The organism is Aliiruegeria lutimaris (genome assembly GCF_900099935.1).
In the GTDB taxonomy this organism is placed as follows: domain Bacteria; phylum Pseudomonadota; class Alphaproteobacteria; order Rhodobacterales; family Rhodobacteraceae; genus Tropicimonas; species Tropicimonas lutimaris.
In genome coordinates this window covers 1-56,733 of the sequence record NZ_FNEK01000019.1, presented here as the reverse complement: position 1 = coordinate 56,733, position 56,733 = coordinate 1, and the positions used below count along the sequence as shown (strand labels likewise).

Below are 56,733 nucleotides of genomic sequence, written 5' to 3'. Positions count from 1 at the left end.
GTGGTTCTTTGATTGAAACGATTGCGCCATCGCCCGAGGTTGCAGATCTTTCCCGGTCCTACCTCGCCGTCTTCTCGATGGTGATCATCGGGGAAGCCATCGGCCAGAGCCTGTCGAGTCATTTCAACGGATGCGGGCAATCAAGGATTCCACTCTACAGTTTCCTCCTTTCCCTTCCGATAAATGTCGTCACCAGCATAGTGCTCATCCATGGGTATCTGGGGCTGCCCGCTTTCGGCGTCACCGGCGCGGCGATGGGAAGCGCCATTGCCATATCGGTCCAGGTTGCTTTTCTCATCTACCGCCTCGACAGGCTCGACGGAAAGCTTCGTCATGTTCCCGGCTGGCGCCAGGCCAACTTCATCGAAACGCTGAAACGGCACCTGGCCTTTTCCCTGCCGATTGCAGCAACGTTTTTCAGCGCGACCTTCGCGACCCATGTATGCACGTTGATCTACGCCCGTTTGAGCCTCAACGAATTCGCCGCGATGACCCTGATTGCGCCTTGGATCATGGTGGGCGGCACGATCGGCATGCAGTGGGCTCAGGCGACCGGCATCATCATCGCGCAACTTCTCGGTAGGGGCGAAAACGAAGCGGTGCTGGATCGGTTCCTTGGCAGCGCATGGCGCGGGGCCTTCGTTGCGGCAGTCGTCGTGGCGACCGTCTATCTCGCGGTCTGCCTGTCTGCCAGCGTGCTTTACGCGGACCTGAACGCGCAGACGCGCGCGGTGCTGTTTGGCTTCTTGCCCGTCTTGCTTGTCCTACCCTTTCCGAAGGGATCCAACGCAATTTGCGGAAACACGCTCAGGGCCAGTGGTGACACAATTTACGTGATGCACATCTTCGTCTGGGCGCAATGGCTGTTTCGCGTCCCGGCGACAGCGCTGGCGGTACTCCATTTCGACGTCGCAGCCATCTGGGTGCTATCGCTTCTTCTCTGGGAGGAGTTTCTGAAATTCCCAGCCTTTCACCGCCGCCTCTTCCGGGGCGATTGGAAGCGGTCGGAAATCACGGAATAAGGCCCGCCGGCGGCATCGAGGCAGTCGTAAGAACTTGTACAACGTCAGCAAGGGGATCCATAGGCAAACAGAGAATTCGGGCGGACTGACCCGAATACCAACCCTTCTGTCCAGGGTTGCATGGGCGGCGCGGATGCTTTTGGCTCGCAGGAGGAAAAGGATTCCGTCGACGCGCTGCGGGAGGCCTTCCCACATCGGAACCCGGAGGAAAGGCCTCGCTCAGACTTGAATTGGTTGAAGACAAAGACGTGGATGGACGAGAACTTGTTCAAACTTCGGATCCACCGGAAACGCTGCATCGCTCGCTCCCCTCGTGTGACAAGTCCCCGACGTTCCGCAGCAACCGCGGGAAGTGAACATGGAACATCACCGCCACGCGGATGTTTTCGGGCCAATTTAGAGATTTGAACGCGGAAGCCTGGCCACGCGGGGCCGGCCGCCCCGCTCAACCGACTCCGCTCTGCCCCCTGAAATTCGGCGGTCCGCTCTTGGGTGGCGTGCCTAGGATGCCAGTTGGGAGTTCAGGAACTCCGCCGCGCGCCCATGTGCCGTTTCGGCGGCTTGCTCCACATAATCCGCGGGGCGGGCATCGTTGGCAAAGGCATGGCCGGCGCCATCATAGGTGAACACCTCCATTTCCGGGAAATACGCGCGCGCGGCGTCGAGCATCTCGGCGGGAACATGGCTGTCCTCGCGGCCATAATGGCCCTGAACCGGCGCCCTGAGCGGGGCGATCTGGTATTGGGGCAGCCGGGTGCCGTAAAAGGCGACCGCTGCGGCGATATCGAGGATCTGGGCGGCACGAATGGCCAGCCCGCCGCCCCAGCAGAAGCCGATCACACCGACCTTGCCGCCTTTGGCCTTCAGCGCCTGAACAGCGGCATCCACGTCCTTCATCGTCGTTTCGAGATCCGAGGCCAACATCATGTCGCGTCCGCGGGGTCCCTCGCTGAAGGGAATGACCGCGCCCTTTTCGAACCTGTCGAACAGAGCTGGGATTGCAACATCGTAGCCGAGCGCGGCGTAACGGGCGGCGACACCCTTGAGTTGATCGGTGACGCCGAAGATCTCCTGCAGGATCACGATACCGCCCTTGCGGTCGCCTTGCGCCGGTTCCATCCAGCAGTCGAGTGCGTGGCCGTCCGAAGCCTTGAGCTCTGTCATCATGTGCCCGAATTCCCTTGTTTTAAGGTCACACGCGCCGGAAAAACCCGGCGCGTGTCCGTGAGATCATTCGCCGACGGGAATGCCGGCTTCCTCGAAGTAGCGCAGGGCGCCAGGGTGATAGGGGACTTCGCTTGCCGGCGCCATTTTCTGCGCGTCGGCTAACCGGAACAGGCCAAAGGCCTCCGTCAGTGCCTCCTTGCCCTCGGCCACGCTCTTGACCAGCGTATAGACCGTTTCCTCGTCCACCTCGGCATTGGTCAGAAGCACCCACGGGATGCGCATGATGGTGGCGCCGTGCTCCTGGAGACCGTTTATGTCCGGATTCTGCTTGAACGGAACCAGCCAGCCGGAGGCAAGCTGCCCCTTGAAGGCTGCAACGCCTTCGTCGGAGTCGTCCAGAGAGATGTAGCACAGCCCTCCCCGCCCCTTGAGTTGGACAGCCGCTTGCTGGCCGGCACCCGCATTCAGGCTGACGAGCGCGACATCCACCAGCCCGTCTCCAAGCGCGTTGATGCCGTCAACAAAACTCGCCACCGGGACCTTCTGGAAGTCGTCATAGCTGACGCCCGCATTCGCAAGCCCGCCCTGAATGTAATAGGGGATGATCGTCGAGGAGGTGTATTCCGACGCGATCCGCAGTTCGGACGCCTTGGCCGCGAGATCGGCGGCAGTCTTCAGGCCGAGATCACAGGGGGCCATAAGGCCGGTGGTGAGCGGAAACATCACGCCTGCGAGGCGCATGTTCGGGTTCTCGCGGTCATAGTTGCCCGTTCCGGTATAGGCAAAAGCGGCCTCAACACCGTTGGAGAAGCCGAAATCGACTTCGCCTGAATTGATCAACGGAAGGTAACCGACCAGCGGCTGCGTGCGCGCAGTAATGCCGACGTCATTTGCCACCCGGGCAACGGCCTGCCCGGAGCTGTAGGCGACCGACCCTTGGGCACCGGTTGCGATGGTTACGACCTGAGCCTCGGCCGCTCCGGCGGCAAGGGCCATGGCGGCAACAGTGCCGCACGCGATGGATCTGAGATGTTTCACGATTTCCTCCCTAGGTGAAAACTTGTATTCAATCTGCCCGCCGGCTTTGCCTCAGGGGCGCGTCGGCGGGCGTGGACGTGAAGTAGATCAGCGCGACGCCAAGCGCCGCGGTCACAACTCCGGCGACGGCGTGAAGCGCGTCCGGCAAGCCGATAAAGCCCAGCGGCAATGTCAGAAAGCCGAGCGCGACAGCGCCCAGGCGCAGCACGCCGTTCAGCCTCCTGCCCCAGTATCCCACGATACCCGCGGTGACGGCGGCGATGCCAACGGCTGTCAGCCCGGCGGCAAACAGGCTCGCCGCGAGGCTGCCCTCCAGCAGCAGCGCCGGGGTAGCGACGAAAGCGAAGGGCAGGATGAAGGCGGCCCAGCCGATGCGCATGGCCGCCACACCGGTGGCCAGCGCCCCGGCCCCGGTGATCGCCGCCGCCGCGAAGGCGGCAAGGGCCACTGGCGGAGTGATCATCGACATCATGCCGAAATAGAGGATGAAGAGATGTGCCGCGATCGGCTGCACGCCGGCCTCGACCAGCGAGGGCGCGACAAGGGCCGCCAGCAGCACGTAGACGCCCGAGGTCGGCATCCCCATGCCGAGGATGATGCAGATTACAGCCGAGATCGCGAGCAAAAGCACGATATTGGACCCCACGGAGTCGACCAGCAACAGCGTCAGCGCGAAGCCAAGCCCGGTCACGTTCAGTACGCCGATCACGAATCCCGCGGCGGCGACGACGAGGATCAGGTCCACCATGGACTTGCCGGTATTGACGAAGACCTCGCCAAAGCCCGCCAGCGTCAGCCGGTCACCACGGTAGCCGCGCAGAAAACCGGCCGCGATGACGGCAAGGGAAGCAAGCAGGGCCGAATCCTCGGGATCCATACGAAGCCCGAACAGAGCGAAGAGCAGGATTGCGAAGGGCAGAAGGAAATGCCAGCCATCGGCCAGCACCTGCCTTGTTTGCAGCTTCTCGGCCTCGACATTGTGGATGCCATCGCGCTGCGCGATCAGGTCCACCTGAAGGAAAACGCCGAGATAATAGAGGATGGCGGGGATCAGCGCGGCGCTCGCCACCGTGACGTAGGGTATTTCGAGAAACTCGGCCATCAGGAAGGCCGCCGCGCCCATGATCGGCGGGGTCAGCTGGCCGCCGGTGGAGGCCACTGCCTCGATGCCGCCGGCATCCTCGTCCGTGTAGCCGCCGCGTTTCATCAGCGGGATGGTGATAACGCCGGTCGTGGCCACGTTGGAGACGGCGCTGCCAGAGATCGAACCGAAGAGCGCCGAGCCAACGATAGCAACCTTGGCGCTGCCGCCGCGCGAGCGGCCGGTCATGGCCATGGCAAGATCGGTCAGGAAGGCCCCGCCGCCGGCAGCAAATAGAAGCTGCCCGAAAAAGACGAAGAGCAGCACGATGATCGTGCCGACGGCAAGCGGCGACGAGAAGACCGCCGAAGGGTCAAAACCGACATATTGCACGAGGCGTTCGGGGGTCAGTTCCTTGCCGATCAGCTTTCCGGGCACCTTGTCGGCGAAGAGCGCGTAGACAAGGAAGACCGCCACGATGGCGAACAGCATCCAGCCAGCGCGGCGGCGGATACCTTCCATCACCGACACGGTGACAACCGCACCGACCAGGGTGATCTGCCATGGACGGTAGGCCTGCTCCTTCAGGAGCCAGGCGAAGTCCCACGCGGCGTAAAGAAGAACCATGAAGGCCGTGGCGGCAATGAGTCCGTCGAGCCAGCCCACGCGGGCCTTGGGCTTGCCGTCCGGCCCGTATTGCAGGAAAGCGATGGTGAGCGCGAGACCGAGCTGGAGCGCCATGTATTGCTGGCGCAGGATGGCGAATCCAAGGCGCGTATGCGCCTCGATATTCCACAGGATGCAGGCCAGCACCATCGTCGTGGCGAGCCCGGCAATGATCCATTGGACGGGCGTTTTGCTGGTTGCGACCTCTGTCATCGGGTCACCTCTTCGGGCCAGTAGAGCCGCATCGGGTTATCGATCAGCAACTTGCGTTGCAATGTGTCGTCGGGCGCGATGCGCGGTATCACGTCGACCAGCTTGCCATCGTCGGGCATGTGCGAGCGCATGTTGGGATGCGGCCAGTCGGTGCCCCAGAGCACCCGGTCGGGGAACCGCGAGACGAGCGTCCGGCCGAAGGGGATCACGTCGTCATAGGGAGGCCCGGCCTGTGTCAGCCGCTCCGGGCAGGTCGCCTTGACCCAGAACCGCTCATTGTCGTCCAGAAGCCGCAGGAAGCCTTGGAAGGCCGAGCTGTCAATGCCGTCGTGCACTTCCGGACGACCCATATGATCGATGACGATGGTGCCAGGAAGGGACAGCAGGAAGGGTGCAAGCTCGTCCAGTTCGGCCATTTCGAAATAGACGACAATGTGCCAGCCACGATCCGCCAGCCGGGCCGCAATCCGCTGGTAGGCATCCTTTGGCGCGTTTCCGACCAACCGCTTGAGGAAATTGAATCGCACCCCGCGCACCCCGCCCGCATGGAGGGCGTCCAGCTCTGCGTCGGTGATCTCCTCTCCGATAACCGCGACCCCGCGCGCCGAGCCGCCGGACCGCGCGATGGCATCCAGCATCGCGCTGTTGTCCCGTCCATGGCAGGTCGCCTGCACGATCACGTTGCGGGAAAAGCCCAGATGGTCGCGCAGGGCGAAGAGGGTTTCGGCCGCCGCATCAACAGGCGTGTACTTGCGCTCGGCAGCGAAGGGGAACCGCAAGGACGGTCCGAAAACATGGCAATGCGCATCCACCGCCCCCTTCGGCACCTTGAATGCCGGCAGCGAGGGAGCGGAATGGTACGGCAGGTAGGCGCCGGCGGCGGCGATGCCATCGCCCCGAGCCTTTTCAGGCTGGGTCATCAGATTTTCCTCCCATTTGCCAAGGAGGCTACCCGGTGCTTTCACATTTTGGAAATTGATAGTAGAAATCATCAAAATCATTCTGAGTGATGCCGAGGCCGCCATGCTGCAGACCTTCGATTTGAACCTCTTCCTAGTGCTTCACACCTTGCTCGAAGAACGAAATGTCACCCGGACCGGCGAGCGGCTGGGACGGACACAATCGGCAATCTCAAATTCCCTCAAACGCCTGCGCGATCATTTCGACGACCCCTTGCTGGTGCGCACCCCCGAGGGGCTGACCCCGACGCCGCGCGCGCAGGAGCTTGCGCCGCAAGTGGCCGAGATCATCCGGCTTTCCACCGGCTGCATCGAACGCGAGCGTGCCTTCGACCCCGCGACCGCCGAGGCGCGCTTCATGCTGGGCGCGCCGGACCGGTTCAGCCTGCCGGTCTTCCTGCCGCTGCTGGAAAACATGCGCAAACGCGCGCCCGGCATCTCGGTAACGCTTCGAGCGACGGACCGGGCCTACGCGATCCGGATGATCGAACAGGAGGAGATCGACGTGGCCATCGGCTGGTTCGACAATGTGCCGGGCCACCTGAACCAACAATTCGCGTTCGAGGACCAGTTCGTCTGCCTGTGTCGCTCGGCCCATCCGTTGCTCGCTCGTGGTCCCCGGCCCGAATTGCAGGAGGTCCTGGATTATCCGCATCTCGTGGTCAGTTCCTCCGGCGGGCGCCGCGCGGTTTTCGACACGATCCTTGCGCGCCACGGCCTGCAACGCGCCATCGCCGCCACGATGACCAGCTTCACCATCGTGCCGGAATTGTTGCAGCAATCGAACCTCGTCGGGGTCTTCACCCACCGAACGGCGGAATACTTCGCCCGCCGTTTCGACCTCGTAATCGTTCCGGTTCCGCTTGAGGTCGCACCAATCGCAAACCAACTGATCTGGCACAAGCGCTTCGACGCGGATGAACCGCATGCTTGGCTGCGTCAGCAGATCCTGCTTGCCTGCGCGCAACCCTGAACGCAGGGCGCGGCCACACGGCCTCACCCAACCGGCGGCGTGCCGTGCGTATGGAAGCTTTCGATCGTCTTGAGGCCCCAGGCCTGCCCCTTCTTCCGGTCGGACTCGGTCCAGCAGACCGGCTCCCAATCCGGGTCGAGGATCAACTGCGCGCCGGCATTGGCCAGTTCCACCCGGTTGCCTACTGGCTCCCATACATAGAGGAAAAACGTGTTCTGGATCGCGCGCTTGTGCGGAGCGGTCTCGATGAATACGCCATTCTCAAGGAAAATGTCGGCAACGCGCAGGATATCCTCGCGCTGATCGGTGGCATGGGTGACGTGGAGCAGCCGGCCATTGCCACCGCCATGCTCTTCGGTACAGGCGAGGTCATAGGTCTTGTTGTTGACCGTGAACCAGCACCCTCCCAGACGGCCATTGTCGAGCTGGAAATACTCGGTGACGCGAGAGCCGAGACAGGTGGTTATGAACCGGCGAAACTCGGTGACGTCTTCGGAAAGCAGGTTCAGGTGGTCCAGCCGTCGCGGGCAAGCGCCGCGGCCGTGGAAGCGGCTGGCATTATTCTTCAGCGCCGGGCTGTCCTCGGCGGAAGGGGTATTTTTCCGCGTCTCCCAATAGAGCTCGAAGACATGGCCGAACGGATCCTCGAAGCGGAAAGCGCTGCCATGGCCAAGATCGCCATCGATCCAGCCATGGGTCTTGTAACCGCTCGCCTCAATCGCGGTGACGCGCCGCTCCAGCGCTTCGGGCGAACCGGTGCGATAGCCGATATGCGCCACACCGGTCGTGCCGGAGCGCGCAAGTTTCAGCGAGTGGTGCTCGTAATCGTCCCAGGCCCGCAAATAGCCGCTGGTCCCGTCCTGCCCCTACAGCGTCAGACCGAAACACGGGAAAAGAAATCGACGCTTTCCTCGAACTTGTCGGTCAGGATTTCGACATGGCCCAGATGCGCGACGTCATTGCAGGGATCGGTCATGGTGTCTTCCACATTGGGTTCCGGCTCTACTCGGAATTCGACCTTGTTCATCAGGTTTGCCTGGCGTTCTGGCAGGTCGCTCAACGAGGAAAGACGACCCCATCCATCAGCTTTCGGGCCGTGCGCAGGATGGCGGCGCTCTTGACGGCGCCTTGCGCATCCAGCTCTGCCACGACGGTCATCTCGCCGGTCGGATGTTCGATAGCCAGCGCACGCTCCTTGCCCGTGCCGCGCTGCGCAAGCGTATAAGCCGGGGAACCTTCGAGCAGGCAGGCAGTTGCAACGCTCACGGCACCCAGCACCCCGATCGTCTTGTGACAGCGATGCGGAATGAAGGTGCGCGTGCAGATCGCCCCACCCTGGCGGGCCGTGCTGACCATGGTCATCTTCGGAACCGATTTCTCGGCTACGTCGCCCAGATTCATCATTGGCCCGCAGGCCAGCCGGATCTGTTCCAACCTGGCGGTCAGCGCGCTGTCGGCCTCCAGCTCTTCCGGTGTCTCCGTCCCGGAGATACCCATGTCCGAAGCCCGCAGCACCACGCAGGGCATGCCGTTGTCGATCATCGTGACCTCGACGCCCTCGACCATGTCCACGACATTGCCAGTGGGCAGCAACGCACCACAGCTCGAACCGGCCGTATCCTTGAACTCCAGCGGAACGGCGGCTGCGCTTCCCGGCACGCCATCAATGGAGGAGTAGCCCGCATAACCCACGCGCCGCCCGGGCGTCTGCACCCTGGCAACCGCAACCTGCCCGGTATTCTCCATGTAGATGGTCACCGGCGTCTCGCCATCCCGCGCCGCGACCAGCCCGCGTTCGATTGCGAAGGGGCCGACACCGGCGAGAATATTGCCGCAGTTCTGCGCATCCGTGACGATGGGCCGGTCAACGAAGACCTGCAGGAAAAGATAGTCGACATCCACCCCGTCGCGATCGGACGGCGCCACCACGGCAACCTTGGATGTCAGCGGGTCCGCGCCGCCCATACCGTCGATCTGCCGGGGGTCGGGCGAACCCATTATGCCCAGCAGGATCGCGTCCCGCTCGCCCGTGTCGGTGGGCAAGTCGGATGCGAGGAAATAACCGCCCTTCGACGTGCCGCCACGAATCCACATGCATCGAATGCCCTCAGTCACCTGCACGCACTCCTTGTTCTTGGTCAGAATACCTCCCGGGGGTCGGGGACAGCGCCCCCGATCCGCCATCAGACATATTTCAAGCCCTTCTCGGCCAGCCGCTCACGCATCTTGTAGATATCGAGCCCAAGCTCGCCGGCCTCGAACCTTTTACGCTTGGCTGCCTCGTTGGCCTCCCGTGCGCGCGCTTTCTCCAGCACTTCGGCGGCCTCTTCGCGGCGAACCACGCAGACGCCATCATCATCGGCGATGACCACATCGCCCGGATTGACCAAAGCGCCGGCGCAGACGACCGGCACATTGACCGAGCCGAGCGTCTCCTTGACCGTGCCCTGGGCGAAGATCGCCTTGGACCAGACCGGAAAGCCCATCTCCGTCAACTCGCGGACATCGCGGACACCTGCATCGATCACCAGCCCCCGACAGCCATGCGCCATGGCGGAGGTCGCCAGCAGGTCTCCGAAATAGCCGGCATTGGAGGGCGAGGTCGGGGCCAGCAACAGGATGTCGCCCGCCTGAAGTTGCTCGATGGCGACATGGACCATCCAGTTGTCGCAAGGCGGAGCAGAGATCGTCACCGCCGACCCGGCGATCCTGGCGCCGGAATAGATCGGGCGCATGTGATCGGCCAGCAGCCCCTTGCGCCCCTGCGCTTCGTGTATGGTCGAAACGCCAAGCGCGGCAAGCCCGTCGATAATGGCCTGATCGGCGCGGTCAATAGTCTGGACGACGACATTCATTCTGTTTCTCCCCCTGCCTGCGACCCGTTCAAAGTTCATCCACGGTGCGCGGAAAGACCGACTGGAAGCCTTCGGCATATTTCGCCGCCCGTCCTCCGGCCTGTCCGCCGGAGTTGCGGCGGAAATGGTTGCCACGGTTCTCGGCCACGTTGGTGTAGAAATCCCACAGGTGATGCTGGCCCTCCATGCACTCAATGGCAGCGCGTTTCTTGTCCCAGACCTCGGTGATGTCGAGGAAGGTGTCCGGCTTCCAGCCCATCTGCTCGGTCTGGTGCGGTTCGAACAGGTAGAGCTGCGGCGCGCCGAGCACCTTCTCGCCCGGATTGTGGCCCCAGGCCTGTGCGATCATGCGGCAGGTCAACACGAACTCCGTCGTGCGCATGTGATCGGTGTTGTAAGGGTCGTATTGCGAGTGGCTCAGCATGAAACGCGGCTGCACGGCGCGGATGATATCGACAACGCGCGCCTGGGCCTCCTCGCCAAGGTCCAGAGGGTAGTCGCCCAGGTCGAGAAACTGGATGTCATGCACGTCGAGCGCAACAGCGGCGTTTTCCGATTCCTTGCGGCGTATCGCCTTCACCTCATCGAGCGACTTCCCTTCTTTCCAGAGCCGCGCGCTCTCGCCGCGCTCGCCAAAGGACAGGCAGGCAACGGTTACCTCGTAACCGAGCTTCTGGTGCAGCGCGATTGCACCGCCACAGCGCCAGACGAAATCGGCGGCGTGGGCGGAAATCACCAATGCGGTTTTTGGATTGCTCATCTTGGTCCTCCGGGGCAGCGTTCTTCTTTTCTGAGCTTGTTCCTAGAACGCGCTCACGTCATGTGGCCATTTCAAACCGTTGGCACCTTTATAATTTTTGGGTATAAGCACCCCAACCACGCATGGACCATCCCCTTTGGACATATACAAACTCAATCTCCGCCACCTGCGCGCCTTCCTTGAAACGGCGCGGGCGGGCAGCATTTCCGCAGCGGCTTCGGAGGTTCACCTGTCGCAGCCCGCGATCACCCAGGCACTGGCAAAGCTGGAAAAGACACTTGGCGCCGCACTCTTCTTTCGGAACCGAGGCGGCATTTTCCTCACCGAGCCTGGCGAGGGATTTCGCGACCGGGTGGCGCGAGTGCAAGACCACCTTCGGCAGGGCGCGGAGCGCTGCGGCCGGGCCGGCGGCCGAAAGCGGTCGGGCGGTTTCCAGCATTTCGATCACCTCCTGACCAGCGCTCAATTACGGGCACTTCTGGCGGTGGAGGATTCAGGAAACTTCTCCTGGGCGGCGCGGCAAGTCGGCATTGCCCAGCCCGCGCTCTATCGGACAGCGCGGGACCTCGAGCGGATTTCCGGCGTCCCGCTCTACGAAAAAACAGCCCAGGGAATCGAGTTGACCCCCGCTGCGCAGGCGCTCGCGCTATCGACGCGACTGGCCTATGCCGAGCTCAAACAGGGGATCGACGAGATCAACGCATGGCTGGGCCATGACAGCGCCGAAGTGGTCATTGGCACGATGCCGCTCGCCCGATCCTACGTTTTGCCAAAAGCAATCAATGATCTAACGCGGCTTCGTCCGGAAATTCGGGTGCGCGTGATCGACGGACCCTACGCGGATCTTCTGCACGGATTACGCCATGGCCAGTTCGATCTGCTGATCGGCGCCCTGCGCGATCCGGTTCCGGCCGACGACGTGGAACAGGCGCCGCTTTTCGACGATGCGCTGGCGATCCTCGCGCGCAGCGGGCACCCGCTATCGGAGCAAGAGACCGTCACCATCCGGGACCTGGCCACCTATGCGTGGGTGACCCCGCCGGAAGGCGTTCCAACCCGGGTATTGTTCGAATCCCTGTTTTCGGAAGCGGGCATCGCAGCGCCAAGCAGGATCGTGGAAACCTCGTCCCAGATCGTCCTGCGCGGGCTATTGATGGGCAGCGACAGGTTGACGATTCTCTCGCCGCACCAAGTCCGGCTGGAAATGGAACAAGGCCTTCTAAGCCAGTTGAACGTCGAACTCAAAGCGGCCAGCCGAACGATCGGCCTCTCGACCCGAAAGGACTGGCAACCCACGGCCACGCAATCCCTGCTTTTGGACTTGCTGGCAACAGCGGCGCGAAAACGTTTCGATTAGAAGTCCAGTATATCATTATTGAATACAGTTAGTGAGCAATCAATTTCCGTTCCATCCGGCGACGGTGGTAGCGACAAGGCAACCGACACCGAACCAGGACGTGAACCATGCCCGCCTCCGACAACCGCCAGAGCCTGCCCCTCGCCGTCGCCCTTATCGGCTTCGGAGAGGCCGCGCGGGCCTTCGTGAGCGGCTGGGAAGGCAGGGAAAGCCTCGCCCTGACCACCTTCGATATCAAGACGGACGGGGCAGGTCCGGAGCGGGAGGAGATCCTAGACGCCTGTGAGCGGCATGGCGTGAACTGCGCCGGCTCAGCGCCAGAGGCGGTTGCCGGGGCTGACGCTGTATTCTCCTTCGTGACGGCCGACCAGGCCGAACAAGCCGCGCGGAGCGTTCTCCCCGGCCTTCGTCCGGGGGGCTTCTATTTCGACTGCAATTCCTGCGCGCCGCAAACCAAGCAGGCGTCCGCAGAACTGATCGACGGCGCCGGAGCGCAATACATCGATGTCGCCGTAATGGCGCCCGTTCACCCGCGGCTTCACCAAACACCGGTTCTGGTAAGTGGTCCGCGTGCCGAGCAGGCTCTGGAGATTATGTACAGGCTCGACATGCAGGCAAAGGCGCTTGGCCCGAAAGTCGGCGACGCGGCGGCGATCAAGCTCGTCCGCTCCATCATGATCAAGGGCATGGAGGCGCTTTCCGCCGAATGCCTGCTTGCCGGACGGACGCTGGGTGTCGAGGAACGCGTCATTGACACGCTCAAAGAGAGCCATCCGGGCATGGACTGGGCTGTCACGATGCAGCGCAGCCTCGAACGGATGATGGTGCATGGCCGCAGGCGCGCGGCGGAGATGCGCGAATCCTGCACCATGGTCGAACAGCTGGGTCTGCCCGGCCGCATGGCCCAAGCCACGGCCAATTGGCAGCAGCAGATCGGGGAGCAGGCGTTGCGGCCCGGCACGGAAGATATGGGGGAGCGGGCAGACCGCGTTCTGGACGCGCTCACCCGAAAACACGGGCACCGCCGCTCGAAACCATGAGCCGGGCGCCCCGGCCTGCGCGTGCCGACAACAGTTCGACAGGGAAGACAAAAGGAAAACGAAGGCATTCAGAACCGCCGTCGCAGGGCTTGCGCTGCTTGGCGTCACCACGAGCGCGCAATCTGCCGACGAAGTGCTGACGATCACCGGTTACACGCTCGGCGTCTTCCCGCGCTCGGAAGCATTCGGGCTGCCGACCGTGCACCAGAACTCCGCCGCCGCCACCACGCAGCGATCACCGAGAATTTCGACCTGATCGCCGAGGATTACGCGGATGTGCACCCGCTCCTGATCTTTGCGCATTCCGGCAACGCGATCCACAACGTTGGAGATTGCGTGATCGGACTGGACGACCTGCAGGGGCTGAAGCTGCGCGCGCCCTCCCGTACGGGCGGCGGGCTAATCGAGGCCTGGGACGCGGAGCCAGTGGGCATGCCGGCTCCGGACCTACCGCACGCTATGGCCAAGGGCACGGTCGACGGGGGCGCTGGTACCCTTCGAGATCACGCCACCCTACAAGCTGCAGGAGATGACCAACTGCTCCGTGGCCGGCGAAGCCTCGATCATCGAGATGTTCCAGGCCGCCATCATTCCCGGCCAGATCGCCGTGGCCTTCTTCATCGGGTTGATCGCATTGCTGGTGCGGCGTAACCCGGTCCTGGCACCAAATACCTCCGACCTCAGCCTCGAACAGAAGCGCGAGGCCTATTCCCGCCTTCTGCCGGTAATCCTGATCTTCGGCTCGATCATCCTCGGGTTGGGTATGGGCTTCTCTACACCCACGACGGCAGCGGGCGTCGGAGCCACGATCATCCTGATCTAAGGGTTCTTCCTGCGTTGGAAGTCCGGCAGCGAGGGGCTCGACCTGACCAGGCTCAAGGCCATCGATCCTGGAAACCGCCGTCACCACGGGCATGATCTTCTTCATCCTCTTCGGTGCCGAGGTGCTCAAGGGTTTCTTTGCCCGCACCGGTCTGCCTGCGGCCATGGCGGCCTTCGCCACCGAATCCGGACTCGATCCGTAGTTGATCCTGGTCATCATCCTCGGCATCTTCATCATCCTCGGTTGTTTCATGGACAGCCTCGCGATGATCCTCGTCGTCATGCCCTTCTTCGGGGTGGAAATCCTCCGGATCGGCCTGTTGCTGGTGCTGCCGGGCCTGTCTCTCTTCCTGCCCCATCTGCTGAGCGGGAACTGACCAAGGACTCCGGGGAACTGGTGAGGTTCGGCGAACGACGCCATGGCAAGCACGCTCCGCTATTGTTTTTTGCAGGCTTCAGCACCACGCCAGATCGATGGTGTCGCGCCTTGATAGGTGGTGCCGGACAGAGGAGATCCGGTCCGGACAGCCACCCTGCCCCGCTCCGCCGGATACGCTTTGACAAGGCATTTTCCGCTATGTGCCCACAGCGGCAGAAGCTTCCAATGCCAGCCGCTCGATCTTGCGATCTTCGCGCGGTGGCCGGCCGAACTTGCGGGCATAGTCCCGGCTGAATTGGGCCGGACTCTCGTATCCGACGTCGAAGGCGACGGACGAAACGGCCTGATCACTTTCCACGATAAGGCGACGCGCTTCCAAGAGGCGAATATCCTTCTGGTACTGCCCCGGGGTCAGCCCGGTCACAGCTTTGAAATGCACGTGGAAGGACGACTTGCTCATTCCGGCGCGCTCGGCCAGAGCGGCGACCGACAGCGGTTGATCGATCGAGCCGCGGATCGATCCGATCGCCCGCGCGAGGTGGTTCGACGGATCGTCGCGGCGGAGAAAGCGTCTCAGGATCGCGCCATGCGGCGACAGCAGAAGGCGTGCATGAATCTCGCGCAACAGGATCGGCCCCAGCAGCGGCGCCGCGTGGTCGTCACGGATCATCGCAAGAAAACGATGAACCGCGCAAATCAGTTCAGGATCTGCGGGGTTACTGACGATCGCCCCTGCCGGTTCGTTGCCATCGGCAAAGTCCGGCGTCTGGTCGTAGAAGCCCCGCAAGATGCCAAGGTCGATGGGCAGCACGAAGGCGATGTAGGGCGCGTTCGGCGACGCTTCGGTGATGCGCGACAGAACCGGCAGGTCGTGGCTGACGATGATCGCGTGACCTGCCGGGCAATGCACGGACAAGGCGCCGGCCTGAACGTCCTTCGCCCCCTGCAGGATCAGGCAGACCAGCGGCCGGTAAAGCGATCCCTCGATGGCGGAAGGATGGCTGCGCCGAAGCAGGAGCGCCTCACCGACCCCCAGAGCCGTCACGCCATCGGCCGAAGCGGGCGCGATAAGGTCTTGCGCAGCCTGAATGAGTTCCTTTTTCATGCAGCCTCCGATCTTCTTCGTTGGATTCTGCATAGCAGCTTCCATCGTAAACCTTGCAAAAAGTTCTAACATCTAGACGAATTGGCAAGTAGCAGAGACGATATGGCAAGTAACCCGCTATCCGGGCGTCTAGGCTTTTACTATCAGTCAACACCGGCCCAATGCCCGGGCGGCAAGCAGGAGACAGCCTCGTGACCAGTCATTCCACACCCAAGACGACGACCGTAATGAACCTGCCCATGGTCGGATTCGGTACGTATCTCATCGCTGATACCGACGCTCCCGCGGCGGTCGCCGAAGCCATCGCCGCAGGTTATCGCCACATCGACACCGCAGCCGCCTACCGAAACGAAGCTGGCGTCGGCGAAGGGATACGCAAGGGCATCACAGCGGCCGGTCTCGATCGCGAGGACATCTTCGTGACCACCAAGCTCTGGCCCGGCAACCCCGCCTGGGGCGACGCGCCGAAGGGTTACGACGAGACGATCGGCGCATTTGGGGAATCGTTGAGGGCGTTGGGGCTGGATTATGTTGATCTGTACCTTATCCACGCGCCCTCGGGCGGCGCGGAACGCGTGAACGAATGGCGCGCACTGGTCGATCTGAAGGCGCAGGGCAAGGCACGTGCCATCGGAGTCAGCAACTTCACCGAAGCCCATATCGAGGAAATCCGCGCCGCTGGACTGCCGCTACCGGATTTCAACCAGATCGAACTGCACCCGTGGACGCAGAAGCCGGACCTCCTTGCCTACATGGCCGAGAACGGCATTGCGCCGATCGCCTACAGCTCGCTCGTACCGCTCTCGACCTGGCGCGCCGAGCCCGGGCAGGACAGCGCCAAGACCGCTGAAATGCTGGCCGCTGGCACCGATGCCGCGTCACCCTTCAAGGAAATGGCCGACAAGTACGGCGTGACCGAGGCACAGGTTCTGCTGCGTTGGGCTGTCCAGAAGGGTTTTGCGGTGTTGCCCAAGAGCCTGAACCCCGAGCGCATGCGCCAGAACATCGATCTTTTCGGTTTCGAGATCGACGAGGCCGACATGGCCCGGATCGAGACCATGGACCGAGGCGACGGCGTCGCCTGGGCCACCGGCGATCCTCGCTACATGGGCTGATCCTCAGAGCTTAAGCGCGTTGGGGCGGAGCACCGCCGCCGCGCCGGCCTTGAACGACGCCTGGACGGACGATCAAGAGATACCAATTGGGAAGTGAGGCAACGGCCATTCGCCGTGACCATGGAGGGCGGAAGCAATCCCTCACAGCAGGCCTTCGACAGGCAGCATGCGTGCGATCGCGGCCTGGATTTTCGCCCAGCCACTGGCGTCGGGATCGGCAATTCGCTGTTCGCTCCTGCCTCCATGCGAATAGGTCCAAGTGATATCCCCCTTTCCGTCGAGCCCGAGTTTCCAGGCGATTTCCGGCAGGATGCCCTCGAGCGCCTCCTTAAGGTTTCCGCCAGCAGCCGGATCGGAAAGGAACACGCCCAACTCGGTGTTGATCTTGATCGAACGCGGGTCGAAATTCAGCGAACCGACGAATATGTCCCGGCCGTCGATCACCGCGAGCTTGGTATGCATGGTCATCGTCAGGCCGCTGCCTTCCGGAATCTGCCCCGTGACCTCAGGCGCGTCGGCGCGGATCTCGTAGAGTTCGACACCGGCCTGCAGAAGGTCACGACGGCGGTGCATGTAGCCGCCGTGAACGTATGGGTGATTGTTCGAGGCCAGCGAATTGGTGAGGATCCGGACCCGAACGCCGCGTCTGGCAAGATCCGAAAAGAATTTCTCGCCCCAGTCCTGAGGTACGAAATAAGGCGTCAGGAGGATGACCTCCGACGTCGCGCGGTTCATGCAATCCAGCAATTCCATGGCAACCCTGCGGTCGCCTTGCGACACCGGCACCTTGAGCTTCTCTGGATCGTCCGTCGTCAGGCCGATCCTGGCGATATGCGGCCGAATTCGGCCCTGGCGTACGTCGTTCAGATAAACCGAGTCGACAGCGCGCCGATAATAGCCGTTGAGAGCCTCTGCATAGCGAGCCTCAAGGTCGGATTTCGACGCCGACTGTTCCGGGGTCCGGCCCCTCTGCGCCATCAACGCGCGAAGCGGAACCGCGAGTGGATCGTTCCAGTACAGGTCGAACTGGCGGCCGATATCCGCGACGACCGGTCCTGCCAGCAGCACGTCGAAATCGGCGAATTCCGATGCCGAACCGATGCGGTAATACTCGTCGGCTATGTTGCGTCCACCGAGGATCGAGATCGTCCCGTCGGCGCTCATCGACTTGTTGTGCATTCGTCGGTTCACGCGGTCGAAATCGACAAGGTAGTTCCAGAATGTCGGGCTTTTCCGGGACAGCGGGTTGAGCAACCGGATCTCGATATTGGGATGGACGTCGAGCCGGGCGATCTGGCTGTCGTCGGCGGTGGTCAGTGCGTCATCGAGAAGGAACCGGACGCGCACCCCACGATCCGCGGCGTCCAGCAGGGTGGCGGCGACCAGGGCGCCGGCGTGGTCCGGCTTGATGAGAAAATACTGCAGATCGACAGAATGTTCCGCGGTCTCGATCATGGCGAGCCGGGCGCCAAGGGCATCGTTGCCATCAACCAGCGGCAAGATTGCCGATTTTCCGAGATTTCGGGCGAGCGTCGCCGCCAATGGGTATCCCCGGCGATCAGGCGGCTGAAAATCCGTTGCCCGGCTATCCGCGCGCGGCGCGTCGAACGGCACCTGGGTGCATCCCGCGAGAGCAAGCAAGGATGCGACCAGGGCGGCCGCAACCTTACCGGGAGAAGAGCATTGCTGTTTTGAGCCAGCCATTGGTTCCACTCTTTCCGGCCAACGGATCTACCCGGGGCCGGCTTGGAAAGGCCTGCCAGCCGGGCACCGATCAGTCTTCATTCGCCGGGTTTCACTTGTCCGCCCTCCGAGCGGAACATCTTCCGTTACATGTTGGCGCGGGACCTGGCGCTGAGCAACCCTTGTCACGGGCTTCGTTGCCGCGGTCGGGTCTGCCGGACGGGATTGCCGTGCAAGTCGAAAATTCGGGATCAAGCCAATAGAGCAATCGGTCCCATGGCGGCAAATTCGGTCGGTGTTTTCCCCGTCCATTTTCGGAAAGCCCGGCGGAAGCTCTTCACCTCCCGATACCCCAGGGCCGAGGCGATCTCTCGGACGGAATGGTCCGTTTCCAGAAGCAGAGCCGAAGCCCGCTCCACCTGGAAGGATGCCAGGACTTCGCGGAAACTGCTGCCTTCCGAAGCAAGGCGCCTCTGCAGGGTGCGGGTGCCAAGACCAAGCCACGAAGCAACTGCGTCCTCCGAAACCTCGCCTTTCGCAGCAAGCAAGACCATGACGTCCTGCACAAGCGCGGCCATTGTTTTGGGAGGGCGGGTTTGGATCATTGCCTTCAGATCCCCGTATAACGTCGCCGACGTTGCCTCCGCTGGGTTTAGATTGGGAGTCTGAAGACTGTCCTTTCGGATAGCGATGCCGGGAAGTGCGGCTCCCCAGCGGATCGGCACTCCGAAGATGGTTTCGAGAGTCGGGTCATTGGAGAATGCCGAGGGAATCTCGATCCATTCTGGCTGCCAGTGCGACCCCGCAAAATGGCGGACCAGATCGACAAGTAGCACAACAACGCCTTCGTCGACATGGCCCGCTCCGACGACCGAATTGATGCCGGACTCGAACTGCAAGACAACGAACTCCCCAGCATCTTGCAGGGCTGCGTGAGACCCTGTTTGCAGAAACCTGAACGCACGTATTCCGCGAACAAGCGCCATGTCCAAACGCGGAGCGCCGAGAACGTATTTTCCGTAGAGATCCAGCCCTTCATACCCGTATCGGGCCGTTACAAGCGGGCCAAAATGCCGTTCGCCAGTCTGACGCGCGACGTTTTCTGCGAATGCCGCCACAAGGGCGTAGGGAATGAAGATTGGGGGGCCCTCAATTATGCGGCGGCTGAGATCAACCGACTTCAGGGCACGCTCGACCACTCGTGGCGAAAACAGCTCGTCAGAGGCACGGATGACAGGCATCCACGCCCGGGTATTTTGAAGCGGCGTGTGCATAACATCTGCTTTGTCGCAAAGTGATCCCTCCAGCCGTGCTACACTATTACTTGTAGAAAATCAAATGCTTGGAGTGTGTGAGATGGCCGAACGTCAATGTGTCGCACGCCTTGCTGGAGCCGCGACGGCTGCATTTCTGCTTGCAACTCAAGCAGTTGCCCAGTCTCAGTGGGAATTCACAGTTTCTCCCTATGCGTGGCTCGCGGGACTCGAAGGAGACCTCGGAACATTGCCGGGGCTTCCCTCGGAGAAAGTCTCTCTGTCGTTCGGCGACATAGTCGAAGATCTTGACTACGGACTGTTTCTCTTCGCCAGTGCGCGCAACGGCCCATGGGTTTTGTTCTTCGATGGTTCTGCAGTGCAGACGACATCGAGCGAGAGTGTTGGCGGCCCGATCGTGGACAGCATCGAGGTCGAGAGCCGCACGTCAAATCTGGCGCTCGCCGCCGGCCGCACAGTGGCGGGAAACAACGTTTCCAACCTCGATGTCTATATCGGCGCCCGAGCCTGGTGGCTCGAAAACGAGATCACCGTGAAGACGCAGACGGCAACGGGCCTGGGAAAGATCAAGAAATCCAGCGATGCCAGCTGGGTCGATCCGCTGATCGGTATCGCCGGTCAATATGCGGCTTCGGATCGCTGGAACCTGTTCGGAAGCGCGGAGATCGGTGGGATTGGCCTCGGCGCCGACCTTGAGTGGGGCCTGATGGCCGGCGCCACCTACGAGGTCAACGAGCGGTTCGGGCTGACATTCGCCTGGCGCTACCTCGCCGTCGACTACGAGGAAGATGGCATCGTCTTCGATGTGACGCAAAGCGGTCCGCTGCTTGGGGCGACATTCAGGTTCTGAGCCAGCGCACCGCTACACCTTAAAATTCTGGTGTCCAAAAGGAACAAATACTTCGGAGGGAACAAAACATGAAACGCGCTACCATCAAAGCAGTTCTACTATCGGGAACCGCTCTCTTGGTCTGCCAGGGCGTGACCGCTCAGGAACTCGTGGGCATGGCCCTCGGCACGGACGCGGAGTATTCGCCCTACATCCTCGCATGACTATCCCGACCAGGTCCTGTTCGGCGACACGCATCTGCACACGGCCTATTCTGCAGATGCCGGTCTCACACCGGTGCGGCGACGACTCCAGACGACGCCTACCGCTTCGCCAAGGGCGAGACGGTGACGTCTTCGAACGGCATCGAGGCGCGGTTGCAACGGCCGCTCGACTTCCTCGTGGTCGCCGACCATGCGGAGAATCTCGGGCTCTCCATCGCGCTCGACGAAGAGAACGCAGAGGTTCTGGCCAATGACTGGGGTCGCGGACTTTTTGACGTCTTTGCCCCGAGAACGCACGAGGCCGTTGCCGAGGCTTATTTGTATTGGGCCAGCGCCTTCGCCTTTGGAGATGAAGGCGACCCCCTTGCGGCCACGTCCTTGCAGGAAACGATGTGGCAGCGCATGACCGAGGCCGCCGACCGGCACAACGCTCCCGGCACCTTCTCGGCCGTTATCGGCTACGAGTGGACGGCCGGTCCGCAAGGCAACAACCTGCACCGCGTTGTCATGATGCGCGATGGCAAGGAGCAGGCCGACCAGGTCGTCCCCTTCAGTTCCTACGACAGCGAAGACCCTGAAGACCTCTGGGCTTGGATGGAGCGATACCAGGAGGAGACGGGCGGGCAGATTCTTGCCATCCCGCATAACGGCAACCTGTCCAACGGTCTGATGTTCGACGATGTGACGCGCTCAGGGGAGCCGCTTGACGCCGCCTATGCAGAGCGCCGGATGCGGTGGGAGCCGGTGATCGAGGTTACCCAGATCAAGGGCGACGGAGAGGCGCATCCGATGTTGTCCTCCGATGACGCCTTCGCCGATTACGGAACGTGGGATGTCGGCAGCTTCGGCCCCGAACTCAAGACGCCCGAGATGCTGCCGCGCGAATACGCCCGCGAAGCCCTGAAGCGGGGATTGGCCTACGCGGAAGAACTCGGCACAAACCCGTTCAAGTTCGGCATGATCGGGTCGACGGATTCTCACACGGGGCTCGCGACAACGACCGAGGACAACTTCTTCGGCAAGGTCTCGTTGGTCGAGCCGACGGCCGATCCTGTGCGCTTCGAGGAGCAGATCACCGGACGCGCCACGCCCGACGATCCGTCCGATGACATCATCCATGCCCAAGGGCTCGCCTCAGGCCTCGCCGCGGTTTGGGCGCGCGAGAATACCCGCGAGGCCATCTGGGACGCCTTCGCGCGCAAGGAGGTCTTCGCGACCACCGGGACACGCCTGCGCGTGCGCGTCTTCGCCGGCACCGACTTCAGCGCCGACGACCTCGACCGCTCTGACTTCGCCGCATATGCCTATGAGAACGGTGTGCCGATGGGCGGCGATCTCTCCGGACTGACGGAGGCTCCCAAGCTCCTGATCCGCGCCTTGCGCGACCCCGACGCCGCCAACCTCGACCGCGTTCAGGTGATCAAGGGCTGGCTCGATGGCAACGGGGAAACGCAGGAGCGCGTCTACGACGTGGCCTGCGCGGATGAGCGCGCCATCGTGGACGGCGCCTGCGCGGGAGCCGTGGGCAACACGGTGGACGTGGCGACCGCCACCTATTCCAACGCCATCGGCGATCCGTTCCTAGAGGCCTTCTGGGTAGACCCGGACTTCGACCCCAGCCAGCGCGCCTTCTTCTACGTCCGCGTGCTGGAAATCCCGACCCCGCGCTGGACGACCTACGACGCCGTGTTCTTCGGCATCGACCTGCCGGAAGGCATCGAGCCCACCCACCAGGAACGCGCCTACACATCGCCAATCTGGGTGACGCCCGCGTCCTGACCGCGGCGCAGAACCCAATCGTCAACAGAAAACGGAGGAAATAATGGCAAGTCCTTACAAGAAGCTCATAGCGATCCTGATGGTGGCCGCACTGGCTGGCCTGACCTTGTCCGGACCAGCAGAGGCCGACCGCAAGCGCGCGCATAACACCATGACCGGTGCCCTTGTTGGAACCGGTGTCGGGTATCTCGTCGGCGGCAGCAAGGGTGCCTCTGCAGGCGCCGTCGTGGGCGCGATCGCCGGATACACGAAGTGATATCCGCGAACAGAACCAATTTTTCGAGACATGAGCCGAGGGAGGGCCAGAATGCCTCTATCTGCAAGAACAGTCTTTATCGCTGCCGGTTGTGCGATGGCACTCTGCAGCCCGGCATTTGCCGACGAGGAAATGGACCGCATCCTGGATGAGGCCATGCCCTACATGCACCACAGCTGCGAGAGCGTGCTCGCCAACTATGGCGAGGACGAGGAAAAGGTCGCCGAGATTGTCCGCCTGATGGCAGAAGTCTCGCTCTTCAACCGGGAAATCAACGTCGAGGAGGCGGTTCCCGACGAGGCCGAGCGCGACGGGCTCAAGGACAAGTTCGTCGAGGCGCTGGAGGAAGCCTGCGAAGCCGATCCAGACGCCCTGCTTGCCGGAGCCGTCGACCTCGCGGTCAAGGATGCCCTGAACTGAAGCAAACAGAAGGAGAGGAGAAACCGGCGATGTCAGTCTTTTCCAGGTTGCCTGCGGCCATCCCTGCGGCGCTTCTTTGCCTCGCGGGCCCGATGACCCCATTGCCTGCCGATGCGCAGAACACGCAGTTCACCCCGCAATATTGCGATGCCTACGCGCGCGATCGCGCCAACCGAAAATCCGGTGGCGTGGTCGGCGGGGCGGTCGCCGGCGCGACGGCCGGCACAGCCATAGGTCATATCGCTGATGGCAAATTGAGTTCCCGCCAGAAAGGCGCAACCATTGGTGCTGTCGTTGGCGGAACGGCTGGCGCCGTAAACCGCAACAATCTCTACAACAAGTACTACCACGGATGCCTGAGCGGCGTGATCTACAAGTGATCACGGCACGCTGGCACCAGCCGGAAAGGATGGACCATGAAAACCAGATATCTCGCGGGCACGATCGCGGCCGCGCTCCTGTGTGTCTCCGGGGCCAGCGCCATTGCGCAGGACGCCGACGGAGACGGCATCTGGCAGGTGGGAGAGTTCACCTGTCGTGACCTGCTGATGCGAGGTGGCGAGGAACGCGATTTCGTACTTGTCTTCATGCACGGGTTCATGAGCGGGAAGATGAACGAAATGACATTCGACACGGAGGCCCTGACGGAAGCGACCGATGCCGTTGTCGAGTCCTGCATCGGCAACCCGGATCAGCCACTTCTTGCCGCCTTCGAAGCCGCTCGCGGTTAAAATGCGGCCGTCATGATAGAGTGGTTTGAAACATAGAGAGAAATTTCTGAATCGGTTGGCACTGGCTCATCCGATATTCAGGAACGTTGGGGCGCCGGGTATTACCTCGTGCCGGCGTCCCAACGATTGTTGAAGGAAGAGTAACCTGAGCTCCATCCGGAGACGACATCCACTTGGAGAATGTGGAATCACAAGTTCGAAAGGAGAACGACCATGACTGCAAAAGGCGCTCTGATGCTTGTTGTTTCCATTGCCCTGGCTGCGTCGACGGCGCCGGGGATGGCCGATAGCAAGAAGGCCGACAAGATCTACAAGGTTCCGCCCGGCAAGTCGGCCGGAACACCTCCGGGCCTGGCCGAGAAACCCGGCGGCATGCCCCCGGGACAGTACAAGAAGATCTATCGCAAGGGGGAGCAACTCCCCAGCGGCTACCGGTGGATCACCGATTACGACCATTGGCGCCTGCCGACACTGCTGCCCGGCCAAGGCTATGTCCGCTACGACAACGAGGTCTACCGGGTCGCCCGCGATACGGCCATTGTGCTTGAGGCCATCGGGATCGTCTCGGACCTCATGCGTTGAGGCCATGCGAGCCGGACGGTGCGCGCGACGTGGGTTCGGGTGCCGGCCTGCAATCCGGCCCCTGCCCCATCAGAAAGGGTAGATGGCGGACGAAAGTGACGCCATAAATTGGGAGGAGAAAATGTCCAGATCACGACTGGTAGGAGCCGTCCTTGCCGTCACCGCTGCAACGATCAGTGCCGATACGGCAAATGCACAGAGCGCATCGGACAACTTGCGGGCACTTCTCGATACGCGGGAGATCCCGATCACTGTCGATAACTTTGTCCGGGCCGCCAGCGAAATCGAGTTCAGCAAGTATCTTGCGCTGTCCGGGGGCGTGAACACGTTCTTTCACAGCCGCAGTCCGACGCCGGTCGAGCATCAGCCGACGATCCGGATGAACCGTGACACGCTCTACAGCATGGCGGTAATCGACATCAGCGAGGGCGCGACGCTCGTCCTGCCGGAAACCGGCGAGCGGTACATCTCGGCGCAGATCGTGAATCAGGATCACTACATGAATGACGTCTTTGTCGGCGGCGGCAGCTACACCCTCGACACAGAGACGTTCGACACACCCTACGTGCTGGTGATCATCCGGACCCTGGTCGATGCCGCGGATCCTGACGATGTCGCGGCAGTCAACGCCTTGCAGGATGCGATCACCGTGGATGCCGGCTCGTCCAAGCCCTTTGTGCTTCCGAATTACGATGAGGACAGCTTCGAAGCGGTCCTGAAAGCGGCAATCGAGCTTGGGCGGTACGGCCCGGACAGTTCGCGTACCTTCGGGCCGAAGGGCGAGGTTGACCCGGTGCGGTATTTCCTCGGCGCAGCCGTCGGCTGGGGTGGCCTGCCGGAAGCGCAGGCCTTGTACCTCAATATCGAGCCCGGCCTGCCGGTGGATGCGTACAAGATCGAGGTTCCGGCCGACGTGCCGGTCGACGCGTTCTGGTCGGTCAGCCTCTACAACGCCGACGGGTTTTTCGAAAAGAACGCCTTTGGCGCCTACAACGTCAACAGTGTCACGGGCACGCGCAATGACGATGGCTCGATGACCGTCCACCTCGGCGGCTGCGACGACGGACGCGTGAACTGTCTGCCGATCATGGAAGGGTGGAACTACACCGTCCGGCTCTACGAGCCCGGTGCGGACGTGCTCGACGGAAGCTGGGCGTTTCCGAGCGTGGAGTCGGCGGACTGACCTGACGCCCGCGCCTCCGCCATGCCTGAAAAATTCGGAGATCGGCATCGCCGGTCTCCACGTCCCGACAACAAGGATGCTTCGCCATGCGTATCTCTGAAAAGCTGAAATCATTCGGTATTGCGACAACCGTCCTCTCGTTCACCCTGGTGCCCACGGCCTTCGCGGGAACGCTGCAGAACCAGTTTGACGACATCGTCGAGGGTCGAAAAATCCCCGTCACCGTCGACAATTTCGTGCGCGCGGCCACGGATCGGGAATTCGCCAAGTATCTGGACTTCATCGGTGGCGTGAACACGATGTTCCATGTTCGGGAACCCACGCCGATCGACCAGCAGCCGACGATCCGGATGAACCGCGACACGCTCTACAGCACGGCTATCGTCGATATCAGCGAAGGCGCTACCCTGACCATTCCTGAAACCGGCGACCGCTATATCTCGGCCCAGATCGTCAACCAGGACCACTACATGAACGAGGTATTCGTCGGTGGAGGCACCTACACACTCGACATGGAGACATTCGACACGCCTTACATTGCCATCCTCTTCCGAACGCTCGTCGATTCCTCGGACCCCGGAGACGTGGCCGCCGTCAACGCGCTTCAGGACCAGATCGCGATCGATGCGGCGTCTGCGAAGCCCTTCATCCTGCCCAACTATGACGACCAGAGTTTCGAGGCGGTCTTCGCTGCCGCGCTCGAACTCAGCCGCTACATGGGGGATTCGAGCCGCACTTTCGGCCGGAAGGACGCGGTCGATCCCGTGCGGTATTTCCTCGGCGCCGCCTTCGGTTGGGGAGGCCTGCCCGAAGAGCAGGCATACTACCTGAACGTCGAACCGAACTTGCCGGTAGGCGAGTACAAGATCGAGGTACCAAGCGACGTCCCCGTTGACGCCTTCTGGTCGGTCAGCCTCTATAATGCCGAAGGCCGGTACGAGAAGAATGACCTCGGCGTCTACAACATCAACAGCGTCACGGGCATGCGCAACGATGACGGCTCGATGACGGTCAATCTCGGTGGCTGTGATGACGGACGGGTGAATTGCATCCCGATCATGGAGGGCTGGAACTATGCCGTGCGCCTTTATCAGCCGCGCCCGGAAATCCTCGACGGAAGCTGGGACTTCCCTGCGGCAGTGCCGGCGGATTGAGAGCCTTGGCGAAGGTCGGCGGATGATAGTTTCCTTCCTCAAGAGCCAGCGACCTGCTGTTTTGTGAGGGGTTTGTCGAAATAATTCGGACGGGTGCGATCCGGCTACGCCCGCGCATCCGTGGAAAATACGTGGATTAACGGGAGGCTCATGACGATGTTTTTCAGCGCAAGAACCATCGGTTTTGCGATTGTGTTAACCGGTGCCCTTGGAGCTGGCGCCACGGCTCAAGAGAGGCCCCGGCTGATCCTGCAGATCACGGTCGATCAGCTGAGGGGCGACCTTCCGACCCGCTATTTCGATCGCCTCGGAGAAGGTGGCTTCCGATACCTTCTGGAAGACGGCATCCACTACACCAACGCCCATCACGCGCATGCCAACACCGAAACGATCGTCGGTCACACGACACTGGCAACAGGCGCCAATCCATCCGCACACGGCATGGTCGGCAACCTCTGGTTCGACCGAACCCTTGGCCGAACGGTCTACAATATCGAGGATCCCGACTACACGATCCTGACAGGCGGCGCGGGGGTCGATGCCGAAACGGAAATCGACCCGACGCAGAAGGCGGCGGCCAGCGACGGCCGCTCGCCCCGAACAATCCTGACGACCACCTTCGGAGACGAACTGTCGGTGGAGACGGCTGGCGGCGCCAATGTCTTTGGCGTCTCGATCAAGGACCGGGGAGCGGTTTCGATGGCCGGCCACAGCGGCAAGGCCTTCTGGTTCTCGAAATCGGCCGGCCAGTTCGTGACAAGTTCCTACTATTACGATGAGTATCCCGACTGGGTCGTCGAGTGGAACGCGAAGGGCCTGCCGCAAGGCTTCGGCGACACGTCATGGGAACTCCTGCAACCTGTCGAGACCTACATGTTCGGCGACCGCGACGACCAGCCGTGGGAGCCGGATTTCGCGGGCTTCGGGGCCACGTTCCCGCATCCGCTGGGAGCCGCGGACGGCAAATACTTCACAACGCTCCTGACTCTCAGCCCACCGGGAGATGCGATGACGGCCGATTTCGCCAAGACGCTGATCGACCGCGAGGGACTCGGCGATGACGAGATCACCGATTTCCTCGGCGTCAGCTTTTCGGTCACCGATTATGTCGGCCATTTCTTCGGCCCGTCGAGCCTCGAATCCGAGGACAATCTTCTTCAACTCGACCGGACGCTGGCCGATCTGTTCAGCTATGTCGATCAGGAGGTCGGGCTGGACAAAACCCTGATCGTCCTCTCCGCCGATCATGGTGCGCCCGAAGCTCCCGGGTTTCTGGAAGAAATCGGCGGTCTCGGCGGATATGTGACACCGGACGCATGGGATGCGGAAGCCGCGATTGCACGGATCAAGGCGCGGTTCGACCTCTCGGGCCCGCTGATCCAGGGTTACGATCATCCGTATCTCAACCTCGCTGATGAGGTCCGGGCAAATGAAGGCATCGACCGGGCGGCCCTCGAAACGGCCATTGCCGAAGAACTGGTCGGGTTCGACGGCGTTGCCTTCGCACTCCCAAGCGCGCGGCTTCGGGAGGGATCGCTGCCGGAGAACGCCCTGACCCGGGCGGTGCTCAACAACTATCACCCGGACCGTTCCGGAGACATTTACCTGGTGTTCAAACCGGGCTGGTTCATCAACGACATGGACGGCCTGTCGGTCACGGTCACGCACGGTTCTCCCTGGAGATACGACACCTTTGTTCCCATCCTGGTCGCCGGCTACGGCATCAAGCCGCAAACTGTATCGCGACGGGTTCACACGGTTGATGTTGCGCTCACGCTTGCGACGATCGCTGGAACACCTCCCCCGTCCGGCGCGGCCGGTGAGGTTCTTCTCGAGGTTCTCGGAGAGTAGGTTCTTGCGTGCAGAAACGGCGGGCCGGCGGTTTTGCTTGCCAGAGTGTCGGACGTCCGGGACAAGGTCCGGGTTCTGACGACACTCGGTTTGCCGGCCGGCCAATCAGTCTGCGCAACTCGCAGAATGCCTCGCGATAAATCCGGACGTCTACGTGTACCCATCGAGATCACAGGCTATTCAAAGAGGTCTTTGTCGACGGAAGCATCCAGCATCGCCTCCATGTCCCGGATCGTCGCAAGCATGGTGTCGGTGTTCACCCTCATCGTGCCTTCCAGCGCTCTGTCGAGGTCGAAGATCACGATCATGACGACCGATAGCAGCCCCGCAAAAGCGAAAACGTGCCAGGTCAGCGTCTTGCCCTGCATTGCCGTCCGGTTGCCGACGACAAAGATCGCCACGACGGAGGCCAGAAAGATCATGAGCTTGGCCGGCGGCGGGATCTGTTCAGCGGCTGCGGCTAGGCGATATGTATGGGCGTCGAGCATGTCGGTCACGCTGCGCACGACTGCAGCCCGGATCGGATCGGATGTTGTTCCTCCGATGGCTTGCATCGTCGCTGGCCAGACTTTCGCCTGTGCTTCAAGGGTCCGCTCCAGAAAGGCGTTCCAGGCTTCCATTGATCCGATATCCGCACGGCTCGCGATGCGTGTATTCGCATAGGCGAGCAACTGGGACTGAAGATCGCTGCGCCCCGGATCATTGACAAGGCTTGCTGTCAGGAAGGCCGTGCTGATCGCGGCGGCCTCTTGAACGAGTGCTGCCTGTCGTTCCTCGCGCCACCCTAGCGCCGAGCTGAATGCAAAGCCGAGCAAAAGCCCGAGAAGTGCCAGCATCGCTCCGAGGGGGGTGGCACCCGGTGCCTGCTCGGGCCGAACCTGGCCTTCGTGGCGACGGCGGCACGCGAACTTTCCAATATGGTAGCCGAGCAGGGCAGCGACTGGGAGTGCCACAAGCGTCAGCACCGAGAGATAGGCGAAAGGCATCAGCGGAGCCGTGAAGCCCATATAAAGGTCCGCGGTCTCGGTCCCGGACATTTTGCCAAATCCCTTTCGGTTCGCAGCCTTTTGAGACTTGCACCAAGGGTCGCCACCGAAAGTGAGTCTCGTCAATGACGCCAATCAAATGTTGGCGACCTTCGCGCCAGATAATTTGAAAAACACGTACCCGGACAAGAGTAACAAGCCCTCATCGAGCACGGCTCGTTGAATCGGCATATTGCAAAAAATGGTGAAATTCTGACCTGCCGCAATCGAGTGGTCCGGTTTTAATCTTGGTCTATGACGGGGTGACCTGCTACCGCCGTTTGGACCACCCGGCTGGCGATTTTCCGAGGGTTACGGGTCAGGATGGTGGCACCGTCCCTGAGCCGTTCATCAGCGTTAAAGGCGGGTTGCTGCCGATCGCGCTGTGGGGACGGACTTCCTTGCAAACCCGCTCGAGGGTGCGGACCATGTCTTCGCCGCGATAGCTGAACTGCGGATCGGTCGCGGGCGAGAAACGCGAGTATGTGTCCACGATGTTCAGAACACGGATCTTGCGGCCGGCCACGAGCTCGTCGTGCACGAAGTCCATGACCCAGGTCGCGCATTGGATTGAGGGTCCGGCGCGACTAGCAGTCATGAGCAGAAATCACCAAAATCTCTCCCCTGGCGAGCAGCACCTTGCGGGATCACCGGCGCCGTGGCGCAGGATGTATTCGAGAGTCACAGGGAAAGACAGCCGCCAGGCGGATGCGGCCGATCGTTCCATTGCCGAGGCCGTTCTTTTTGACATCCACCGGTCTCGCGTCCCCGGCGTGCGGGAAAAGGCGGGGCCTCGAAGCCGGTTTGCGAAATCCATGTCGACGGCAAACGCCGCGTTCAAGCCATCGCCACCCGCGCAAGGACATTGGGCAAACCAAAAGCGGGCTCCGGTGGTCGCAAGCTGATCCGGGCACACCATGGGAGGGTATCTCTGCGCGCTGCTGAATCGGACATATGTGGAGCAGGATCGTCCATTTACTGAACTCATTAAATCATACTTATTAGCCGAATGAGGAATTTTCCTCAGGGAGGAAACCATGAAACTCAAGACAGCACTTCTCGTATCAGCCGTGGCCCTGACACCGCTCGGCGCATGGGCCGCCGACAAGACAGTCGGCTTTTCGCAGATCGGCTCCGAATCCGGCTGGAGGGCGGCGGAGACCACGGTCACCAAGGAGCAGGCAACGGAGCGTGGCATCAACCTTAAGTTCGCCGACGCCCAGCAGAAGCAGGAAAACCAGATCAAGGCGCTGCGTGGCTTCATCGCGCAAGGGGTCGACGCGATCTTGCTCGCCCCGGTCGTCGCCACTGGTTGGGACTCCGTGCTCGAAGAAGCACAGGATGCCGAGATCCCGGTCATCCTGCTCGACCGCAAGGTCGATGCCCCCGACGATCTCTACATGACCGCCGTCACCTCCGACACGGTTTACGAGGGCGAAGTTGCCGGCAAGTGGCTGGTCGATACCGTGGCCGGCAAGGATTGCAGCGTTGTCGAGCTTCAGGGCACCACGGGCTCGTCGCCCGCGATCGACCGCAAGGCCGGCTTCGAGAAAGCCATTGCCGATGCGTCCAATATCAAGATCGTGCGCAGCCAGACCGGCGATTTCACCCGGGCCCAGGGCAAGGTTGTGATGGAGAGCTTCCTCAAGGCCGAGGGCGCTGAGAATATCTGCGCGCTCTACGCCCATAACGACGACATGGCCGTTGGCGCGATCCAGGCGATCAAGGAAGCGGGCGCCGAGCCCGGCAAGGACATCCTCGTCGTTGCCATCGACGCGGTGCCGGACATGCACCTGGCCATTGCCAAAGGCGAAGCCAACGCGACTGTCGAGCTGACGCCGAACATGGCCGGCCCGGCCTTCGATATCCTCGACGCGTTCTGGGCGGACGGCACCCTGCCGGAGAAATGGGTTCAGACCGAATCCAAGCTCTTCACGGCAGAGGACGACAACCAGGCCATCTACGATATGAAAAAAGGCCTCGGCTACTGACACAGGCTAAAGTCTTCGGGAAGGTCCCATGCGGACTTTCCCGAACCGGCACCGGCCTTCGGGCCGGTGGCTTACTCGTGGAGGAGGGAGCAGGCCATGCGAGACCAACCGAAACCCGTGCTGCGCGCCAGGGGGATAGACAAGTTCTTTGCCGGCGCCATTGCGCTGGACAAGGTAGACCTGACCCTCTACCCCGGCGAAGTTCATGCTCTGCTCGGCGAGAACGGAGCCGGCAAATCCACTCTCATCAAGAGCCTCACAGGCGCCTACCATCGCGACGGCGGAACCATTGAGCTGGACGGCACCGAGATTAATCCGCGCGGGCCGGTCGAGAGCCAGAAACACGGCATCGGCACGGTCTACCAGGAGGTCAACCTGCTGGAAAACATGTCTGTTTCGGACAATCTCTTTCTCGGCTGGCAACCGGTGAAGCGCGGGATGCTCGATCATCGCCAGATGCACAGGCGCACCCGCGAGATCCTCAAGGGCTACGGCCTCGACATCGACCCGACCCAACTGCTGTCCTCCTATTCCATCGCCATCCAGCAGGTCGTCGCCATCGCCCGCGCCGTGGAGCTTTCCGGCAAGGTGCTGATCCTCGACGAACCCACGGCGAGCCTCGACCGCGAAGAGATCGAGCTGGTATTCTCGGTCGTGCGCAACTTGACGGCGCGCGGCATGGCGGTGGTGTTCATCACCCATTTCCTCGACCAGGTGTTCGAGATTTCCGACCGGGCCACGGTGCTGCGCAACGGCTGCGTCGTCGGCACCCGCAAATTATCGGACGTGAGCCAGGGCGACATCGTCGAGCTGATGCTCGGCCATCACCTCGAGGCCACCAAGCGCAAAGCCAGCCACGCCAGCCCGGGCGACACGATCCTGAGCCTCAAGGGCTACGGCAAACGCGGTATGATCGCCCCCTTTGACCTCGAACTGCGCAAGGGCGAAGTGGTGGGGCTGGCCGGGCTGCTCGGTTCGGGCCGCACCGAGACCTGCAAGGTGATCTTCGGCGTGGTCTCGGCCGATCATGGCCGCGCGGAGCTGCGCGGCCAACCGATCCGTCTCAACAGCCCCCGCATCGCGCTTGAGAAACGCTTCGGCCTCTGCCCGGAAGACCGCAAGACCGACGGCATCGTCGGCGATCTGTCGGTACGAGAGAACATCATCCTGTCGCTTCAGGCACGACAGGGCTGGACCCGGCCGCTGAAGCGTTCGCGGATCAACCAGATCGTCGATGAATACGTGAAGGCACTCGACATCCGGCTTGCCAGCCCCAACATGCCGATCCGCCTGCTTTCGGGCGGCAACCAGCAGAAGGCGCTGCTCGCGCGCTGGCTGGCGACGGAGCCGGACATCCTGATCCTCGACGAGCCCACGCGCGGCATCGATGTCGGCGCCCATGCCGAGATCATCTCGCTGATCGAACGCCTGCGCGAGCAGGGCATGGCGCTGATTGTCGCCTCCTCAGAAATGGAAGAACTGGTGGCCTATTCGAGCCGCGTGCTCGTGCTGCGCGACCGCCGCCAGGTCCGCGAACTGGGCGGCGAGGAGATTACCACCGAACGGATCGTGAAATCCATCAGCCAAGGGGAGAGCGCAGCATGATCGGCGCAACCTTCCGGCGCGTCCTGCCGCAACTCATCATCCTTTGCGTCGTCCTGCTGCTGAATTTCGCCGTTTTCCCGGGCTTCTTTCACATCGAGTTCCAGAACGGCCGGCTGTTCGGCAACCTGATCGACGTGCTCAACCGGGGCGCGCCGGTCGCGCTGCTCTCCATCGGCATGACGCTGGTGATCGCCACCAAGGGCATCGACCTCTCGGTCGGTGCGGTGATGGCCATAGCCGGCGCGGTCGCCGCCAGCGTGGTCACCGGCGGAGGCGGGTGGTTCACCGCCCTGATCGCGGCGCTGCTCGCCGGGCTTGCTGCCGGCCTCTGGAACGGTGTGCTGGTTGCCTTCTTCCGCGTCCAACCCATCGTCGCCACGCTGGTGTTGATGGTCGCGGGGCGCGGGGTCGCGCAACTCATCACCGAAGGCAAGATAATGACCTTCCTCAACGAGGGGCTGATCCACCTTGGCGCGGGCACGATCCTGGGCATCCCGACGCCCATCGTGATCTGGCTGGCCATGGGAACGTTGGTCACCCTCGTCGTGCGCCGCACCGCGCTCGGGATGCTGATCGAGGCCATCGGCATCAACGAGACCGCCTCGCGCCTCGCCGGCATCAACTCCCGGGTGCTGCTCGTCACCGTCTACCTTGTCTCCGGCTTCGTCGCGGCGCTCGCCGGCGTGATCGTTGCCGCCGACATCAAGGGCGCGGATGCCAACAATGCCGGGCTCTGGATGGAACTGGACGCCATCCTTGCCGTGGTCATCGGCGGCAACTCCCTGCTCGGCGGGCGGTTCTCCATCGTCGCCTCGCTGCTCGGAGCACTCATCATCCAGTCGGTGAACTCGGTCATCCTGCTCTCGGGCATGCCGCCGGAATTCAACCTCGTCATCAAGGCGCTGATCATCATCGTCATCCTCGTGATCCAGTCCCCCACCGTGAAACACAGACTCTACCTGCTCCGCGCCAAGGCGAGTTCGACCGTATCCGACGCGCCGGACGTGGCACCCAAGGCCCAACTGGCGAAGGAGACCCGGTCATGATGCGTTCGCCCCGGCTCGCGCTCTACATCACCATGGCCACCTTCGTGCTGGCCTTCCTGATCGGCGGTTCGCAATATCCCACGATGTTCTCCAGCCGCGTTGTCGCCAACCTTCTGACCGACAACGCCTTTCTTGGCCTCACGGCGGTCGGCATGACCTTCGTGATCCTGTCGGGCGGCATCGACCTCTCGGTCGGCTCGGTGATCGCCTTCTCCGGGGTCTTTCTAGCGGTGATCCTGCGCGAGACCGGGATCCATCCACTCGTGGCCTTTGCCCTGCTCCTGATGATCACCACCGCCTTCGGCGGTGCGATGGGCAGTATCATCCACTACCTCGAAATGCCGCCCTTCATCGTCACGCTCGCGGGCATGTTCCTGATGCGCGGGCTGGCCTATGTGCTCTCGACCGATTCCGTGCCGATCACGCACCCGTTCTACGACACGATCCAGGACGTGGTCTGGAAGGCGCCGGGCGGCGGCCGCTTCCGGCTGATCGGCGGCATCATGATCCTCGCCTATATCGTGGCGATGCTGGTTCTGCATCGCACCCGCTTCGGCCGCAATGTCTACGCGCTCGGCGGCAGTTCGGCCACGGCGCGGCTGATGGGGGTGCCGATCGCGCGCACCACTATCACCGTCTACGCCATCGGCGGCGGGTTGGCCGGACTCGCCGGAATCGTCTACTCGATCTACACCTCGGCCGGCTACTCGCTTGCCACCGTCGGTGTCGAGCTCGACGCCATCGCCGCCGTTGTCATCGGCGGCACACTTCTGACCGGTGGCTCCGGCTATGTCGCCGGGACTTTCTTTGGCATCCTGATTATGGGACTGATACAGACTTACATCGTGTTTGATGGCACGCTGTCGAGCTGGTGGACCAAGATCGTCATCGGAGGCCTGCTCTTCGCGTTCATCATGCTGCAAAAGGCATTGGGATGGGCGACGACCAGGGGAAGAAGGCCAGCAAGCGACTCCGCGACGCAATCATGAATTTCACCTCGCCCGGCGGCTTTGCCGAGCGGGCTCTGAACAGCACGATGCACGTGGTTGAACAGCTCGGGCTTGGCATTGTCGCCGGTGAATACCCGCAAGGCACGCTGATCCCGTTCGACCCCGACCTGGAGGAGATGTTCGGCGTCTCGCGCACCGTTATTCGCGAGGCCAAGAAGATCCTCGTCGCCAAGGGTCTGCTGGAATCCAAGGCCAAGGTCGGCACGCGGGTTCGGCCGGCGACCGATTGGAGCATGTTCGATGCCGATGTGCTGCGCTGGCACGCGTCGCTGCGCCAGTCGGGGAGTTTCCTTGACGAGTTGTTCGAGATCCGCCTGGTCTTCGAGCCGGCGGCTGCCGCGATGGTCGCCCGGCGTGCCGAGCCCGAGCAATGTTCCATCCTCGACGCCCGGGTCAAGGCGCTCTCGAAGGCCACGACACGCCGGGAGTTCATCGCCGAGGATCTCGGATTTCACACCGCCATCCTCGGCATGACCGGCAACCGGTTCATGCATTCGCTGGGCGATCTGGTGCAGACCACGTTGGTTACCGTGCTCGATCGCGAAGTGCACGCACAGACCAGTTTCCGCAGCCCGGAGGCGCTGGAACAGAACGCCGCCGATCACCGCGCCATCGTTCAGGCGATCGCCGATCATGACCCGGAGCGCGCCCATGCGGCGATGGAACATGTCATTCGCAGCGCCAAGGACAACCTCGACCCGTAAGCAGGGCCTCCGTTCGGGGGCGAAGAAAAGTTCGCCTTCACTTGCAGATCGGCAATTCCCGCTGCGGCTGCTTCGGCAGGGACCGCCGCCAGTCGTTGATGATCGGCTGGAGGGTGTTCTTGGGCCAGAATTTCGGAGCGCCAATTGCCTTGAGACATGCAGCGTTCCAATAGAGCCCGGCACGCGACAGGGACCCTCCTTTTTTCACCGCATTTGCAACCGCGTCGATATCGCCGGATTCCGGATAGATGTAGAGGGTCGTCGGGTTGCCCTCCACCAGTGCGAGAATCTCCTCGGAAACGGAGGGGGACCAGGTTGTGCAACCGTTGCTGCGGCCGCCGGTGTAGTTGACCAGCTCGCCATACGGGACATAGCCGTCCTTGTCGGCATAGGCGCTTTGCGGATTCTTGTAGCGGCACTGCCACTTCACGAAAACCGCCGGATGTCCGCCGATGGCCCGCTCCCTAGCGTTTTCCGTTTCGCCCTCGCCGTCAAACAGCAGGAAGGTGCGGTGGAATGGTCTGCGCTTGCCTGACTGGCGGACATAACCTTTGAAGGACGTCCGCGTCTCGGCGGTCACGTATGATCCGCCCATTGTCAGTTTCGACCCCTCCGCGTTGGAGAAGTTCTTCGCGCATTGCCGATCGTTGGAAAAGTCCGCGCGCCGCAATTTCCGCCCGTTGCCATAGCCTGACGAGACCGCGCGGAACGATTTCCGGGATTCGCAGATGATGAAAAAACGGCGCCCCGGCCTGCCGCCGGGATCGGTGCTCGGGCGTGTCGCGTCCTTGGCAAGGTAGCAGGGATTCGAGACCACGCCCTGCCGCAGTTTCTGCTGGTAGAGCGCGCGCGCCCTCTGCAGGATCACCGGGGCGATCTGGCCGTCGCCCGTGCCGACATGCTGTTGTAACCACGCCGGAATATCTGCGCCTTGCGAAGACGCCAGGGTTGGCAATGAACCGGTCAAAGCGCCAATGATCATGGCCGCAGCGGCGAGACGGAGTGACTTCAACAGCAACGTGCAAACCTCCTGCTAGAACATCCTCGCCCTAAGCATAGCACAAACCGCTTCGCTGAAGACGCCCTGGCTTTCGATTGCTGCCCGGTTCGGTCGCCTCCATCAAAAGGGCTCCCGGAAATGACCGGAGGCGCCCGTTCGGGCGCCTCCTGACTTGTTTTGCAGTGGTCCGCGAAGCGGATTATTCCGAGAGAACGAAGGGAGCGGTGTACTTGTCGACGTTATCCGGGGTGATCAGCAGGCAGTCGAAGAGCTGCTTTTCTTCTGCAACCATCGGCTTGCCGTTCTTGATGTAGTAATCGGCCTGCTTGACGGCTTCAGCGGAGAAGACGGCGACGGGCTGGAGAACCGAATAGGCCATCTCGCCGGCCTTGATCGCTTCCACGGCATCGGGCGAGCCGTCGAAACCACCCACGATCACGTCGCCGAGCTTGCCGGCTTCCTTCAGCGCGGCGATCGCGCCAAGGGCCATCTCGTCATTGCCGGAGATCACGGCGGTGAAGTCCGGGTTCGCCTGGATGATGGACTGCATCTTGTTGTAGCCTTGGGTCCGGTCCCAGTTGGCCACTTCCTCGGCGACCTTCTCGAGGCCCGGATACTGGCTGATCACGGTCTCGTAGCCGTTCGAGCGGGTGGCGGCGTTGTTGTCGGCCGGGTTGCCGAAGAACTCGACATACTTGGCCTCGTCGCCTACCAGATCGACCCACTGCACCGCGCCCATTGCAGCGCCCTGCGCGTTGTTGGACACCAGCTGACCGATCGCAAGACCGCTCTCGTTGATCTCGGCATTGACGAGGAAGACGGGGATGCCCGCTTCGATCGCCTTCTTGACCGCACCGATGGAGCCGTCGGCATTGGCCGGATCGAGAATGATCGCGGCGGATTTGTTGGTGATGGCGGCGTCGATCAGGTTGCTCTCGACATTGGTGTCGCCCTTGTGGGCGGAGACGTTGGCCTCGTAGCCCATTTCGATCGCGGTGGCCTTGGCGACTTCGCCTTCAGTGAACCAGTACGGGTTCGCCGGGTCTGTCACGATGATGGACATCAGGCCCTCGGCCCAGACCGAGCCGGCCATCAGGGGCAGAGCGGCGGCGGCGGCGAGCAAGGCGCGTTTGGTGACTTTAATCATTTGGGGTCCTCTCCCTCTTGGTTGCGTTGCGCCGGAATTCCGGCGGCGCTTCCCGCGCCGGGTGTCTCCTCCGACGTCCCTGGCGCGAAAACTTGTGGTATGGCGAATGGCTTGCGGCTCAGCGGCCGCCCTTTCCGCCGTACTGGATCGAGTTGAGCATAACGGCGAGCACGATGACGGCGCCGGTGAAGACGGTCTGCCAGTAGGACGAGACGCCGATGATGACGAGGCCGTCCGACAGGAAGCCGATGACGAAGGCGCCGAGCATGGTGCCGCGCACCGTACCGCGCCCGCCCATCAGCGAGGCGCCGCCAACCACGACCGCAGCGATGGCGGTGAGTTCATAGGTGAAACCCGCGGTCGGGCCCGCCGAGGTGAGCTGAGAGCTGAGCACAAGCCCGGCGATGGCGGCGCAGGCACCCGAGAGCATGTAGACGGTAATCTTGACCCGCTTGACCGGCACACCCGACAGCTCGGCGGCATTCTCGTTGCCGCCCGAGGAATAGAGCCAGCGTCCGAAGGCGCTCCGCGTGAGCATGAGACCGGTGGCGATGGCGATAACCGCCAGGATGATGACGCCGATCGGCACGCCGGCGATGCGGTTGAAGCCGAGCCAGTCGAAGCCGGTGTTTCCGAGCGAGGGATCGCCCGAGAGGTTGTTATAGGTCAGACCGTTGGTCATCAGGAGTGCGACGCCACGGGCGACATAGAGCGAGCCCAGCGTGGCGACGAAGGCGGGCACCTTGAAATAGGCGATCAGCACGCCGTTCACCGAGCCCACGAAGGCGCCGAGCGCAACGGTGAGCACCACCACCGCCCAGACCGGCGGGTAGAAGATCACCCCGGCCCATTGCAATTCCACGCCCTGAAGCAGGAAGCCCGCGAAGACGCCGGAAAGCCCGAGCACCGAGCCCACCGAGAGGTCGATACCGCCATTCAGAATGACCAGCAGCATTCCGATTGCCAGCAGGCCGAAAATGGCAACGTGGTTGGCCATGATCAGGAAGTTGCCGATCGTGGCATAGTTGGTCGAAAGCATCGAGAAGGTGATGATGATGGCGATCAGCGCGAAGAAGGCGCGGCCTTCGAGCAGCACGTGAACGATGCTGAAATTCTCGCCGAAAAGCGCTGCGGCTCCGCCGCTTGCGCGCTTCTTGTCCGTCGTGACGTCGGTCATGGTGCTTGCTCCGTTTCAGTGCACCGCGGAGGAGTCGGTGTCCCGATCCACGTCCACGATGGTGCGTGCTGTGTGTTCGTCGATGATCAATCCGCTCAGCAGGCCGCTTTCGAGAACCGCCCGGATGGCGTCCACCTTGACCCGCCCACCGGCGATGGCGACGATCCGGCGCGTGCGCAGGATGTCGAGCGGCAGCGTGAGAATGCGTGCGGTGACGTCGGTCGCAATGGGATTGCCATCCGCGTCGAAGAAATGACCGAGCGTCTCGCCCACGCCACCAGCGTCGGCGATAGCTTTCATCTCTGCAGGTTCCATCATGCCGGTGGTTACAAGCTCGGCCTCCGGAACCGTCGTTCCGATACCGGCGATCACCAGATCGCTCTTGCCAGCCAACTCATAGGCGCGCGCAACTTCCCGCTGCTGCAGCAGGACGGACCGGTCGGCCGCACTGTTGGCCATGAAGGGCACGGGCATCGCCTCGGCCTTGGCCCCGGTGATACCGGCCATGCGGTGGACAATCTCGTGCGGGTTGGCGTCGGCGTTCCGGGTAAGCCCGCCCATAAGAGAAACCAGTCTCAGGTTCGGCGCCGGCCGAGGGGGGGGGAGGTTCTCGACGCAGGCGAGTAGCGTGCGTCCGTGACCGGCGCCGATCACGAGATTCGGATTCTGGGCGATCTGCCCGCTGATAAACGCCCCGCCGGCCAACCCGAGCGGCCCAAGCGGCAACTCGTCCGGGTACAGGTCACTGACCACCTCGCAGTATTCCAGGCCGAAGGTCTCGCTCAGGTGCTGCTGGAGATCCACCTCGCCCGAGGCGGCCATGATCTGTTCCTTGGTGGCGTCGGGGCCGAACTCGGCCGAGATCTTGCCCTTGTGCATGACGATGATGCGATGCGCGATCGACAGGCACTCGTTCACCTCGGAGGTCGAGAAAAGCACCGCCAGCCCGGAGCGCGCGCCTTCCGAGAGAAGGCCGAACACCTCGGCCTTCGCGCCGATATCGATGCCGCGGGACGGCTCGTCGAGCAGGATCACGCCGGGGCCCGTTGCCAGCATCTTGCCGATCACGACCTTCTGCTGGTTGCCGCCCGAAAGCGAGCCGATGGCCGCATTGCCGCCGTCGGTCTTGATCGTGACTTCGCGGATCATCTTCTCGATGATCGCTTCCTCGGCCTTGCGCGAGGTAAACAGCCCCTTGGTGAAGGCGCCGATGCTGGCCAGCGACAGGTTGCGGCCGACGGACATGGTCTGCACCAGCCCGTCGCGCTGCCGGTCCTCCGGTGTCAGCACCAGCCCCTTTCCGATCCGCTGGGCAATGGAGAGCCCTTCGATATCTTCACCGTGCAGCTTCACCCGCCCGCTGGAGGGCTGGAGGCGCCCGGCAACACATTCCATGAGTTCGGTGCGGCCCGCGCCCATCAGCCCGTAGATGCAGACGATCTCGCCTTGGCGGACGTTGAGCGACATCCGGTCCACGACCGAGTAGCCCTTGCGGCCCGGGGCGGGCACCGAGAGGTTCTCGATCTCCAGCGCAACGGGGCCGAATTCGTAGCCATCCGGTGGTGAGCCAAGGTCGAAATTCTCGCCGACCATGTTTCGGACGATCCACTCCAGGTCGATCTCGGAGCGCGGCGCCTTGGCGGTCATGGCGCCGTCCCGCAGAACGACGGCATGATCGGTGATCTGCAACGCTTCTTCGAGGTGGTGCGAAATGTAGACGATGGAAACGCCACGGGATTTCAGGTCCCGGATGACCTTGAAGAGCACCTCGACCTCGGAAGCTGACAGCGCCGAGGTGGGCTCGTCCATGATCAGGATGCGGGCATTGACCGACAATGCGCGGGCGATCTCGACGATCTGTTGCTGGCCGAGGCGCAAATCCTCGACCGGCGTGCGCGGGTCGATTTCCTCTTCAAGCTCCCGCATCAGCGCGCGGGCCTGGCGCTCCTCCTCGGCATAATCGACACCGGAAGGACCGCGGATCTCGCGCCCCATGAAGATATTGTCGCGCACGTTCATGTTGGGCGCGAGGCTCAGCTCCTGGTGGATGATCGAGATGCCGAGATCGCGCGCCTCGACGGTCGAGCCCAGCGTGATCGTGCGGCCTTCGAGCAGCAGCTCGCCGGAGGTCGGCGGGTAGACCCCGGAAAGGACCTTCATCAGGGTCGACTTGCCAGCGCCATTCTCGCCGAAAAGCGTTGTCACCTGTCCACGATGTACGTCGAAATTCACCGCTTTTAGCGCCTTCACCGCACCCCAGGATTTCGAAACATCCCGGGCCGAAAGCACGACGTCCGATGCGGCGGGCGTTCCACCGGCGGTGTCGATCCTCGCCTGCTCGGTCATTTCTTCACCTCGAAGCGGACAGGGGTGATCAGCCAGTTCTTCGGGTTGATCAGGTTGAAGGCACCCGTGAGCGAGACCGTCTTGCCGGGCAGGTTGTCCCGGTCGAGACTTTCGAGAACCTCGGCGGCCATTGCCCGGTTGATACCCGCACCCGCGTTCTGATACTCGATCTGGTTCTTGAACTGTCCGAAGGCGATATCGCCGGGGAAGTCGCGCAGGTCCGTTCCGTTGATCGCGGGGCCGGTCTGGACCCGGACCTTGGTGCCTTCGGGCAGGCCGTCGACCTCGACGTAGAAGATGCCGGATTTCCCCTCGCCCACAATGCCGGTCAGCGTCACCGGCATCACCGCGCCGATGCTCGTCGGCGTGCCGTATTTCGCCATCGCCGCCTTCTTGTCCTCGGCCATTTCGGTGGCGAGCTGTACCGCCTCGGGCGCGCGTTCGATGACGTTGTCACGAATGCGCGGGAACTGATCCACTCCATAACGGTCAGGGTTGAAGGCTTGCTGGCGCAGGTCTTCTGCACCGCCAATGGTCACGACCTTCGTATCCAGCGCGATCGCGCCAAGGACGACAATGACCAACGCGCCGAATATCCATTTCTTCCGGTCGGGCTTCGCAGCCCTGCGCCCATTGGAATCGGTTGCCGTCATATCGAGCCGCCCTCTCCTGTTGCCGCATGCTATCCCGAACCCGAACGCTGGCGCCGGGGGCATTGGCATCGTTTCCGCAACCACCTGAAAAGGCGTTGCAAATTAATTTCCTGAAGAAGGCCATTCGCTGCATTGAGCAGCTCGGCCAGTCTCCTCCCTTTGCCTCATCCTGCCAGATTCGCGCTCCACCGCGAACCTCTGGCGAGGCGCCCGTCGACAGCCTCAACTGCCGCAGGGTGACCCAACCATAGGTGAAAATTTTTTCTCTGTCTGCAAAAAAAATCACCCAATCCAAAAAAACCGTGCTAAGACACTTGGCAGGAGAGGACAGCCGTTTCGGGTCATGCCCACTTCGTCGCCCGCCTGCGTGTTCAAGTATCGCGGGACCGACGCGGACCCCGGAATCGGTGAAGAATCGATCATGACTCGGCCGCAGATATGGGTTTGAAAGCGCCGGTCAGGGAGGAATTCGGGTGATGGTCGAAAGCGACATCATCATTGGAATCGACGCTGGCACTTCGGTCCTGAAAGCCGTCGCCTTTGATCTCTCGGGTCGCCAGATCGCGATTTCGGCGGTGCGAAATGCCTATGAGTCTGCCGAGAACGGCGCGGTCACCCAGTCGATGCCCCGCACCTGGAGCGATTGCGTCGCGGCCCTTCGTGGTCTGCAGGAAAAGATAGAGAACCTCGCCCCGCGTGTCGCCGCCATCGCCGTAACAGCCCAGGGCGACGGGACGTGGCTGGCCGGAAAGGACAACACGGCAGTCACCGATGCCTGGATCTGGCTCGACGCCCGCGCCGCTCCGACGGTTACCGCGCTCGCCGCGAAACCCACGAACCGCGCGCGGTTCGAGGCCACCGGCACCGGGCTCAACACCTGCCAGCAAGGAAGCCAGATGGCGCATATGGACCGCCACTGCCCCGAATTGCTCGATTCGGCCGAGGTGGCGCTGCACTGCAAGGACTGGCTGTTCCTGAACCTCACGGGCGTGCGGGCAACAGACCCCTCGGAGATGAGTTTCACCTTTGGCGATTTCCGCACACGGAGCTATTCCGACACGGTGATCGCGGCGCTCGGACTCGCGCATCGCAGGCACTTGCTGCCCGACGTGCTCGACGGCAGCCAGCAAACAAACCCCCTCTCGGCCGAGGCCGCCGCCCAGACCGGATTGCTCGCCGGCACGCCGGTTTCGCTGGGTTACGTGGACATGGTGATGACCGCGCTCGGTGCGGGCGTTCACACTGGTACTCCCGGCGCCGCCTGTTCGACCATCGGCTCGACCGGCGTGCACATGCGGGCCGTGACGCCCGAGGGCGTGCATCTCAATGCTGAAGGCACGGGCTATGTCATCTGCCTGCCGGTACCGAATCTCGTGACCCAGGTCCAGACCAACATGGCCGCAACGCTCAATGTCGACTGGGCGCTCTCGCTGGCAGGGGCGCTGATCTCGGAGTTTGGCCCGGAGCCGAGCCACGCAGACCTGGTCACCCGGATCGACGGCTGGATGGAGCGTTCGCGCCCAGGGCGCGTGATCTATCACCCCTATATCTCAGAGGCGGGCGAGCGCGGCCCCTTCGTCAACGCCAACGCGCGGGCGGGATTTGCCGGCTTCAACGCCAATCATCGTTTTCCCGAACTGCTGCGTGCGGTGATCGAAGGGCTCGGGATGGCGGCGCGGGATTGCTACGCGGCGATGGGCGACATGCCGAGCGAGCTCCGGATCACTGGCGGTGCTGCGCGTTCCGCGGCGCTCCGGCGCGTGCTTGCCGCCGCGCTCGACACGCCCGTGCGGGTCTCGTCACGCGAAGAAGCCGGGGCGGCGGGCTGCGCGATGATGGCGGCAGTGGCCATCGGCGCCTACGAGACGATGGACGATTGCATCGCAGAATGGACGACGCCCCTTCTGGGCGCCCCCGAGAACCCCGACCCCGCATTGGTCGGAATCTATGACAACCTCTTCGCCGCTTATCGCGACGCGCGGATCGGCCTCGAACCCGTCTGGGACGGGCTCGCCGCATTGCGCGCGCGCAGCGGTTGACAGAGCGGACGAAACGACAGGCTACGCGCAGGCGCGGCGACGGGAGAAAGCAGATGACGGATATTCCAAAGGTCGACCTCTTCGTGATCGGCGGCGGTATCAATGGCGCCGGGATCGCGCGGGATGCCGCCGGGCGAGGACTGAGCGTCGTACTCTGCGAGAAGGGCGACCTGGGCGAGGGAACCTCCTCGCGCTCGGGGAAGCTCGTCCATGGTGGGCTGCGCTACCTCGAATATTACGAGTTCCGTCTCGTCCGCGAGGCATTGATCGAACGCGAGGTCCTGATGAATGCCGCCCCGCACATCATTTGGCCGCTGCGTTTTACCCTGCCCCATTCGCCGGAAGACCGGCCCTTCTGGTTCATCCGCCTCGGTCTCTTTCTTTATGACCACCTCGGCGGGCGCAAGAAGCTTCCCGGTACCCGGCGTCTGAACATGCTGCGGGACCCGGAGGGCGCTGCGATCGTCGACAAGTATCGCCGTGGCCTGGAATACTCCGATTGCTGGGTGGACGACGCGCGGCTGGTGCTGATCAACGCCCTGGACGCGAAGGAGAAGGGTGCGACGGTTCTGACCCGCTCGCCCTGCATCTCCGCCCGCCGCGAGGGCGGCGTCTGGCGGCTGACCACGCGCGATACGATGACCGGCGAGGAGCGCGAGTTCGAAGCGAAGATGGTGATCAATGCCGCCGGCCCCTGGGTCACGGATGTCATCAACCGCGTCGCCGGCTCCAATTCCAAGCGAAATGTCCGGTTAGTGAAGGGTTCGCACATCATCGTTCCCAAGTTCTGGGACACGCATAACGCCTATCTGGTGCAGAACACCGACAAGCGGGTGATCTTCATCAACCCTTATGAGGGCGACAAGGCGCTGATCGGCACCACTGACATCTCCTATGAAGGCAATGCCGACGATGTGAAATGCGAGGAGGACGAGATCGAATACCTGATCGCGGCCTGCAACCGCTATTTCAAGGAGAAGCTAACCCGCGACGATGTTCTGGTCAGCTTCTCCGGCGTCCGCCCGCTCTTCGATGACGGCAAGGGCAACCCCTCGGCGGTCACCCGCGATTACGTCTTCGATATCGACGAGACGGGGGGCGCGCCGTTGCTGAACATCTTCGGCGGCAAGATCACAACCTATCGCGAACTCGCCGAACGCGGGCTGAAGCGGATTTCCAAGTTCTTCCCGCAGATGGGGCCGGACTGGACCGAGGGCGCGCCCATGCCCGGCGGCGACATGGAGAACGCCGATTTCGAGTCCTTCCGCAACAAGCTGAAGCAAGACTATCCCTGGATGCCAATGTCGCTCCGCCGGCACTATGCACGGGTCTACGGCACCCGGATCGCCCGGATCGTGGGCGAGGCGACCTCGGTCGAACAACTCGGGCGGCATTTCGGCGGTGATCTCTACGAGGCCGAGGCGCGCTACCTCCTCCGCGAGGAATGGGCGAAGACGGTCGAGGATGTCCTCTGGCGTCGCACCAAGCATATCCTGCATCTGAGCGAAGAGGAGCAGGCCGGTTTTGCAGAGTGGTTCGAAGCACGCCTCGCCGAGGCGGCGTAACATGGGCCTGACGCTATCGCTCAACACCAACCCGCTGGTGAACCGTTTCGCGGAGCCCGACGATCTGATCGACGCGATCGCGCGCGACATCCGGCTCCGCGACATCCAGTTGACGCATGAATTCATCAACCCGTCCTGGCCCGCTCCGGTCATCCGCCGACTGACGCGGGACATGTCCCGTGCGCTTGCCCGCACCGGTGCCCGCGTGACCTCCGGCATGACCGGCCCCTATGGCCGTCTCAACCATTTCGGCCACCCCGACCGGGACGTGCGTCGCTACTATATCGACTGGTTCAAGAGTTTCGCCGATATCACCGCCGATCTCGGCGGCAGCTCGGTCGGCACGCAATTCGCGATCTTCACCTATCGGGATTTCGACGACCCGGTACGGCGCGAGGACCTGATCCGCGTCGCCATCGACAGCTGGGCGGAAGTGGCCGAGCACGGCAAGGCGGCCGGGCTCGATTTCGTCTTCTGGGAGCCGATGAGCGTCGGTCGTGAGTTCGGCGACACGATCCAAAGCTGCTTGCAGCTGCAGGACCGGCTGAGCGCGGCGGAAATGGCGATCCCGATGTGGATGATGGCCGATATCGACCATGGCGACGTGACCTCGCCCAACCCCGACGATTACGACCCCTATGTCTGGGCCCGCACCGTGCCGAAGGTGTCGCCAATCATCCACATCAAGCAGAGCCTGATGGACAAGGGTGGCCACCGCCCCTTTACCGCCGAGTTCAACGCCAAGGGCCGGATCCAACCGGAACCCCTGCTGGCGGCTTTTGCCGATGGCGGCGCGGTGGATAACGAGATTTGCCTGGAATTGAGTTTCAAGGAACGCGAGCCGAATGACCGCGAGGTAATCCCGCAGATCGCGGAGAGCGTCGCGTTCTGGGCGCCCTATATCGACACCGGCATTCAGGACCTGCATCTCTGACGTGCCGCCTGGCGTCAGGGCCGCCAGGTTGAAGCAGGCTGAAGGATATGATGAAAGGCCCGGAGCAACGCCGTGGCCGGTAACAAGCGTTGCGCCCTGGTGGAAGGTGGCAAAGATCCATGGCCCGAGAAAAAACGATAAACGATGGTGAGCGCAGCCTGGCAATACGGGCCGCGTGGCTTCATTATATCGGCGGGCTGACACAGGCCGCGGTCGCCAAGAAGCTGGGCGTGCCGTCGGTCAAGGCGCACCGACTGATCGCCCGAGCCGTGGCCGAAGGCGCGGTGAAAGTCTCCATCGACGGCGAGATCGTCGAATGCCTCGAACTGGAGGACGCCCTGTGCCAGCGCTTCGGGCTCAGCACCTGCCGCGTCGCGCCCGATCTGAGCGAGGAAGGGGTGCCACTGCGCGCGCTCGGCCTGTCGGGCGCCGCCTTCATCCGCCGCCGGCTGGAATCGGGCGAGATCTCCACCATCGGCATCGGCCATGGCCGCACCCTCGCGGCGGCCGTCCGCAGCCTGCCACGGATCGACGCCAAGGGCATGCGCTTCGTCTCCCTGCTCGGCGGGCTCACGCGGAACTTCTCGGCCAACCCGCATGACGTGATGCACCTTCTTGCCGAAAAGACCCGCGCCCATGCCTATGTGATGCCGGTGCCGTTTTTCGCCAACACGGTCGAGGACCGCGAGGTCCTTCTGGCGCAGAAGGGGGTGTGTGACGTCTTCGCAATGGCCGAAGCGGCACCGCTGAAGCTGGTCGGCATCGGGACGGTGGACACCGATACGCAGCTCGTGGCCTCCGGGATGATCGAGCAGAGCGAGATAGAGGAAATCGCGCAGGCGGGTGGGACCGGGGAACTCCTGGGCCATTTCTTCGACGCCGAGGGAAACCGGCTCGAAACGACGCTCACCGCCCGCACGCTGTCGGTTCCCTTCCGCGAGGATGGCGAGGACAACATCGTCGCCCTTGCCGGAGGGCGCGAGAAGTTCGATGCAATCCGGGCGGTTCTGAAGAGCGGCTGGCTATCGGGGTTGATCACCGACGAAGCCACGGCCCGGGCACTTCTGGACCAGGAACCGCTCTCCTGAAACAAATGTGCCGTTCTTTTTGTGCCACGCGCCCGGCGATCAGGGTGCCGGGCGCGGGACGTACCTGATCGGATCAGGCAGACATGCGTTCGGCCACCAGCGCGATCAGCTTCTTGTGGTCGGCGTCGAAGTTGCGGATGCCTTCGGCCAGTTTCTCGGTCGCCATCGGGTCGGCGTTCATTTCCCAGCGGAAGGTCGCCTCGTCCATCGGGATCGGGGCAGCCCCGCTCGCGGTTTCCGGCGACAGCACACGCGGCAGATCCGCTTCGTCCTTGGCAAGGATGTCGAGCAGCTTCGGTGCGATCGTCAGGTTGTCGCAACCCGCAAGAGCCTTGATCTGGTCGACGCTGCGGAAGGAGGCGCCCATCACCACGGTGTCGATGCCGTTGGACTTGTAGTAGTCATAGATCTTGCGGACCGACAACACGCCCGGATCTTCGTCGGGCAGGTAGCTGTCACGCCCTTCGGCCTTCTTGTACCAGTCGGTGATACGACCCACGAAGGGCGAGATCAGGAACGCGCCGGCATCTGCGCAGGCAACCGCCTGGGCGAGCGAGAACAGCAGCGTCAGGTTGCAGTCGATCCCCTCTTTCTGAAGGATTTCCGCCGCGCGAATACCTTCCCAGGTCGAGGCCAGCTTGATCAGGATGCGTTCGCGGCCGATGCCGCGCGCCTCGTAATCGGCGATGATGGCACGCGCGCGGGCCACGGAGGCGTCCGTGTCGAAGGACAGGCAGGCATCGACCTCGGTCGAAACACGACCGGGCACCAGCTTGGTCAACTCGGCGCCCACGGCGACGGTGAGGGTTGCCGCGACCTCTTCGGCGCTCTTGCCGGCCTTCTTGCCCGCTTCGATCTCGCGGACGGTCAACTCCTCGGATGCGGGATCCTTGAGAGCGGCAAGCACGATCGACGGGTTCGTCGTGCAATCGACCGGCCCGTAAGCCTTGACGGCCGCAACATCGCCGGTGTCGGCGACCACGACGGTCATTTCACGCAATTGGTCCAACGCGTTTGTCATCTTGGCAACTCCTGTAGCGTCGTCATTCTTCGACTGGTTCCTTGGCGCGGGTTAGGTCCGCGCGCAAGGCAATTCCGAAATATTCACAGAGCCCGGACTTGGGTCCAGGAACTCTGAATGTCTCCATGCCAGTTTCGCCGGCGCCGCGCGTTCCATGGCAGGTCCGGGCGCTCTCTCGCCGCAATGTCGACATTGCAGTCGAGTCCTTCGGCATGGTCCATCCTCCATGGCGGTCTTCTACCATTCCCGCCCCAAAGTCACAATACAAAACAACACAAATCACACTTGTTATGTTATTTATGTTATGTCATACGTTCGGTTACGTAAGCGCATACAGCGCGTTGCGGGGCCTTGGGAGGGGAACCCGGTGAAACGTTACGATCGACAGCGGGCGATCATCGAGCTCCTTGTCAACAAGGGCGAGTTGACCGTGGACGATCTAGCCAATCGTTTCGTCGTCTCCAAGATGACCATTCATCGCGATCTCGACGATCTGGAAAATGAGGGGTTGCTGCGCAAGGTGCGCGGCGGGGCGACCATCGAGGCCAACACCCGGTTCGAAAGCGATTTCCGGTTCCGAGAGGGCCAGGACATCGAGGCCAAGGCCGCAATGGCGGATGCCGCGCTGACGCTGGTCGAGCCCGGCATGACGATCATGGTCAATGACGGCTCGATGGCCGCGGTACTGGGGTCCCGGCTGGCCCGGATGCGTCCACTCACGGTAATTACCAACAACGCCGCCGTGATCGACGCTTTGCGCACGGAACCGGGTATATCCCTGATCGCCTTGGGTGGTACCTATTCGGCCAAGTTCAATGCCTTTTTCGGAGCCATTACCGAAACCGCGCTGGCCGGGCTGCGCGCCGATATCGCCTTCATTTCGAGCCCGGCCGTCTCCGGGGTCGAGGCCTTTCACATGGATGACGGCGTTGTGCGGGCGAAACGGGCCATGATGGCCTCCGCCACGCGGCGCTGCCTGCTCGTCAACCACCAACGTTTCCAACGGACCGCGCTTCACAAGCTGGCGGCGCTGGACGAATTCGATTCGATCATAACGGACAGGGTCCCACCAGGCGCGGCCATGGCGGCCCTCGAAACCGCCGGGCTGGCGCTGACGGTTGCCATGGAAAGGGAGGCAGCCGAATGAGCCGATCGCAGGTCCGGAACAGTGACGGCCACGACCATGACCGTTGCCTTGTGGCCGCAACCGGCCGCGGGCACGAAACATAACGAACCTGATTTCCGCTGCTACGGGCCTTGGCCCGCGACACCGGAGATCGGAGATGGGCGGGGCGCCGTTTCCCTCGCGGCGCCCCGTTTCCACCTTCCCAGAACGAGAGAGGCATAGATATGGGACGCATTCTCGCCATCGACAGCGGATTGACCGTAACAAAGGCGGTGATCTTCGACCTCGCGGGCCGGCAACTCGGTGTCGCCCGCCGCAACGTCCCGCAACTCAAGCCCTCGCCGCGCAAGGTCGAACGCGACATGGCGGACCTCTGGCGCCACACCGCCGCAGCCATTCGCGATGTGCTGGCTACCAGCGACACCGATCCGGCAGACATCCTCTGTGTCGCCGCGACGGCGCATGGCGACGGGGTCTACGTGCTCGACAAGGCGGGCAATCCGCTCGGCGCCGGGATCCTGTCGCTCGACAGCCGGGCTATCGATGTCGTTGCCGAGTGGGAACGCGACGGGATCGACCGAAAAAGCCTGCCGCTGAGCGGCCAACCGCCGCATGTCTCCGCCCCGTCCGCTCTGCTGGCCTGGATGGCGCGCGAGGAGCCAGAGCGTTTCGCGCGCATCGGCCACGTGTTGGCCTGCAAGGATTGGCTGCGCTGCTGCCTGACGGGCACCTTCGGGACAGACCGCACCGAGGCCAGCACCTCCTTCACCGATGTCCATAGCCAGGACTATTCCGACGCGGCGCTTGAGCTGTTCGGGCTCTCCACCCTGCGCCCGGCGCTGGCCGCGATTTCACATTCCGCGGAGGTCGTTGGAACCGTCACCAGGGAAGCTGCCGAGGCAACCGGCCTCAAACCCGGAACGCCAGTGGCCGCCGGGCTGCACGATGTCACGGCTTCCGCACATGGGATCGGCGCGCATCGTACCGGCGTGGTGGGGATTGTTGCCGGGACCTATTCGATCAACGAATGCGTCTCCACCGAGCCGAATACAGACCCGCGATGGCTCTGCCGCAGCGCGGTGCAGCCGGGGCTGTGGAACAACATGTCTATGTCGCCTGCCTCGACCACGAATTACGACTGGTTCATCGACACGTTCTGCGCCGCCGAGCGCGCGAAGGCCGAGGCCGATGGGAGCAATATCCACGCCGTGCTGGCACCCGAGATCGACGCAGCGCTGCAGCGGCCCTCGCCAATCGTGTTCCATCCCTATCTCTATGGCTCGCCCTTCGGAGCCGTGCCGAGCGCGGGCTTCCTCGGCTTGCGCGGCTGGCATGAGCGCGGCGACGTGTTGGCGGCGCTGCTGGAAGGGGTTGCCTTCAACCATCGCCAGCATGTCGATGCCCTGCGCGAAGCCTTCGGCGGCAGCGAGGCCCGGCTGACGGGCGGCGCCTCCCGCAATCCGACCGTCGCGCGCCTCTTTGCCGATGTGCTCGGCATGAATGTCGTGGTGAGCGAGACCGACGAAGCCGCCGCCTGGGGCGCGGCGCTCTGTGCCGGGGCGGCCGTCGGTGCTTTCGAGAGTTTCGACGCAGACCCGCGCGATCTCGACGCCATCTCGACAACTTATTCCCCCTCGCCGGAGCGTTCGGCCGCCTACGCGGAGCGCTACACGGTCTTCCGGGAGGTTGCCGACAGCCTGCCGGCCACATGGGAGCGCCTGAACGCGCTCGAAAAATCCGGCCGTGGAGAATCCGATGCCTGACACCGCACAAGACGCCTTCGACGTTGTCATCATCGGGGCCGGGGTCAACGGGGCGGGCCTGTTCCGGGATCTCTGCGCGCAGGGGCTGCGCTGTCTGATCGTCGACAAGGGGGATTACGGCTCCGGGACGAGCGCCGCGCCATCGCGGTTGATCCATGGCGGGTTGAAATATCTCGAAACCGGCGAGCTACGGCTCGTCGCGGAATCGACCTACGAGCGCAACCTGTTGCTGCGCAACGCGCCGCATCTGGTGAAAGCGCTGCCGACGATGATCCCGATCTATTCGTGGACCAAAGGGGTGTGGGCCGCGCTGCGCACGTTACTCGGCTCCACCACGGCGCCGCGCAGCCGGGGCGCCCTGCTCATCAAGACCGGGCTGACGATGTATGATTTCTACGGCGCGAGGGCCCGGGTGATGCCGCGCCACGGGATGGTCGGCCGGAAGAAGGCGCTTGCGGATGTGCCCGCCCTGACGCCCCGGATCGTCGCCCTTGGAACCTATTACGACGCCATGGTCGAGGCGCCCGAGCGGCTCATCCTCGAATTGGTAAAGGACGGGGTGGCCCTGTCCCCCGGCTCGGAAGCGCTGAACTGGACCGCTGTTTCCGGCCTGCGGGACGGCGCGCTGGAATTCACGCTGGCTGATGGGCAGGCCCGCAGTGTCACCGCGCGGAACGTGGTCAATGCCGCTGGTCCCTGGATCGACCGGGTCAATGCCGTGCTTGGTATCAAGACAAAGCTGATCGGCGGCACCAAGGGGTCGCATATCCTGCTCGATCACCCCGCGCTGCTGGAACAGCTGAACGGGCGGATGATCTATTTCGAAGCCGATGATGGCCGGATCCTGCTTGTCTTCCCCTATCGCGGCAAGGCGCTGGTCGGCTCAACCGACATTCCGGCCGAAAATCCCGACGATGTGACCTGCACCGAAGACGAGATCGCTTATTTCATGGCGAGCCTGCGCGAACTTCTGCCCGGCCTGCAATTTGACCCTGGCCAAATCGTCTATGCCTATGCAGGCATCCGGCCATTGCCGAACTCGGAAGGCGTCGATCCCGGCCTGATCAGCCGCGACCACTCCGCGCCGGTCGCCGCACCCACCGAAGGCCGGCCATTTCCGGTGACCTCGCTTGTCGGCGGGAAATGGACAACGTTCCGGGCCTTTTCGGCGGAGATCGCGGACAAGGTGCTGGAGGGCCTCGGCGAGACCCGCAAGCAGTCAACCGACGAGATGCCCATCGGCGGCGGGCGGGACATGCCGCAGGCGGCAAGCGCGCGTGAGGACTGGTTAGCTGAACTGGCGAGGGTTTCCGGCGCCGCGCCGGATCGGCTCGCCACGCTGCTGGATCGCTACGGCACGACCGCGCGCCCGATCGCCCTCGCGGAAGGCGCCGCCCCGGTTTTTCTCGACACGGAGGAAGCGTTCAGCCGGGCGGAGATCGACTGGATCGCGCGGAACGAACATGTTGTGCACCTTGAGGATATCGTGCTGCGCCGGACGCCACTTGCCATCACCGGCCAGGTCGACCGAACCGTTTGCGAGGAACTCTGCGAGATAGCGGCCCAGGCGCTTGGCTGGACCGAAGCCCGTCAGGCCGAGGAACTCGAAGCCCTCCTTGCGGTTTTGGCCAGGCGCCACGGCGTTTACCTGTCTCGGGCGGCGGAAGTGAAAAGCACCCGGTCCTGAAATCCGCAAGCGCGGACAGTCACGCCATTGCGGCGGTTCGGCTTGCCTTGATCATGTCGGCGGCCTTCTCGGCGATCATGATCGTGGGTGCGTTCGTGTTGCCCGACGTGATCCGCGGCATGACCGAGGCATCGACAATGCGCAGCCCGGTGACCCCGTTGACCCGCAGGCTCTCATCCACGATCGCTTCCGGATCGCTGCCCATCCGGGCGGTTCCGACCGGGTGAAAAATCGTCGAGGCAATCCGGCCTGCGCCCTCGGCCAGTTCCGCATCGGTCTGGAATTGCGGGCCGGGTTTGAACTCCTTGGGGGCGTATTGCGACAAGGGTTGCTGCGCCATGATCTCCCGCGTCAGGCGGATCGCCTTCGCGGCAACGAGGCGGTCACCTTCGGTCGACAGGTAGTTTGGCTGGATCTCGGGGTGCATCATCGGGTCCGGCGAGGTGATCCGCACATGGCCCCGGCTTTCGGGCCGCAGGTAACACACGCTCGCCGTGATGGCCGGGAAATCATGCGGCGCCTGCCCGAAGGCTTCGAGCGTGACCGGCTGGACGTGGTATTCGAGATCCGGTGTTGCGATATCGGGCGAGGAATAGGCGAAGGCACCCAACTGGCTCGGCGCCATCGACATCGGCCCGGACCGGGTCAGCAGGTATTCCAGCCCGATCCGCGCCTTGCCCAGCAGCGTGGCCGCCATGGTGTTGAGCGTCAGCGCGTTCTGGACCTTGTAGGCACAGCGGATCTGAAGATGGTCCTGCAAATTCGCGCCGACACCGGGTTGATCATGCAAGACCTCGATCCCCTTCTCTTGCAGAAGCGCTCCCGGACCGATTCCGGAGAGTTGAAGGATCTGGGGCGAGCCGATCGATCCGGAGGCAAGGATCACCTCTCCCCCAGCCCGTACCGTGGCAAGCTGGCCGTCGCGCCGGAACCGCACCCCGACCGCCCGCCGGCCCTCAAAGATCAGCCGCTCGGCCTGTGACTTGGTCATCACCGTCAGGTTTGGCCGCGAGCGCGCGGGCTTCAGGAACCCCTTGGCGGTGCTCCACCGCCAGCCCTTCCGCTGGTTCACCTTGAAATAGCCGACACCGAAATTGTCGCCACGGTTGAAATCCGCCGTCTCCGGGATACCGGCGGCGATCGCGGCGGCCTTCCACGCATCGAGAATATCCCAATGAAGCCGCTGCTCTTCGACGCGAAATTCCCCGCCGACACCATGCGCCTCGTCGGCTCCGGCGTAGTAATCTTCGGACTTGATGAAATAGGGCAGGACATCGTCCCATCCCCATCCGGCCAGCCCCGTCTGCCGCCACCCGTCATAATCGGCTGCCTGCCCGCGCAGGTAGAGCATTCCGTTGATGGAAGAACACCCGCCGAGCAGCCGCCCGCGAGGATAGATCAGCGACCGCCCGAGAAGCCCGTCGCAGGCCGCGGTCTGGTAACCCCAATCCGTTCGAGGATTTCCGATGCAATAGAGGTAGCCCACGGGGATATGCACCCAGTGGTACCGGTCGTTGCCGCCCGCTTCGAGCAGCAGGACGCGCGTCTCCGGGTTCTCGCTCAACCGGTTGGCCAGAACGCATCCGGCGCTGCCCGCACCAACGATCACATAGTCGAAACTGCCGAAATCCTGCATCGTCGCCTCCCCGCGTCCAACCTGCACAAAGCCGGGGCACCCCGGTTTCCAATCATTTGAACCGGGGGGAGGATCACTGGAAACTCCCGAATCTGCACAATTACTGTCTGTTTTCGTTCAAGCGCCCCTTGCGCTATCAAGGGCAGCAGGGAGGACGCCCATGACCGATCGCTTCGATTGGAACGATATTCAGTACTTTCTGGAGACCGCGCGGTCCGGCCGGATCAGCCGCGCGGCAAAGCGTCTGGGCGTCAGCCACACCACCGTATCCCGCCATCTCCAGCAACTCGAACAGCGCCTGCATAACCGCCTGCTCGACCCGGAGGCCGATGGCTACGTCCCGACGGAGGCGGGCAGCGCCCTTGTTCCGCTGGCCGAAAAGATGGAGGCCTGCGCCGCGGAAATCCTCGAGCGGCTGCAACGGCCCGGGGATCTGTCGGGGCGAGTGCGGATCGGTGCCCCCGACGGATTCGGCAATGCCGTGCTCTCGCGCATATTGCCGGAGCTTGCCATCGCCGAGCCATCGCTCGAGATCGAGTTGGTCCCGGTCCCGTCGACGCACAAGCTGTGGAACCGAGATGTCGATATCGCGATCAGCCTCGAGCGACCGCAATCGGGGCGGCTGGTGATGCAGAAACTGACCGATTACGAATTACGTCTCTACGGCGCGCCGGGACTGATGGCGCGAATGGGTTGGCCCGACAGCCGGGCGGACCTGCCGCGATACCCGTTCGTGGGCTATATCGACGAGCTGCTCTACACCGCCGAGCTGGATTTCAACCGCCTCGTCCACCCCGAGATCCACCCCATCTACAAGGCGGCCACCGTTCAGGCGCAGGTCGACGCCGTTCAGGGCGGCGCCGGGCTGGGGGTACTGCCTTGTTTCATGACGGGGACCACGGATCTGGTCCCGGTGATGCCGGACGAGGTCCGGTTCACACGTGCCTACTGGATCCTGTTTTCCGAAGACGATCGCGAGATTTCGCGCATCCGGCACGTCGCCGCGTTTATTCGCGAGGCAACGCTGGCCCGACAACCAGAATTCCGCTTCACGCCGCCTGCCAAGTAACTGGCTCGCGGCCTCAACTCACCAAAACATCCAGCAGGGCCGCGCATCTTGCCAGTTCGGATCGGGCAATGGACTCGTTGGGCTGATGCCCGTCGGCCATGCTGCCGGGGCCGCAAACGACCGTCGGCAGGCCGAGCCCCGCGAAATAGCCCGCCTCGGTTCCGTAGGACACCTTGACCGGGGCCGGTTCGTCCAGGTGGTGGGCCAGCGCCGCAATCGCGGGATGGGCAGGATCGGCGTCGAGGCCCGGATAGCCGTTCACTAGAGCGTGTCGCGGCCTATCTGATTCAGGCTTCCCAGATTGGTTGTGATGTGATTCCCTTCTGTTGAGGCAGATATAGGGGTCTCAGATGGGCAAACCACATCCAATAGAGCTACGCGAGCGCGTCGTCGCTTTTGTCGATGAAGGTCACGGGCACCGCGAGGCGGCGCGGCACTTCCGGGTTTCGCCGAGATTTGTGAACGATCTGATTAAGCTGCGGCGGGAAACCGGATCACTGACACCACGACCGCAAGGTAACGGAGGTGGTCACCGCAAACTGGCCGGCGTGACCGGCTGGATTGAGGCGCGCATCGCCGACAA

Annotated in this window: 55 protein-coding genes and 2 pseudogenes (1 of these 57 only partly in view); 34 read left to right on the top strand and 23 right to left on the bottom strand. The window is 62.9% G+C overall.

Annotation, left to right across the window (positions count from 1 at the left end; translation table 11 throughout):
- Positions 1-1,022, top strand: the 3' portion of a protein-coding gene (locus tag BLR85_RS10885) for an MATE family efflux transporter (RefSeq protein WP_093155368.1). Its footprint begins 358 nt before the window's first position; the window shows 1,022 of its 1,380 coding nt (coding positions 359-1,380); its start codon lies off the left edge, out of view; the stop codon is at positions 1,020-1,022.
- 501 nt (positions 1,023-1,523) lie between these two features.
- Here the strand turns inward: BLR85_RS10885 and BLR85_RS10880 are convergent.
- From BLR85_RS10880 to BLR85_RS10865, 4 genes are all read right to left on the bottom strand, one after another.
- Positions 1,524-2,189: a dienelactone hydrolase family protein gene (locus tag BLR85_RS10880; RefSeq protein WP_093155365.1), complete on the bottom strand. Its 666-nt coding sequence runs from the start codon at positions 2,187-2,189 to the stop codon at positions 1,524-1,526.
- Between the two features lie 63 nt (positions 2,190-2,252).
- Positions 2,253-3,227 carry a TAXI family TRAP transporter solute-binding subunit gene (locus tag BLR85_RS10875; protein ID WP_093155363.1) on the bottom strand — a complete coding sequence of 325 codons (975 nt, stop codon included), beginning with the start codon at positions 3,225-3,227 and terminating at the stop codon, positions 2,253-2,255.
- 28 nt (positions 3,228-3,255) lie between these two features.
- The gene (locus tag BLR85_RS10870) at positions 3,256-5,187 is read right to left on the bottom strand and encodes a TRAP transporter permease (RefSeq protein ID WP_093155361.1); all 1,932 of its coding nucleotides are present in this window, start codon (positions 5,185-5,187) and stop codon (positions 3,256-3,258) included.
- Complete coding sequence (locus BLR85_RS10865; RefSeq protein ID WP_093155359.1) at positions 5,184-6,107, bottom strand: amidohydrolase family protein; 924 nt, start codon at positions 6,105-6,107, stop codon at positions 5,184-5,186. The genes BLR85_RS10870 and BLR85_RS10865 overlap by 4 nt, the downstream gene beginning before the upstream one ends.
- Positions 6,108-6,210: 103 nt before the next feature.
- On the opposite strand from BLR85_RS10865, the gene BLR85_RS10860 reads away from it, so the two are divergent.
- A complete protein-coding gene (locus tag BLR85_RS10860) occupies positions 6,211-7,119 on the top strand; it encodes a LysR family transcriptional regulator (protein ID WP_170844534.1) in 909 nt (302 codons plus the stop codon).
- 23 nt (positions 7,120-7,142) lie between these two features.
- Here BLR85_RS10860 and BLR85_RS10855 read toward each other — a convergent pair whose 3' ends face one another.
- From BLR85_RS10855 to BLR85_RS10840, 5 genes are all read right to left on the bottom strand, one after another.
- Entirely contained in the window at positions 7,143-7,961 is an 819-nt protein-coding gene (locus BLR85_RS10855) for a VOC family protein (protein ID WP_244520695.1), read from the bottom strand.
- Between the two features lie 32 nt (positions 7,962-7,993).
- Positions 7,994-8,146 (bottom strand): VOC family protein, encoded by a 153-nt coding sequence (locus tag BLR85_RS29845; protein WP_244520694.1) that lies wholly within the window; start codon positions 8,144-8,146, stop codon positions 7,994-7,996.
- Positions 8,147-8,175: 29 nt separating this feature from the next.
- On the bottom strand, positions 8,176-9,234 hold the full coding sequence (locus tag BLR85_RS10850; RefSeq protein WP_093155446.1) for a 4-oxalomesaconate tautomerase: 1,059 nt from the start codon (positions 9,232-9,234) through the stop codon (positions 8,176-8,178).
- 68 nt (positions 9,235-9,302) lie between these two features.
- Positions 9,303-9,974 (bottom strand): 4-carboxy-4-hydroxy-2-oxoadipate aldolase/oxaloacetate decarboxylase, encoded by a 672-nt coding sequence (locus BLR85_RS10845; protein ID WP_093155354.1) that lies wholly within the window; start codon positions 9,972-9,974, stop codon positions 9,303-9,305.
- Between the two features lie 28 nt (positions 9,975-10,002).
- Positions 10,003-10,734, bottom strand: a complete 732-nt coding sequence (locus tag BLR85_RS10840) for a PIG-L deacetylase family protein (protein WP_093155351.1) — start codon at positions 10,732-10,734, stop codon at positions 10,003-10,005.
- 136 nt (positions 10,735-10,870) lie between these two features.
- On the opposite strand from BLR85_RS10840, the gene BLR85_RS10835 reads away from it, so the two are divergent.
- Positions 10,871-12,091, top strand: a complete 1,221-nt coding sequence (locus BLR85_RS10835) for a LysR family transcriptional regulator (protein ID WP_212635065.1) — start codon at positions 10,871-10,873, stop codon at positions 12,089-12,091.
- A 107-nt stretch (positions 12,092-12,198) separates the two neighbouring features.
- A complete protein-coding gene (locus tag BLR85_RS10830) occupies positions 12,199-13,131 on the top strand; it encodes an NAD(P)-dependent oxidoreductase (RefSeq protein ID WP_093155348.1) in 933 nt (310 codons plus the stop codon).
- Between the two features lie 150 nt (positions 13,132-13,281).
- Here the strand turns inward: BLR85_RS10830 and BLR85_RS29840 are convergent, their stop codons facing one another.
- The gene (locus BLR85_RS29840; protein WP_244520693.1) at positions 13,282-13,434 is read right to left on the bottom strand and encodes a hypothetical protein; all 153 of its coding nucleotides are present in this window, start codon (positions 13,432-13,434) and stop codon (positions 13,282-13,284) included.
- Between BLR85_RS29840 and BLR85_RS30455 the strand changes: the two are divergent.
- From BLR85_RS30455 to BLR85_RS29100, 3 genes and pseudogenes are all read left to right on the top strand, one after another.
- Positions 13,408-13,557, top strand: a pseudogene (locus BLR85_RS30455) (C4-dicarboxylate ABC transporter substrate-binding protein); the annotation flags it as partial. The gene BLR85_RS29840 and the pseudogene BLR85_RS30455 sit on opposite strands and share 27 nt — an antisense overlap.
- A gap of 103 nt (positions 13,558-13,660) precedes the next feature.
- Positions 13,661-13,954 (top strand): TRAP transporter large permease subunit, encoded by a 294-nt coding sequence (locus tag BLR85_RS10825; RefSeq protein ID WP_093155346.1) that lies wholly within the window; start codon positions 13,661-13,663, stop codon positions 13,952-13,954.
- 202 nt (positions 13,955-14,156) lie between these two features.
- Positions 14,157-14,330: a hypothetical protein gene (locus BLR85_RS29100; RefSeq protein ID WP_170844531.1), complete on the top strand. Its 174-nt coding sequence runs from the start codon at positions 14,157-14,159 to the stop codon at positions 14,328-14,330.
- A 198-nt stretch (positions 14,331-14,528) separates the two neighbouring features.
- Here BLR85_RS29100 and BLR85_RS10820 read toward each other — a convergent pair whose 3' ends face one another.
- Positions 14,529-15,437: an AraC family transcriptional regulator gene (locus BLR85_RS10820; protein WP_170844530.1), complete on the bottom strand. Its 909-nt coding sequence runs from the start codon at positions 15,435-15,437 to the stop codon at positions 14,529-14,531.
- 191 nt (positions 15,438-15,628) lie between these two features.
- Between BLR85_RS10820 and BLR85_RS10815 the strand changes: the two genes are divergently transcribed.
- Positions 15,629-16,552 (top strand): aldo/keto reductase, encoded by a 924-nt coding sequence (locus BLR85_RS10815; RefSeq protein WP_244520692.1) that lies wholly within the window; start codon positions 15,629-15,631, stop codon positions 16,550-16,552.
- Positions 16,553-16,693: 141 nt separating this feature from the next.
- On the opposite strand, the gene BLR85_RS10810 is transcribed toward BLR85_RS10815, so the two are convergent.
- Together BLR85_RS10810 and BLR85_RS10805 are read right to left on the bottom strand one after the other, a co-directional pair.
- Positions 16,694-18,094 carry a phospholipase D family protein gene (locus BLR85_RS10810; RefSeq protein WP_170844529.1) on the bottom strand — a complete coding sequence of 467 codons (1,401 nt, stop codon included), beginning with the start codon at positions 18,092-18,094 and terminating at the stop codon, positions 16,694-16,696.
- A gap of 392 nt (positions 18,095-18,486) precedes the next feature.
- Positions 18,487-19,509 carry a helix-turn-helix domain-containing protein gene (locus BLR85_RS10805; protein WP_093155334.1) on the bottom strand — a complete coding sequence of 341 codons (1,023 nt, stop codon included), beginning with the start codon at positions 19,507-19,509 and terminating at the stop codon, positions 18,487-18,489.
- An 82-nt stretch (positions 19,510-19,591) separates the two neighbouring features.
- On the opposite strand from BLR85_RS10805, the gene BLR85_RS10800 reads away from it, so the two are divergent.
- From BLR85_RS10800 to BLR85_RS10755, 12 genes are all read left to right on the top strand, one after another.
- Positions 19,592-20,359 carry a porin family protein gene (locus tag BLR85_RS10800; RefSeq protein ID WP_139188361.1) on the top strand — a complete coding sequence of 256 codons (768 nt, stop codon included), beginning with the start codon at positions 19,592-19,594 and terminating at the stop codon, positions 20,357-20,359.
- A 68-nt stretch (positions 20,360-20,427) separates the two neighbouring features.
- Positions 20,428-20,562 carry a hypothetical protein gene (locus BLR85_RS30235; protein WP_280138476.1) on the top strand — a complete coding sequence of 45 codons (135 nt, stop codon included), beginning with the start codon at positions 20,428-20,430 and terminating at the stop codon, positions 20,560-20,562.
- Complete coding sequence (locus BLR85_RS30360) at positions 20,540-20,689, top strand: DUF3604 domain-containing protein (RefSeq protein ID WP_342028783.1); 150 nt, start codon at positions 20,540-20,542, stop codon at positions 20,687-20,689. Before BLR85_RS30235 ends, BLR85_RS30360 begins: the two co-directional genes overlap by 23 nt.
- Positions 20,686-22,341 (top strand): DUF3604 domain-containing protein, encoded by a 1,656-nt coding sequence (locus BLR85_RS10795; RefSeq protein ID WP_244520691.1) that lies wholly within the window; start codon positions 20,686-20,688, stop codon positions 22,339-22,341. Before BLR85_RS30360 ends, BLR85_RS10795 begins: the two co-directional genes overlap by 4 nt.
- Before the next feature lie 43 nt (positions 22,342-22,384).
- Positions 22,385-22,597, top strand: a complete 213-nt coding sequence (locus BLR85_RS10790; RefSeq protein WP_093155328.1) for a YMGG-like glycine zipper-containing protein — start codon at positions 22,385-22,387, stop codon at positions 22,595-22,597.
- Between the two features lie 96 nt (positions 22,598-22,693).
- A complete protein-coding gene (locus tag BLR85_RS10785) occupies positions 22,694-23,017 on the top strand; it encodes a YmgD family protein (protein ID WP_093155325.1) in 324 nt (107 codons plus the stop codon).
- A gap of 29 nt (positions 23,018-23,046) precedes the next feature.
- Positions 23,047-23,397 (top strand): YMGG-like glycine zipper-containing protein, encoded by a 351-nt coding sequence (locus tag BLR85_RS10780; RefSeq protein WP_093155323.1) that lies wholly within the window; start codon positions 23,047-23,049, stop codon positions 23,395-23,397.
- A gap of 36 nt (positions 23,398-23,433) precedes the next feature.
- On the top strand, positions 23,434-23,748 hold the full coding sequence (locus BLR85_RS10775; RefSeq protein WP_093155320.1) for an HdeA/HdeB family chaperone: 315 nt from the start codon (positions 23,434-23,436) through the stop codon (positions 23,746-23,748).
- Positions 23,749-23,961: 213 nt separating this feature from the next.
- The gene (locus tag BLR85_RS10770) at positions 23,962-24,330 is read left to right on the top strand and encodes a hypothetical protein (RefSeq protein ID WP_093155317.1); all 369 of its coding nucleotides are present in this window, start codon (positions 23,962-23,964) and stop codon (positions 24,328-24,330) included.
- Positions 24,331-24,451: 121 nt separating this feature from the next.
- Positions 24,452-25,513, top strand: coding sequence for a DUF1214 domain-containing protein (locus tag BLR85_RS10765; protein WP_093155314.1), 1,062 nt, complete (start codon positions 24,452-24,454; stop codon positions 25,511-25,513).
- An 86-nt stretch (positions 25,514-25,599) separates the two neighbouring features.
- A complete protein-coding gene (locus BLR85_RS10760; RefSeq protein WP_093155311.1) occupies positions 25,600-26,667 on the top strand; it encodes a DUF1214 domain-containing protein in 1,068 nt (355 codons plus the stop codon).
- Positions 26,668-26,817: 150 nt separating this feature from the next.
- Positions 26,818-28,518, top strand: a complete 1,701-nt coding sequence (locus tag BLR85_RS10755; protein ID WP_212635063.1) for an alkaline phosphatase family protein — start codon at positions 26,818-26,820, stop codon at positions 28,516-28,518.
- Between the two features lie 176 nt (positions 28,519-28,694).
- Here the strand turns inward: BLR85_RS10755 and BLR85_RS10750 are convergent, their stop codons facing one another.
- Both BLR85_RS10750 and BLR85_RS29835 read right to left on the bottom strand, forming a co-directional pair.
- Positions 28,695-29,555 (bottom strand): bestrophin-like domain, encoded by an 861-nt coding sequence (locus BLR85_RS10750; protein WP_093155308.1) that lies wholly within the window; start codon positions 29,553-29,555, stop codon positions 28,695-28,697.
- A 382-nt stretch (positions 29,556-29,937) separates the two neighbouring features.
- Positions 29,938-30,099, bottom strand: a pseudogene (locus BLR85_RS29835) (IS3 family transposase); the annotation flags it as partial.
- A 481-nt stretch (positions 30,100-30,580) separates the two neighbouring features.
- On the opposite strand from BLR85_RS29835, the gene ytfQ reads away from it, so the two are divergent.
- The 5 genes from ytfQ (at position 30,581) to BLR85_RS10720 (ending at position 35,899) form a co-directional block, all read left to right on the top strand.
- Positions 30,581-31,534: a galactofuranose ABC transporter, galactofuranose-binding protein YtfQ gene (ytfQ, locus tag BLR85_RS10740; RefSeq protein WP_093155302.1), complete on the top strand. Its 954-nt coding sequence runs from the start codon at positions 30,581-30,583 to the stop codon at positions 31,532-31,534.
- A gap of 96 nt (positions 31,535-31,630) precedes the next feature.
- Positions 31,631-33,139 (top strand): sugar ABC transporter ATP-binding protein, encoded by a 1,509-nt coding sequence (locus BLR85_RS10735; protein WP_093155298.1) that lies wholly within the window; start codon positions 31,631-31,633, stop codon positions 33,137-33,139.
- Positions 33,136-34,185, top strand: coding sequence for an ABC transporter permease (locus BLR85_RS10730; protein WP_093155296.1), 1,050 nt, complete (start codon positions 33,136-33,138; stop codon positions 34,183-34,185). The genes BLR85_RS10735 and BLR85_RS10730 overlap by 4 nt, the downstream gene beginning before the upstream one ends.
- Complete coding sequence (gene yjfF, locus BLR85_RS10725) at positions 34,182-35,174, top strand: galactofuranose ABC transporter, permease protein YjfF (RefSeq protein WP_093155293.1); 993 nt, start codon at positions 34,182-34,184, stop codon at positions 35,172-35,174. Before BLR85_RS10730 ends, yjfF begins: the two co-directional genes overlap by 4 nt.
- On the top strand, positions 35,171-35,899 hold the full coding sequence (locus BLR85_RS10720; protein ID WP_093155437.1) for a FadR/GntR family transcriptional regulator: 729 nt from the start codon (positions 35,171-35,173) through the stop codon (positions 35,897-35,899). Before yjfF ends, BLR85_RS10720 begins: the two co-directional genes overlap by 4 nt.
- Before the next feature lie 37 nt (positions 35,900-35,936).
- On the opposite strand, the gene BLR85_RS10715 is transcribed toward BLR85_RS10720, so the two are convergent.
- The 5 genes from BLR85_RS10715 to BLR85_RS10695 form a co-directional block, all read right to left on the bottom strand.
- Entirely contained in the window at positions 35,937-36,911 is a 975-nt protein-coding gene (locus tag BLR85_RS10715) for a murein L,D-transpeptidase catalytic domain family protein (RefSeq protein WP_244520690.1), read from the bottom strand.
- Between the two features lie 187 nt (positions 36,912-37,098).
- Complete coding sequence (locus tag BLR85_RS10710; protein WP_093155290.1) at positions 37,099-38,046, bottom strand: D-ribose ABC transporter substrate-binding protein; 948 nt, start codon at positions 38,044-38,046, stop codon at positions 37,099-37,101.
- Between the two features lie 118 nt (positions 38,047-38,164).
- A complete protein-coding gene (locus tag BLR85_RS10705; RefSeq protein ID WP_093155287.1) occupies positions 38,165-39,223 on the bottom strand; it encodes an ABC transporter permease in 1,059 nt (352 codons plus the stop codon).
- Between the two features lie 15 nt (positions 39,224-39,238).
- Positions 39,239-41,569 carry a sugar-binding domain-containing protein gene (locus BLR85_RS10700; protein WP_093155284.1) on the bottom strand — a complete coding sequence of 777 codons (2,331 nt, stop codon included), beginning with the start codon at positions 41,567-41,569 and terminating at the stop codon, positions 39,239-39,241.
- A complete protein-coding gene (locus tag BLR85_RS10695) occupies positions 41,566-42,222 on the bottom strand; it encodes a DUF2291 family protein (RefSeq protein ID WP_093155278.1) in 657 nt (218 codons plus the stop codon). Before BLR85_RS10695 ends, BLR85_RS10700 begins: the two co-directional genes overlap by 4 nt.
- 476 nt (positions 42,223-42,698) lie before the next feature.
- On the opposite strand from BLR85_RS10695, the gene BLR85_RS10690 reads away from it, so the two are divergent.
- The 4 genes from BLR85_RS10690 (at position 42,699) to BLR85_RS10675 (ending at position 47,848) form a co-directional block, all read left to right on the top strand.
- Positions 42,699-44,261 carry an FGGY-family carbohydrate kinase gene (locus tag BLR85_RS10690; RefSeq protein WP_212635061.1) on the top strand — a complete coding sequence of 521 codons (1,563 nt, stop codon included), beginning with the start codon at positions 42,699-42,701 and terminating at the stop codon, positions 44,259-44,261.
- Between the two features lie 53 nt (positions 44,262-44,314).
- The gene (locus BLR85_RS10685; protein WP_093155272.1) at positions 44,315-45,826 is read left to right on the top strand and encodes a glycerol-3-phosphate dehydrogenase; all 1,512 of its coding nucleotides are present in this window, start codon (positions 44,315-44,317) and stop codon (positions 45,824-45,826) included.
- 1 nt (position 45,827) lies between these two features.
- Positions 45,828-46,760 (top strand): sugar phosphate isomerase/epimerase family protein, encoded by a 933-nt coding sequence (locus BLR85_RS10680; RefSeq protein ID WP_093155269.1) that lies wholly within the window; start codon positions 45,828-45,830, stop codon positions 46,758-46,760.
- 119 nt (positions 46,761-46,879) lie between these two features.
- Positions 46,880-47,848, top strand: a complete 969-nt coding sequence (locus tag BLR85_RS10675) for a sugar-binding transcriptional regulator (RefSeq protein WP_212635060.1) — start codon at positions 46,880-46,882, stop codon at positions 47,846-47,848.
- A gap of 73 nt (positions 47,849-47,921) precedes the next feature.
- On the opposite strand, the gene tal is transcribed toward BLR85_RS10675, so the two are convergent.
- Positions 47,922-48,869: a transaldolase gene (tal, locus tag BLR85_RS10670; protein WP_068311688.1), complete on the bottom strand. Its 948-nt coding sequence runs from the start codon at positions 48,867-48,869 to the stop codon at positions 47,922-47,924.
- Positions 48,870-49,236: 367 nt separating this feature from the next.
- On the opposite strand from tal, the gene BLR85_RS10665 reads away from it, so the two are divergent.
- From BLR85_RS10665 to BLR85_RS10655, 3 genes are all read left to right on the top strand, one after another.
- Positions 49,237-50,016, top strand: a complete 780-nt coding sequence (locus BLR85_RS10665) for a DeoR/GlpR family DNA-binding transcription regulator (protein WP_093155266.1) — start codon at positions 49,237-49,239, stop codon at positions 50,014-50,016.
- 203 nt (positions 50,017-50,219) lie between these two features.
- Positions 50,220-51,758 (top strand): FGGY-family carbohydrate kinase, encoded by a 1,539-nt coding sequence (locus tag BLR85_RS10660; protein ID WP_093155262.1) that lies wholly within the window; start codon positions 50,220-50,222, stop codon positions 51,756-51,758.
- A complete protein-coding gene (locus tag BLR85_RS10655; RefSeq protein ID WP_093155257.1) occupies positions 51,751-53,445 on the top strand; it encodes a glycerol-3-phosphate dehydrogenase/oxidase in 1,695 nt (564 codons plus the stop codon). The genes BLR85_RS10660 and BLR85_RS10655 overlap by 8 nt, the downstream gene beginning before the upstream one ends.
- A 19-nt stretch (positions 53,446-53,464) precedes the next feature.
- Here BLR85_RS10655 and BLR85_RS10650 read toward each other — a convergent pair whose 3' ends face one another.
- The gene (locus BLR85_RS10650) at positions 53,465-55,081 is read right to left on the bottom strand and encodes a GMC family oxidoreductase (RefSeq protein ID WP_093155254.1); all 1,617 of its coding nucleotides are present in this window, start codon (positions 55,079-55,081) and stop codon (positions 53,465-53,467) included.
- Positions 55,082-55,241: 160 nt separating this feature from the next.
- Here BLR85_RS10650 and BLR85_RS10645 point away from each other — a divergent pair, with 160 nt between their 5' ends.
- Positions 55,242-56,150 carry a LysR family transcriptional regulator gene (locus BLR85_RS10645; RefSeq protein ID WP_093155251.1) on the top strand — a complete coding sequence of 303 codons (909 nt, stop codon included), beginning with the start codon at positions 55,242-55,244 and terminating at the stop codon, positions 56,148-56,150.
- A 13-nt stretch (positions 56,151-56,163) separates the two neighbouring features.
- Here the strand turns inward: BLR85_RS10645 and BLR85_RS10640 are convergent, their stop codons facing one another.
- On the bottom strand, positions 56,164-56,412 hold the full coding sequence (locus BLR85_RS10640; RefSeq protein WP_093155248.1) for a M20/M25/M40 family metallo-hydrolase: 249 nt from the start codon (positions 56,410-56,412) through the stop codon (positions 56,164-56,166).
- Between the two features lie 88 nt (positions 56,413-56,500).
- Between BLR85_RS10640 and BLR85_RS10635 the strand changes: the two genes are divergently transcribed.
- Positions 56,501-56,733 (top strand): helix-turn-helix domain-containing protein (locus tag BLR85_RS10635; protein ID WP_139188358.1); only part of this gene is annotated, 233 nt, incomplete at its 3' end.

Excerpts from the sequence above, each read along its gene's own strand:
- BLR85_RS10880 (WP_093155365.1), bottom strand. The coding sequence starts at position 2,189 with ATGATGACAGAGCTCAAGGCTTCGGACGGCCACGCACTCGACTGCTGG.
- BLR85_RS10870 (WP_093155361.1), bottom strand. The coding sequence starts at position 5,187 with ATGACAGAGGTCGCAACCAGCAAAACGCCCGTCCAATGGATCATTGCC.
- BLR85_RS10865 (WP_093155359.1), bottom strand. The coding sequence starts at position 6,107 with ATGACCCAGCCTGAAAAGGCTCGGGGCGATGGCATCGCCGCCGCCGGC.
- BLR85_RS10860 (WP_170844534.1), top strand. The coding sequence starts at position 6,211 with ATGCTGCAGACCTTCGATTTGAACCTCTTCCTAGTGCTTCACACCTTG.
- BLR85_RS29845 (WP_244520694.1), bottom strand. The coding sequence starts at position 8,146 with ATGAACAAGGTCGAATTCCGAGTAGAGCCGGAACCCAATGTGGAAGAC.
- BLR85_RS10845 (WP_093155354.1), bottom strand. The coding sequence starts at position 9,974 with ATGAATGTCGTCGTCCAGACTATTGACCGCGCCGATCAGGCCATTATC.
- BLR85_RS10840 (WP_093155351.1), bottom strand. The coding sequence starts at position 10,734 with ATGAGCAATCCAAAAACCGCATTGGTGATTTCCGCCCACGCCGCCGAT.
- BLR85_RS10830 (WP_093155348.1), top strand. The coding sequence starts at position 12,199 with ATGCCCGCCTCCGACAACCGCCAGAGCCTGCCCCTCGCCGTCGCCCTT.
- BLR85_RS29840 (WP_244520693.1), bottom strand. The coding sequence starts at position 13,434 with ATGCGCAAAGATCAGGAGCGGGTGCACATCCGCGTAATCCTCGGCGAT.
- BLR85_RS10825 (WP_093155346.1), top strand. The coding sequence starts at position 13,661 with ATGACCAACTGCTCCGTGGCCGGCGAAGCCTCGATCATCGAGATGTTC.
- BLR85_RS10820 (WP_170844530.1), bottom strand. The coding sequence starts at position 15,437 with ATGAAAAAGGAACTCATTCAGGCTGCGCAAGACCTTATCGCGCCCGCT.
- BLR85_RS10805 (WP_093155334.1), bottom strand. The coding sequence starts at position 19,509 with ATGCACACGCCGCTTCAAAATACCCGGGCGTGGATGCCTGTCATCCGT.
- BLR85_RS10800 (WP_139188361.1), top strand. The coding sequence starts at position 19,592 with ATGGCCGAACGTCAATGTGTCGCACGCCTTGCTGGAGCCGCGACGGCT.
- BLR85_RS30235 (WP_280138476.1), top strand. The coding sequence starts at position 20,428 with ATGAAACGCGCTACCATCAAAGCAGTTCTACTATCGGGAACCGCTCTC.
- BLR85_RS10790 (WP_093155328.1), top strand. The coding sequence starts at position 22,385 with ATGGCAAGTCCTTACAAGAAGCTCATAGCGATCCTGATGGTGGCCGCA.
- BLR85_RS10785 (WP_093155325.1), top strand. The coding sequence starts at position 22,694 with ATGGCACTCTGCAGCCCGGCATTTGCCGACGAGGAAATGGACCGCATC.
- BLR85_RS10780 (WP_093155323.1), top strand. The coding sequence starts at position 23,047 with ATGTCAGTCTTTTCCAGGTTGCCTGCGGCCATCCCTGCGGCGCTTCTT.
- BLR85_RS10775 (WP_093155320.1), top strand. The coding sequence starts at position 23,434 with ATGAAAACCAGATATCTCGCGGGCACGATCGCGGCCGCGCTCCTGTGT.
- BLR85_RS10770 (WP_093155317.1), top strand. The coding sequence starts at position 23,962 with ATGACTGCAAAAGGCGCTCTGATGCTTGTTGTTTCCATTGCCCTGGCT.
- BLR85_RS10765 (WP_093155314.1), top strand. The coding sequence starts at position 24,452 with ATGTCCAGATCACGACTGGTAGGAGCCGTCCTTGCCGTCACCGCTGCA.
- BLR85_RS10760 (WP_093155311.1), top strand. The coding sequence starts at position 25,600 with ATGCGTATCTCTGAAAAGCTGAAATCATTCGGTATTGCGACAACCGTC.
- BLR85_RS10755 (WP_212635063.1), top strand. The coding sequence starts at position 26,818 with ATGACGATGTTTTTCAGCGCAAGAACCATCGGTTTTGCGATTGTGTTA.
- BLR85_RS10750 (WP_093155308.1), bottom strand. The coding sequence starts at position 29,555 with ATGTCCGGGACCGAGACCGCGGACCTTTATATGGGCTTCACGGCTCCG.
- ytfQ (WP_093155302.1), top strand. The coding sequence starts at position 30,581 with ATGAAACTCAAGACAGCACTTCTCGTATCAGCCGTGGCCCTGACACCG.
- BLR85_RS10735 (WP_093155298.1), top strand. The coding sequence starts at position 31,631 with ATGCGAGACCAACCGAAACCCGTGCTGCGCGCCAGGGGGATAGACAAG.
- BLR85_RS10730 (WP_093155296.1), top strand. The coding sequence starts at position 33,136 with ATGATCGGCGCAACCTTCCGGCGCGTCCTGCCGCAACTCATCATCCTT.
- yjfF (WP_093155293.1), top strand. The coding sequence starts at position 34,182 with ATGATGCGTTCGCCCCGGCTCGCGCTCTACATCACCATGGCCACCTTC.
- BLR85_RS10720 (WP_093155437.1), top strand. The coding sequence starts at position 35,171 with ATGAATTTCACCTCGCCCGGCGGCTTTGCCGAGCGGGCTCTGAACAGC.
- BLR85_RS10710 (WP_093155290.1), bottom strand. The coding sequence starts at position 38,046 with ATGATTAAAGTCACCAAACGCGCCTTGCTCGCCGCCGCCGCCGCTCTG.
- BLR85_RS10705 (WP_093155287.1), bottom strand. The coding sequence starts at position 39,223 with ATGACCGACGTCACGACGGACAAGAAGCGCGCAAGCGGCGGAGCCGCA.
- BLR85_RS10700 (WP_093155284.1), bottom strand. The coding sequence starts at position 41,569 with ATGACCGAGCAGGCGAGGATCGACACCGCCGGTGGAACGCCCGCCGCA.
- BLR85_RS10695 (WP_093155278.1), bottom strand. The coding sequence starts at position 42,222 with ATGACGGCAACCGATTCCAATGGGCGCAGGGCTGCGAAGCCCGACCGG.
- BLR85_RS10690 (WP_212635061.1), top strand. The coding sequence starts at position 42,699 with ATGGTCGAAAGCGACATCATCATTGGAATCGACGCTGGCACTTCGGTC.
- BLR85_RS10685 (WP_093155272.1), top strand. The coding sequence starts at position 44,315 with ATGACGGATATTCCAAAGGTCGACCTCTTCGTGATCGGCGGCGGTATC.
- BLR85_RS10680 (WP_093155269.1), top strand. The coding sequence starts at position 45,828 with ATGGGCCTGACGCTATCGCTCAACACCAACCCGCTGGTGAACCGTTTC.
- BLR85_RS10675 (WP_212635060.1), top strand. The coding sequence starts at position 46,880 with ATGGCCCGAGAAAAAACGATAAACGATGGTGAGCGCAGCCTGGCAATA.
- tal (WP_068311688.1), bottom strand. The coding sequence starts at position 48,869 with ATGACAAACGCGTTGGACCAATTGCGTGAAATGACCGTCGTGGTCGCC.
- BLR85_RS10660 (WP_093155262.1), top strand. The coding sequence starts at position 50,220 with ATGGGACGCATTCTCGCCATCGACAGCGGATTGACCGTAACAAAGGCG.
- BLR85_RS10655 (WP_093155257.1), top strand. The coding sequence starts at position 51,751 with ATGCCTGACACCGCACAAGACGCCTTCGACGTTGTCATCATCGGGGCC.
- BLR85_RS10650 (WP_093155254.1), bottom strand. The coding sequence starts at position 55,081 with ATGCAGGATTTCGGCAGTTTCGACTATGTGATCGTTGGTGCGGGCAGC.
- BLR85_RS10645 (WP_093155251.1), top strand. The coding sequence starts at position 55,242 with ATGACCGATCGCTTCGATTGGAACGATATTCAGTACTTTCTGGAGACC.